Source organism: Micromonospora reichwaldensis (assembly GCF_031845925.1).
GTDB classification, from domain to species: domain Bacteria; phylum Actinomycetota; class Actinomycetes; order Mycobacteriales; family Micromonosporaceae; genus Micromonospora; species Micromonospora reichwaldensis.
Window position 1 is genome coordinate 1 of sequence record NZ_JAVRFL010000044.1, and the last position, 55,197, is coordinate 55,197.

A 55,197-nucleotide genomic window follows, 5' to 3' on the forward strand; every position below is an offset into this window, starting at 1 on the left:
ACCTGAGCGACCTCGTGCAGGTCACCACCTACCTCGTCAACATGAACGACTTCGGCGGCTACAACCAGGTCTGGGCCGAGTACTTCGACGCCACCGGACCCACCCGCACCACCGTCGCCGTGCACCAACTACCCCACCCGCACCTGCTCATCGAGATTCAGGCCGTGGCCCTTCTTCCGTCAGGAGGTCAGTCGTGAGTGAGATCGCGGAGCCGTTCAGCTTCCCCGGTTGGATCGCGGAGAACCAGCACCTGCTCAAGCCGCCGGTCGGCAACAAGGAGATGTTCCCGGGCGGGGACGACTTCATCGTGATGGTGGTGGGCGGGCCCAACCAGCGCACCGACTTCCACGTCGACCCGTACGAGGAGTTCTTCTACCAGGTCAAGGGCAACATGCACGTCAACCTGATGACCCCGGAGGGGCCGCGTACGGTGCACGTGCGCGAGGGCCAGATGTGGATGCTGCCGCGCAACACCCCGCACTCGCCGCAGCGGCCCGAGGCCGGCTCGATCGGCGTGGTCGTGGAGCGGGTCCGCGAGGAGGGCACGCTGGAGAAGTTCCAGTGGTACTGCACCGAGTGCGGGCACCAGGTGCACGAGGTGGAGTTGCAGGTCCGCGACATCGCCGCCGACCTGCCCCCGGTGTTCCAGGAGTTCTACGCCGACGAGGCCGCCCGCACCTGCGCGAACTGCGGCGCGCTGCACCCGGGCAAGGGCTGATGCCTGCCGGGCCCGGACCGGCGCGGCCCCCCGTGGTCGACGTGCACACGCACGTCGTACCGAAGGGGTGGCCGGACCTCGGCGCGGCGTGCGGTGGGTCCGGTTGGCCCTGGCTGCGGGTCGACTCCGAGCGGGCGGCCATGATCATGGTGGGGGAGACGGAGTTCCGCCCGGTCGGGGCGGAGTGCTGGGACGCGCCGACCCGCCTCGGCGACATGGACGCCGACGGCGTGGACGTGCAGGTCGTCTCGCCCACCCCGGTCTTCTTCAGCTACGACCGGCCCGCCGACCAGGCGGTGAAGGTGGCCCGGATCTTCAACGACCTGACCCTGGAGGTCACCGCCGCCGGCGGCGACCGGCTGGTGCCGTTCTGTCAGGTGCCGTTGCAGGACCCGGAGGCGGCCTGCGCCGAACTGGACCGCTGCCTCGCGGCCGGGCACGCCGGGGTGGAGATCGGCAACCACGTCGGCGACCGCGACCTGGACGACGCCGGGATCGTGGAGTTCCTGACGCACTGCGCCGAGGTGGGCGCGCCGGTCTTCGTGCATCCGTGGGACATGCCGGGCGGCCCCCGGCTGGACCGGTGGATGGCCCGCTGGCTCGCCGGGATGCCCGCCGAGACGCACCTGTCGGTGCTGGCGCTGATCCTCGGCGGCGTCTTCGACCGGGTGCCCGACACGTTGCGGATCTGCTTCGCGCACGGCGGCGGCAGCTTCCCGTTCTGGCTGGGCCGCGCCGACAACGCCTGGCACCGCCGGGGCGACCTGGTACGCGGCGCCTCCACCGCCCCGCCCAGCTCGTACGTCGACCGGTTCTGCGTCGACTCGGTGGTCTTCTCCGCGCCCGCCCTGCGGCTGCTGGTCGACACGATGGGCGCCGAGCGGGTGCTCGTCGGCAGCGACTACCCGTACCCGCTGGGGGAGCGGCCGGTCGGCCGGGTGGTGCGCGAGGCGGACTTCCTCACCGGCGAGCAGCGCGACCTGCTGCTCGGCGGCAACGCGCTGCGGTTCCTGGGCACCCGGTCCTGAGCCGTGCCCGGGCGGCGCGGTCCCCGAGGGGCCCCGCACCGCCCGGCGGGTGGGATCCGGAGCCGTCGCGGCCCCCAGTGCGCGCGACGGCTCCGGAGCATGGGGTTCAGGAGTGCGGGCAGGTGTCCCGGTACTCCTCGATCGCCGAGCCCCGCGGGGCCGGGCAGAGGAACTGCTCGTAGCGGGTGTCGTCGTCGACGAACCGCTTGAGCCAGGAGATGCTGTACTTCGCCACCGTCACGTTCGACGAGGTGGGCGCCGAGTGGCTCGCCGCGTTCAGCTCCAGGTACGCCTTGTCCAGAGTGGCCGGCAAGCTGGTGTAGAACGGCTCCGAGTGCGACGAGACCGGGGCCACGGTGTCGTTCTCGGCCCCGATGACCAGGGTCGGTACGCGCACCGTGGACCAGCTCTTCTGGGTGTGCCAGCCGGTCAGCGGGATCGCCGCCTGCAACGCGGGCCGGGTGCTGGCCGCCGACAGGCTGCCTCCGCCGCCCATCGAGTGACCCATCACGGCGAGCCGGTTCCGGTCGATCCGGGTGCGGACGGTGCTGGTGTTGGTCAGGTAGTCCAGGGCGGCCAGCAACTGGGTGCCCCGGCTGGCCGGCTGGTCGTACACGGACCGGGTGTCGATGGTGATGACGACGAAGCCCTGCGAGGCCAGGCGGGGGCCGAGCCATGCGACCGAGGTCTGGCGTGCGGTGAAGCCGGGGGAGATGGCGACCGCGCCGAAGGTGCCCTCGGCGGTGCTCGTCGGGTAGTAGATCGTCCCGCCGCCGAAGCCGCTGACGCTGCCGGCGGCCACGGTGGTCTGGGCGGTGGCGAACGGGCCCCGGGTGGCCTCGATGCTGGCCACGGTGGGCGCGGGGCCGCGCTCGTAGGGGTTGGCGGCGAGCGGCGCGGCCGGGGGCAGGTCCCGGGCGCCGGCGGGTGCGGCGGGGGCGGCGGCCAGGCTCGCGCCGACCAGGGCGAGGGCCAGCAGCGGGCGGGTGGCGCGCGAGGACCAGCGGCGGCGGGGGACGGGGTGCAGAGCGGGTAGAGGTTGCACGGCGACGCTCCCTGCGGGGGTGGGGGTCGGTGGCGGGGTTGCGGGGGCCACCGGGTGGACGGTGATCGCCATCGATCGGGTCAATCCTGCGTGCCGGGTGCCGGTGGCCGGTCATCCCGATGTGGTCATGTCCGGGGGGATATGGCGCTCGTCGCACCGCCGGCCGGCCGTGTCGTACGGCACAGCGGCGGCCGGGCGGGCAGGATGAGGGGATGGCCGAGCCGCACGACCTGACCGCGCTGGAGCAGGCCGCCGCGATCGCCCGGGGCGAGCTGTCCAGCGTCGAACTGGTCGAGCACCACCTGACCCGGGTCGACGCGCTCGGCGACACCGTCGGCGCGTTCGTCACGGTCACCGGCGAGCGGGCCCGCGTGGCGGCCCGCGCCGCCGACGCCGTCCCCGCCGACGAGCGCGGCCCGTTGCACGGCGTGCCGACCGCGATCAAGGACCTGACCCTCACCGCCGGGGTGCGCACCACCTTCGGCTCGGCGGCGTTCGCCGACTTCGTGCCGCCCGTGGACGCCGACGTGGTCCGGTTCATGGCGGAGGCCGGGCTGGTGAGCCTGGGCAAGACCACCACCTCCGAGCTGGGCTGTTCGCTCTACTCGGAGGGGCTGGTCGCGCCGCCGGCCCGTAACCCGTGGGACCTGGCGTACACCGCCGGCGGCTCCAGCGGAGGGGCGGCGGCGGCCGTCGCGGCCGGGTTGGTGCCGGTCGCCCAGGGCTCCGACGGCGGCGGCTCGCTGCGCATCCCGGCGTCCCTGTGCGGCCTGGTCGGCTACAAGCCGAGCCGGGGGCTGGTCTCCGGGGGGCCGGTCGGCTCCGGCGCCTTCGGCCTGCCCACCAACGGCCCGATCGGGCGTACGGTCGCCGACGCGGCGGCGCTGCTCGACGTGCTGGCCCGGCCGGTGCCCGGCGAGCCCTACCTGGCGCCCACCCCGCCCTCGGGCGGCTGGCTCGGCGCGGCCCGCTCTGCCGACCCGGGGCGGCTGCGCGTCGGGCGGTTCACCGCCCCGATGCTCGCCGACGAGCCGGTGCACCCCGACTGCCTCGCCGCCGTGGACCGGGCGGCGGCGCTGCTCACCGCCGCCGGCCACGAGGTGGTCGACGTCCCCGCGCCCCTCGGGCCCGCCGTGTGGCCGCTGTTCGAGATCGTCTGGTACGTGCTGGCGCTCGCGCCCGTGCCGCGCGGGCGGGAGAGTGCGCTGCTGCCGCTGACCCGCCACCTGCGTGCCCGGGGTGCGGAGATCTCCGCCGGCACCCTCACCGCCACGCTCGGCGAACTCCAGGCGCAGGTACGCCTCGGCGTACGCCGCACCGCCGGCTGCGACCTGCTGCTCTGCCCGACCCTCGCCGCGCCGCAGGCGCCGCTGGGCTGGTTCGCCGAGGGGGGCGACCCGGCCGAGGACTTCGACCGGCAGCGCCGGTTCTCGCCGTACTGCGCCGTGTTCAACGTCACGGGTGATCCGTCCGTGTCCCTGCCGGTGGGCGTCACCGCCGAGGGGCTGCCCGTGGGGGTCCTGCTGACCGGCCGGTACGGCGACGACGCGAGGTTGATCGCCACGGCTGCGCAACTGGAGCACTCCAGTGGCGGATGGGATCGCCACCCCGCAATCTGGCGGGCCGTGGGCTCCGCTAACGTGAATGGCAGCGGTGTCGGGAGGTCGGCGCCATGATCGTCCACCCGACCCGGATCCTTGAGGTCTCTTCTTCCGCCTGGGGGCGTTGGGATTGTCTGTAACCGAGACGTTGCTGGTCTTCGTCGGCATCCCGGCGGCCGCGGTGCTGGTGATCGCCGGTCTGGCGTACGCCGGTAGCCGTGGCGGCGGCGGTGGCGGCGCCAAGCGCTACCGGCCGGGCCGGTCCTTCGACTTCACTCCGGTCTGGTTCCTGGGCCGGCCGGAGCAGCTGGCCGACTCGGCCGGCACCGCCCTGGCAGCGGGCGCGCAGGCGCCGGCGCTGACCAGCCGCAAGCAGGAGCAGGCCGGCATCGAGGCGCCGGCCGGTGGAACCGGAGGCGCAAGTGACCGTTGGTGAGAAGCAGGCCGGGACGGGGAATCCGCCCGAGGTGCTGGACGGGCCGTTCTCGACCCGCCAGCTGCTGCGCATCGACGAGGCCCTGCGCCTGGCGGACCAGGGCACCGGCCTGGTCTTCTCGGTGTTCGTCGGCGGCCTCGACGAGCCGATCCGCGAGCACGCGGAGCGGCTGCACCGCCAGCTCGCCGAGCCCGACCGGTCGGTCCTGATCGCGGTGTCGCCCAACCAGCGGCAGCTGGAGATCGTCACCGGCCGGCACGCCCGCAAGCGCATCCCCGACACCTACGCCCGGCTCGCCGCGCTCTCGATGGTGGCGGCGTTCGGCGGCGGCGACCTGGCCGGCGGCATCATCAACGGCCTCGACCAGCTCGCCAGCCACGCCGGCAAGGGCTGACCGACCCGAGCCCCACCCGACGTCCAACGGTGAAGCCCGGTCCGCGGTGCGGACCGGGCTTCACCGTGTCGGGCGTACGTCAGGCGCTGCGGGCGTCCCGCTCGCGGGCCCGCAGGGCGCGGACGACGCCGTCGCGGCCCTCGCCCACCAGCCGGCGCAGCGGGGCCGAGTGGCCGTCGCCGGCCAGCCACGCGTCGGTGGCCGCCACGGTCTCGTCGTCCACCAGGTACGCCGGGTACGCCAGCTGCGCGAACTCCTGCGCCGGCTCGCTGTCCCGGCTGCCCCAGATTTGGTCCACAGTGGCGAAGTACGCGTCGCGGTAGGGCACCGTCAGCTCGACCTGCGCCGGGTGGATGAGGCCCTGCAACAGCGCCCGGTTGCGCCAGTTCGGCAGCGACTCCGGGCCGGTCAGCTCGGCCCACACGGCGGCCTTGTTCTCCGCCGTCGGCACCAGCGCGTGCGCGTACGCGGCCTCGCGCTCGCCACTGGCCGTGCGGTCCCCGGCCAGCTCGGCCTCGATCTCGGCGGGACCGGCCGCGCCGTTGGCGACCAGCGCCCCCAGCACGGCCCAGCGCAGCTCGGTGTCAATGGACAGGCCGGCCGGAACGTCGGAGCCGGCCAGCCAGCCCCGCAGGGTGGCCAGGTCCTCGGCCGAGCGGGCCGCCGTGGCGTACGCGCGGGCCCAGGTCAGCTGGAAGCCGCTGCCCGGTTCCGCCGCCGCCAGCGTCGTCCGCGCGGTGCGGGCCAGCTCCGCCCAGCCGGTCGGCGCCCAGGCCGGGTCGGCGTAGAACGTGAGCGCCGTCTTGGCCTGGCGCAGGGCGGCGTTGACCAGGTTGATGTCGGTCTCGGCGGGCAGCCCCGCCAGCACCAGCGCCACGTAGTCGCGGGCGGCCAGCTCGGCGTCGCGGGTCATGTCCCAGGCGGCGGTCCAGCACAGCGCGCGGGCCAGCGACGACTCGAAGCCGGCGATGTGCTGCACCACGGTGGCCATCGACCGCTCGTCGAGGCGCAGCTTGGTGTAGGTGAGGTCGTCGTCGTTGAGCAGCAGCACGTCGGCGGCGGGCACGCCGCGCAGCGCGGTCAGCTCGGTCCGCTCGCCGGCGACGTCGATCTCGTGCCGCTCGCGGCGGACCAGCCGGCCGTCGGTCAGGTCGTAGAGGCCCACCCCGATCCGGTGGGTACGCAGCGTCGGGTGCGCGGTGGGTGCCTCCTGGAGCACGACGACCTGCTCGTAGGTGCCGTCCGCGCCGATCGTCAGCTCCGGCCGCAGCGTGTTGACCTGCGCCGTCTCCAGCCACTGGGCGGCGAACTTGCGCAGCTCCCGGCCGGAGGCCGTCTCCAGCTCGGAGAGCAGGTCGTCGAAGGTGGCGTTGCCCCACGCGTGCTTGGCGAAGTAGGCCCGCAGGCCGGCCAGGAACGGCTCCTCACCGACGTACGCGACGAGCTGCTTGAGCACGCTCGCGCCCTTGGCGTAGGTGATGCCGTCGAAGTTGACCTCGACCGCCTCCAGGTCCGGCATCTCGCAGTAGACCGGGTGGGTGGAGGAGAGCTGGTCCTGCCGGTAGCCCCAGTTCTTGCGGATGGACAGGAACGTCGTCCAGGCCTCGGTGAAGCGGGTGGCGTGGGTGTTGCACCAGTGGCTGGCCCACTCGGCGAACGACTCGTTGAGCCACAGGTCGTTCCACCAGCGCATGGTGACCAGGTCACCGAACCACATGTGCGCCAGCTCGTGCAGGATCGTGTTCGCCCGCTGCTCGTACTCGTAGTCGGTCACCTGCGAGCGGAAGAGGTAGTGCGACTCGGCGTGCGTGACGCAGCCGAAGTTCTCCATGGCGCCGGCGTTGAAGTCGGGCACCCACAGCTGGTCGTACTTGGGCAGCGGGTAGCGCACGCCGAACTGCTCGTGGAAGAAGTCGAAGCCCTGCTTGGTGACCAGGAAGAGGTCGTCCGAGTCGAGGTGCGGCGCCATCGAGGCCCGGCAGAACGCGCCCAGGTCGATGCCGTCGTGGCTGTCCCGCACCTCGTGGTACGGCCCGGCGCAGAGGGCGGTGATGTAGGTGCTCATCCGCACCGAGGTGGTGAGGTGGACCGTCTTCAGCCCTTCGCCCGCCGCCTCCTCCCGCTCCACCGGCATGTTCGAGACCACCTTCCAGTGGTCCGGGACGGTGGCGTGCCAGGTGTAGACGCTCTTCAGGTCGGGCTGGTCGAAGCAGGCGAAGACCCGCTGGGCGTCGGCCGTCTCGAACTGGCTGTAGAGGTAGGTCTCGCCGTCGACCGGGTCGACGGTGCGGTGCAGGCCCTGCCCGCTGTTCGAGTACGCGAAGTCCGCCTCGACGACGAGCGTGTTCTCGCTGTCCAGTCCCGACAGGGTCAGGCCCTTCTCGGCCGACCAGTCGCCCAGGTCCACCGGGGTCCCGTTCAGCGTCGCGGACCGCACCGAGTCGGCGGCCAGCTCGATGAAGGTGCTCGCGCCGGGTTCCGCGCACCGGAACCGCACCTCGGTCCTCGAACGGAAGGTGCGAGCCCCGGCCGCCGCCCGTACGGCGGACGAGAGGTCCAGACTGATGTCGTATCCGGTCACGTCGAGCAGGCGGGCCCGCTCGGTGGCCTCGACCTGCGTCAGGTTGCGCACTCCCGGCACTTTTCGTCTCCATCCCGTTTCGCCGCACGCCTTGGTGGCGCCGTCATCGACCGCTCGTGACGGCCGGATTCGAGTCTTCCATGCACGAACACCCTGTGGTGGGCGAGGTCACGCTCTCATTCCGCTGTCGGTCGATACCCGCTGGGGTGAAGATCGCAGGAGGCGCCGGGAGGCCGGCGCACCCCGTTTTCGAAGGGACCAGCCGTGAGCGAGCGTGCCGCCGTAGACATGTTCTTCGACCCCCTCTGCCCGTGGGCGTGGATCACCTCCCGTTGGCTGCTGGAGGTGGAGCAGGTCCGGGACGTGGATGTCCGGTTCCGTGTGATGAGCCTCTCGGTGCTCAACGAGGGCCGGGAGCTGCCCGAGCAGTACCAGGAGCTGATGCGGACCGGCTGGGGCCCGGTGCGGGTCTGCATCGCCGTCGAGCAGCGGTACGGCCAGGACGCTGTCCGGAAGCTCTACACCGCGCTCGGCACCCGGATCCATCTCGGGCAGGAGAAGCTCACGCGGGAGCTGTTCGTCGCCGCGCTGACCGACGTCGGGCTCGACCCGGCGCTGGCCGACGTCGCCGAGGGCACCGCCCACGACGAGGCGCTGCGGGCCAGCCACGAGGCCGGCATGCGTCCGGTGGGCACCGACGTCGGCACCCCGGTGATCCACGCGCCCGGCCCGGACGGCGGCACGGTCGCCTTCTTCGGCCCGGTGGTCACCCCGGCGCCGAAGGGGGAGGCCGCCGGCCGGCTCTGGGACGGCGTCCTGCTGGTCGCCGGCACCCCCGGCTTCTACGAGCTGAAGCGCTCCCGCGACCTCGACCCCATCTTCGACTGACTCCGCTCCTCCGCTCGGCCCCGCCGTGGGCACCTCCCGGACCGATCAGGGGGTTCGCGTCGTGAACCCCCTGATCGGCGGCGGCGACGCGGGGCCCGGGGGAGGGCGGGGGCGTCACCGGGGCGGCGGCGGGATCGTTGGCCCGGGTGTCCGCCGCAGCGACCCGCAGGGCCGCACCCGCAGCTCGTGGAGGCAGTTCCGATGGCCAAGCACCGTGTGCCCGGTGACGACCCGTCGACCCGGGAGGGAGTGACCGAGCGCCCGGACGCGGCGTACTGGTCGGTCGACGACTCCCGCTGGCCGGCGGTCCGTCCCGACCTTCCCGCCCACATGGTGGACCTGCTCGCCCCGCCGATCGTGGTCGGCGTCGCCCGCGTGCCGGCCACCTCCCGGCTCACCCCGCCGACCGAGCACCGGCCGGTGCCGGCCGCGCCGGGCGGGACCCGGCGGATCGTGCCCGCCGGACCGGGTGTGCCGGGCCGGCGACCGGCGGGCGGCCCCACGCCGGGCGGCCGGCACCGCAGGGCTGCGGGACAGCCCGACCGCACCGCCTGAATCCGGCGCCCCGCCCCGGTAGCTCTTTCATCTGGTGGACCCCGCGCGGGTCCCGCGCCGGCGGGACCCGCGTCGCCGGTAGCGTCTTCGCACATGACGGTCGTGCATCCGATCGCCCGGGCCTGGATCACCACTGGCGGCACCGGCGCGCAGAACTACGACGAGTTCGCCGACGACGCGGAGATCACCGCGATCATCGAGGCGAACCCGCACAGTGCCCTCGGCATCGAGATGCCCCACCGGGCGCCGGAGAGCCTGGGCAGGTCCTTCCTCGACGCCCTGCCGGACGCGGTGACCCGGCTCGCCGAGGCCAAGGCCGACGGCAGCTACACGCCGGCCGAGCAGGTCGTGGTCCTTTACCGGATCAGCGCGCCGGGGGAGGAGAACGCGTACGGGCTCTTCGCCATGGTGGACACCGACCAGATCTCCACCCGCGCCGACGAGCCCGGCCTGGTCATCCGCAACGAGGACGTCTTCATCGCGAAGGTGCGGGAGCGGGTGGCGCTCGCCGAGGCGCTGGGGCACCTGCTGTCGCCCGTACTCCTGCTCCAGACCGGGCGCGGCGACGAGCTGCACGCCGCCCTCGCGGCGGCGACCGACGCGGCCGGCGCGCCGGCGGCGACCGACACCGACCAGGCCGGGCGCACCCACGCCATCTGGCTGCTCGGGCCGGGCCCCCGCCAGGACGAGCTGACCGCCCTGGCGGGCGGCGGGGAGCTGGTCGTGGCCGACGGCAACCACCGCAGCCTGGCCGCGCAGACCGGCGGGCTGCCGCGCTTCCTGTCGGTGATCACGACCCCGGCGTCGGTGGCGATCCAGCCCTACAACCGGCTGGTCAGCGAGCTGACCACCACCGCCGACGACCTGCTCGGCCGGCTCCGCGCCGCCGGCGCGGAGATCAGCCCGATCGACGGCCCGGTCGAGGTCCCGGCGGCCGGCGGCACCGTGCACCTCCGCCTCGCCGGCCGGGGGTACGCGGTCACCCTGCCGCACGTCGGCGAGAACCGGCTGGAGAACCTGGACCACGCCCTGGTCGAGCGGCTGCTGCTGCGCGACGCGCTCGGGCTCGACCCGGGCGACAAGCGGATCACCTACGTCGGCGGCGACTACCCGGCGAGCTGGCTGACCGGCGAGGTCGACGCGGGCCGGGCCGAGCTGGCGGTGCTGGTCGCCCCGGTGACGGTGGACGACTTCGTCGCGGTCAACCTGGCGCGGGAGAAGATGCCGCGCAAGAGCACCTGGTTCACCCCGAAGGCCCGCGGCGGCCTGGTGGTCGCCGAGCTGTCCCGCTGACCCCTGTGACGAATCCGCCTCCGGGACGCCGCCCGCGCGTCGTCCCGGAGGCGCGCCTGACAGACTGCGCGGTATGCGCGTCTACCTGGGATCCGACCACGCCGGTTTCGAGTTGAAGGTGCACCTGGTCAACCACCTGACCAAGGAGGGGCACGACGTGGTCGACGTCGGCCCGCACGCCTTCGACCCGGACGACGACTACCCGGCCTTCTGCCTGCACACCGGTGACCGGGTGGTGGCTGACGAGGGCAGCCTCGGGGTGGTCATCGGCGGCTCGGGCAACGGCGAGCAGATCGCCGCGAACAAGGTGGCCGGCGTCCGGGCGGCCCTCGCCTGGAGCATCGACACCGCCCAGCTGGCCCGCGAGCACAACGACGCGAACATCGTCGCGGTCGGCGCCCGCCAGCACACGCTGGACGAGGCCACCGCCATCGTCGAGGCGTTCCTGACGACCCCGTTCTCGGGCAACGAGCGGCACGCCCGCCGGATCGCCCAGGTGGCCGACTACGAGAGCACCCGCCAGCTCCCCACGCTGCCCTGACCGCCTGACCGCCTGACCGCCTGACCGCCTGACCGCCTGACCGCCTGACCGCCTGGTCGTCCCGGGCGGGTGGGCGGCTCTGCGGTTGGTGGGACCGCCGTAGCTGTCGACGGGCCGTGCCCCTGTGGGGCGGTGTTCCCTGTGGGACGGCTCTCCCCGTGGGGCGGCTCCCCCTGCGAGGCGGATCTCCCTGCGGGCCGTGTGTCCTGCCCGGCGGTTCCCGCCAGGGTCGGGGGTCAGCGGCGGGGGAGGTCCTCGCGGGGCGTCCAGTTGCGGCGGATGATCACCACGCGTTCCTCGGCCGCGGCCAGGTCCTCGTCCGTGGGACGGGAGGCGTCGCGGGCCCGCATCGCGGCGGTCACGCTCACCTGGGAGGAGCCGGGGCCGACGAGACCACGCAGGCCGCGGTCGCCCTCGTCACCCGGGCCGCCGCGGCGGGCACGCGGCGGCGGCTCGGGACCGTCGTGCACCCCGGCGGTCGTCGCGTTGGGGCCCCCGGTCGCGCCCGCGTCACCGCTCGGGTGCCGTATCCGGCGCCGACGTCGCTCCGTGTCACCCATCAGCCGACCGTACCGCCCCGACCCGATCGGCGCTGGCTCGCGCGTCCGGCGCTGGCTCGCGGGCCCGGTGCCGGTTCGCGGGCCCGGTGCCGGTTCGCGGGTCCGTGCCGGCTTGCGCGTCCGGCGCGTGGGGCGCGGGGTGGCCGGTGACTTCGGTCACGACGACCCGGTCGTCGGCGGTCGCCGGGTCTGCCGGCCCCCGCCGTGGTCAGCGGATCGCGGCCTGTGCCCGGGTGCGGCCTCGGCGACCGGTTTGCCGGCTGGCTACCCTCGGAACGGACGGCGGCCGGTGGTCGCCGTCGTCCAGGGGAGGGACGAGATGGTCGACCAGACGCAGCCGTGGGCCGAGCGGACCGTCGAGGTGCCGCCGCAGCCCGGTGCCGGGGTGCCGCCGCAGCGCGACGCGTACCAGCGGGGGGTGGCCTCGGTCGGGCAGTCCCGTACGACGCGCACCGAGCCGTTCCCCGTCGTCGAGCACGAGCCGACGGGCACCGGGTGGCCGGACGCGCCGGCCCCGCGCCGGCCGCTGAGCTGGCACGTCGAGCAGTTGAAGCGCGGCGGCGAGTGGAGTGCGGCCGGCGCGCTCTTCGCCTTCGTCTGCTGGGGGATCTGGGCCATCTCGGGCGGCGGGAACCTGGGCGGCCCGTTCCTGATCTTCCTGCTGAGCCTGCTGGTGGCCGTCGGCCTCTTCGCGTTGGCCCGGCTGCTCGGCCGGGTGGTGCTGGAGCGGCAGCTGGGCCGGGTGCGGCGCAGCGCGCGCGGGGCGCACCTGGTGACGGCGGTCTTCCTGGCCGGTCTCGGGATCGCCTACCTCCAGCAGACCGAGTGGGTCGTGTCGGCCTGGAACTGGATCAGCAACAACTGACCGTACGCCCGGGCGGGTCGGCCTGCGCCGCCCGCCCGCGCGCCCGGTCGCGGCGTCTCGCGACCTCCGGTCGTTCCACCAGGTCGCCGGCTGCTTACCCGGCCGGCCGCGGTTCATCCGCGCCCGGCCGGAGCTGATCCGCAGCTCAGTGCTTCCCGCCGTGGCCCTCCGCGTCGGCCTTCGGGGAGGCCACCCGGGCCGCCGGGTCCTCGACGCCGGGCTCTCCGCCGTCCGGCGCCACCATTCCGTCGTAGTTGTAGACCGTGCCGTCCTCGCCGTGCTGCTTCGTGGTCCGGACGTAGCGGTGCATCATGCCGTCGATCTCCACCTCGAGCAGGGCGTCGCCGCCCGTGTCGATGGTGCTGCCGTCCCGGGGTCCGCCAATGAGGTGTGCCTTCGTGTTCGTGTCCATGTCCAGGCCCGTACCCGGGCGGTCCCGGCGCAAAACGGGCGATGCGCGTCCGGCGCGCCGGATCCTGGTCGGCTGCGGTATGACCGACGCGGGATGTGTCGGGGCATTGCTATCCATCGATAGATATCCATAGGCTCCCGCCATCGGTTTCCGGCGCGCCGCCTCGGCCCGCCGCGAGGGTTCGGGAGGCTCCCATGGTCCGTTGGCGCACACTCGTCGGCCGGTTGGCCGCCGCGTTGGTGGCGGTCACCGCCGGCTCGTTCGTCCTGGCTGTTCCGGCCTCCGCCAAACCCGGGCCCGAGGTGACCCCGTACGTCGTGGGCGGAACGCTGGCCGCGCAGGGCGAGTTCCCCTTCATGGTCCGGCTCTCCATGGGCTGCGGCGGTTCCCTCTACAGCCCGCGCCTGGTGCTGACGGCCGCGCACTGCGTCGGCGGGACCGGTACGAACACCAGCATCACCGCCACCCTCGGCGTCGTGGACCTCCAGTCGTCGAGCCGGATCCAGGTGCGCTCGAACTACGTCTACCGGGCGCCCGGCTACAACGGCAACGGCAAGGACTGGGCCCTGATCCGGCTGGCCACGCCGGTCACCACGCTCCCGACGCTGAAGATCGCCACCAGCACCGCGTACGACAACGGCACCTTCACGGTCGCCGGCTGGGGCGCCACCCGCGAGGGCGGCGCGCAGCAGCGCTACCTGCGTAAGGCCAGCGTGCCGTTCGTCAGCGACGCGACCTGCAACTCCTACTACGGCGGCCAGATCATCGCGAACGAGGAGATCTGCGCCGGCTACGCCAGCGGCGGCATCGACACCTGCCAGGGGGACTCGGGCGGCCCGATGTTCCGGCGCGACGCGAGCAACGCCTGGATCCAGGTCGGGATCGTGAGCTGGGGCAACGGCTGCGCCCGGCCCTCCTACCCCGGCGTCTACACCCAGGTGAGCACCTTCGCCCCGGCGATCGCCTCGGCGGCGGCGAGCCTCGGCGGCTGACCCGGAACCAACCCTCGGGGCCCGGCCGGCTCGTCCGGCCGGGCCCCCGCGCGTGCTTGGCTGGCCCTGCCCGGCGCCAGTCCCGCGCGTGCTCCGGCTGGCCCTGACCGTGCGCCCGCCCGACGGTTCCGCGCGGCGGGCCGCTCGGGCCACGGCCTCGACTGCACGTGCCAGAAACGGAGGTGGCAGAAAGTTGTGTACGCCCCATCTTCGAACGGTCCTCCAATGCCCGTGGCCGACGATGGGGGCATGGGCCAGCGCCGATAGGCGTAGGTTGCTTTGTCGTATGTCGATCTCGCCTGTCGATCGTCTTCTTGCGGGTGGTGAGGGGTGCGGGTAGGGGTTACCACCCCCAACCCCTGTTCGTAATGATCGGACTGTCGTATTTCGGGGTGTGCGGGGAGGTAGTTCGTGGCACGCATGGGCGGGAATGGTCACTGCCGTTCGTTCAACGGGAACGGGAGGATGGACATCATGGCCCGTGACGACGACACGGGTGAACTGCTGGTCTTCCCGCACAGCGGCAGCTTCCGGGGTAGCGAGACATACGACGAGCCCGTGCTGATCAGCACCGGCTTCCATCCGTATCGCCACCACGGGATGGTCCGTCCCATCGACGTCAACGGCAACGGCTACGCCGACGTGATCGGCGTGAGCATGACGCACATGAACGAAACGCACGGGATCTTCCTCTATCCCAACCGGGGTGGGCTGAACGGTCTCGACACCCTCGGCGAGCCGATCCGGATCTCCGGCGCGCGCGACGACAAGAAGTGGGAGACCCTCGGCATCGCCGACGTGGATCTGGACGGCTGCGACGACATGTTCGGCCGCGAGCAGGACGCGGGCCACGTCGACGCGTTCTTCAACAAGCGCCAGGTCACGCAGAACGAGACGTACGACCGCACCGCGCACCGCCTGGTGACGGTCGACGTCGAGGACTTCCCGCTGGCGATGGCCGACTTCACCGGCACCGGCCGGCCCGACCTGCTGGTCCGCCGCGCCAACGGCGACCTCGACCTGTACGAGTTCGCGCACGACACCTCCGGCGAGGGCCCGTGGTGGCGGGGCGAGGGCCAGTGGTTCACGCTCGGCAAGGGCTGGCAGGAGTTCGCGCACATCACGGTGACCGACATCGACCTCGACGGCCGGCCGGACCTCCTGGCCGTACGCGCCGACGGCACGCTCGTCGTCCACCTGCACAACGGCAAGTTCGACCCGGAGCGGCCCTCGGCCACGTTCTCCGCGCCGGAGGTGCTCGCGACGGGCTGGCAGAAGTACTCGGTGGTGAGCTGACCTGGGCCGCCCGCTGAGGGCCGGACGGCCCGGTGACGCCGGCTTCTGCCCGATGGAGGCCATCTCGGTGTGCGACGCGCGGGCGGGGGCACAGACCGCCCCGACGAGGTGACGGGGGCCGGGTTCCGCGCCCGGCTCCCGGCCACGCGGCGACACCACCGGTCCGGCCCGGGCGACATCCCGCACGCGCGGACGACCGGCTGAAGCACCGGTGACCGCAGGACATCTTGAAACCGCTGCCGCGCCTTCGCGTGAAAGCGCCCGACCGCCCCGCCGCCGCGTGCGAGCGCCCCTGCCGCCGCGCTTTCGTGTGGGGAGCGCCCTGCCGTCCCGCCTTCGCGTGGGGGCGTCCTGCCGCCACGCCGCTCGCGTGGAGAGCGCCCCTGCCGCCGCGCTTCCGCGTGCGAGCGTCCTGGTGCCGCGCCTTTGCGCGCGGCCGCCCCCGCCGCTCGCGTGCGAGCGCTCCGGTGATCAGGACGCCATGGACCTTATCCGGCCGTTTTAAGGTCCATGGCGTCCTGATCACCATCGGCTGGGTCGGCGTTCCTGGATTGCGTCAGGTGTCAGCCGGACAATTCCGGCGGGGTGCCGCAATACGTCGTCCGCCGTGAGGCGCAGCGCCAACCAGCCCGCCGGGCGCGGACTGCGTTGAGCGCCGAGCCACCTCCCACTGGAAGTGGCTGCGTTCCCGGTGGTGGTCACCCTCGTACTCAATCGGTCCACCGGTCCCGGGTACGCCCGGGGCCGGTGGGCCTTTCCCGGTCCGGACGGGCCGTTCCCGTCCGGACGGAGGCGGCCGTTCCCGTCCGCGCAGGGCGGCCGTTCCCGTCCGCGCAGGGCGGCCGTTCCCGTCCGCGCAGGGCGGCCGTTCCCGTCCGGTCGGGACTGTCTCCGGTCCAGGCGCCCGGTCGGGCTGCTCCCGGTCAGGGCGCTTGCGGCCCCGGCGGGCGTCTCGTGCGTCCCGTGAACGGACCAGCCCCCACCCCGTCGTGCGTCGGGGTGGGGGCGGTCGTGGCTCGCCCGGGGTCAGGCGTTGTCCAGCTCGCTGTCCAGGATGTCGAACAGGTCGTCCGCCGTGACCGAGGCGAGGTCCGTGGCCTCGGCCGGGCTGGACTTGTCGCGCCACCTGGTCAGCAGCCGTTGCAGGGCCGCGGCGATGTCCGTCTCCGCCGTCTGCGTCGCGTCCACCAGCTCCAGCGTCGCCTCCACCCTGGCGATGCTGTCGACGAGGGTGCGCAGGTTGAGCTGCGCCTGGTTGCCGCCCAGCTCCCCGATCAGGTGCTCCACGAGCGCCGCGGGCGTGGGGTGGTCGAACGTCAGCGTCGCCGGCATCCGCAGGCCGGTGGCCTGGTTGAGCCGGTTGCGCAACTCCACCGCCGTCAGCGAGTCGAAGCCCAGCTGCTTGAACGCCTGGTCCGCCGCGATGCTCTCCACCGAGTCGTGGGCCAGCACGGCGGCCACGTTCGTGCGTACCAGGGTCAGCAGCACCTCGCGCTGCTCCGGCTCGGCGAGGCCGGCCAACCGGCTGGACAGCGACGCCGCGCTGCCGGCCGAGGAGGCGCGCCGGGGGCGGGTGAAGGAGCGCAGCGGTGCCGGCGCCGACGTGCTCGTGCGCAGGACACCCACGTCCAACCTGATCGGGACCAGGCACGGCTCGTCGGTCCGGCAGGCCGCGTCGAACAGCGCGAGCCCCTCCTCGACGGTGTGCGCCCGCACACCGGTGCGCCCGATGCGGGCGAGGTCGGCCTCGGTGAGCCCACCGGTCATCGCGCCACCGCTGCGCCACAGGCCCCAGGCCAGCGACGTCGCGGTGAGGCCGGACGCCCGACGCCGCGCGGCGAGCGCGTCCAGGAAGGCGTTCGCCGCCGCGTAGTTCGCCTGGCCGGCCGTGCCCAGCACCCCGGTCGCCGAGGAGAACAGCACGAACATCCCGACGTCGCCGGCCAGCTCGTGCAGGTTCAGCGCCGCGTCGACCTTCGCCCGCAGCACCGCGTCCACCCGTTCCGGCGTGAGCGACTCGACCGTACCGTCGTCCAGCACGCCTGCGGCGTGCACGACGCCGACCAGGTCGGGCAGGGACGCCAGGAGTTCCGCCAGCGCGGTCCGGTCAGCGGCGTCGCAGGCGGCGACCGTGATCCTGGCGCCCAGCGACTCCAGCTCGGCCGTCAGCTCCGCGGCGCCCGGCGCGGCCGGGCCACGACGGGAGGTCAGCACGAGGTGCCGCGCACCGTGCGCGGTGACCAGGTGGCGGGCCAGTTCCGCGCCCAGGGCCCCGGTGCCGCCGGTGACGAGCACGGTGCCCGCCGGGTCGAACAGGCGGCGGTCCGAGGCGGCCGCGAAGGTTGCGAGACGCGGCACGGTCGGCACCCCGTCGCGGACGGCGACCTGCGGCTCGCCGGTCGCGACGGCCGCGCCGACGAGAGCCGGGTCGTCGGTGTCGACCAGGACGAAACGATCGGGATGCTCGGTCTGCGCCGAGCGGACCAGGCCCCAGACCGCCGCGCCCGCCGGGTTCGTGCCGTCGGTCGCACCCTGGGACACGAACACCAGCGGGGAGCGGTCGCCGGGCAGCCACTGCTGGACCGCCGCGAGCGCGTCGTGCACGGCGGCCCGTACCGCCTCGGCGTCCGTGCCGGTCCCGACCTGGAACACGTCGAAGGCGCCGGCGGGGGCCACGGGCGTGGGGACCGGCTGCCACTCCAACCGGTGCAGCCCGTCCGGACCGGCGGTGGAGCGCAGCTGCTCGATGGTCACCGGGCGCGCGACCAGGGACTCGACCGTGGCCACCGGCATGCCGGTGCCGTCGGCGAGCGCCAGGGCGTACGCGTCGCCGGCGGTGGGCGTGATCCGCACCCGCAGGGCCGTCGCCCCGGTGGTCAGCACCCGTACGCCGTGCCAGCTGAACGGCAGGCGCAGCGGACCGTCGGCCCCGGTGGCCAGGGAGATCGGGTGCAGGGCCGCGTCCAGCAGCGCCGGATGCAGTCCGAAGCGCCCCGCCGGCGCGTCGACGGGGAGCGCCACCTCCGCGAGCAGTTCCTCGCCGCGCCGCCAGGCCGCCACCAGTCCCCGGAACGCGGGGCCGTAGTCGACGCCGAGGTCGGCGACGCGGTCGTACAGCTCCTCGACCGGGGCCGGCACGGCGTCGGCGGGCGGCCATTCACCGGCCCAGGCGGCCTCGGGTTCCCCGGCGGTGTCGAGCAGGCCGCTCGCGTGCTGCGTCCACGGCTCGCCGTCGAGCGCGTCCTCGCGCCGGGAGTGCACCCGCAGCGGCCGGCGCCCGGCCTCGTCGGGCTCCCCGACCTCCACCTGCACCCGTACCGCGCCGTCGGCCGGCAGCACCAGCGGCGCGTGCAGGGTCAGCTCCTCGATGCGGTCGAGGTCGACGTGCTCGGCGGCCCGCCGCGCGAGTTCGACGAACGCGGCACCCGGCAGCAGGACCGTGCCCAGGACGGCGTGGTCGGCGAGCCAGGGCTGTTCGCGCAGGGAGAGCCGGCCGGTGAGCACGCTCCGCTGGGAGTCGGCGAGCGCCAGCACCGCGCCGAGCAGCGGATGGTCCGCCGCCCCGAGCCCGAGCCCGGCGGCGTCCGCCGGCCCCTCGTCGGGGACCAGCCAGTACCGCTGGTGCTGGAACGGGTACGTCGGCAGTTCCACCTCGCGGGCGCCCGCCCGGTACGCGCCGGCGTCGGGGCCGGTCCCCGCGGTGAAGAGTCGCCCGACGGCCCTGCCGAGGGTCGCGGTCTCGGGTTGTCCCCGGCGGGCGGTGGCGATGGTGGTGGCGTCGCCGGTGGCGGCGGCCGTGGCGAGGACGGTGTCGGGGCCGATCTCGAGGAAGGTGCCGACGTGGTGCGTGCCGGCGAGCGCCTCGACGGCCTCGTGGAAGCGGACGGTGTGGCGCAGTTGGGTGACCCAGTGGTCGGGGGTGGAACGCAGCGGTCGGCCGTCGACGGTGGAGATGACGGGAACGGTGGGCTCCCGGTGGGTGATGGAGTCGGCGACGGCGCGGTAGTCGTCGAGGACGGGGTCCATCAGGTGGGAGTGGAAGGCGTGGGAGACGGTGAGCCGCTTCGTCCGGTGGCCCTGTGCGGCGAGTGCCTCGGCGGCCGCGAGGGTGGCGGCCTCGTCTCCGGAGAGGACGAGGTCGGTGCCGGTGTTGACGGCGGCGACGCCGACCACGTCGGTGAGGTACGGGGTGACCTGTTCCTCGGTGGCCTGCACGGCGACCATGGCGCCCCCGGTGGGGAGGGCCTGCATGAGCGTGGCGCGGGCGGCGACGAGCTTCGCGGCGTCGGCGAGGTCCCAGACGCCGGCGACGTGGGCGGCGGCGAGTTCGCCGATGGAGTGTCCGGCGAGGTGGTCGGGGCGGATGCCCCAGGATTCGAGGAGCCGGTAGAGGGCGACCTCGAAGGCGAACAGGGCGGGTTGGGTGTAGCCGGTCTGGTGCACCTCGTCGGTGTCGATGACCTTGCGCAGCGGTTGGTCGAGGTGCGCGTCGAGGGCGGCGCAGACCTCGTCGAAGGCGGTGGCGAAGACGGGGTACGCGGCGGCGAGTTCGCTGCCCATGCCCAGCCGCTGCGCGCCCTGCCCGGTGAAGAGGAACGCCAACCTGCCGGCCCCGGGGGTGCCGGTGACCAGGTTGGCGGCCTCCTGGCCGGCGGCCAGCGCGGCGAGGCCGTCGAGGAGTTCCCGCCGGTCGGTCCCGACGACGGCGGCCCGCTGCGTGAACCGGACCCGGGCCGCCAGGGAGCGCGCGACGTCGGCGTCCGGCAGTTCGGGGCGGGCCGCGAGGTGGTCGTGCAGGCGGCGGGCCTGCTCCCGCAGGGCCTGCTCCGAGCGGGCGGACAGCAGCCACGGCAGGGCCTGCGGCGGCGTGCCGGTGTCGGCGCTGTCGGCCTCGGCGGGGGGCTCCTCGATGATCACGTGCGCGTTCGTGCCGCTGACGCCGAACGAGGACACCCCGGCGCGGCGCGGGTGGCCGTTGCGCTGCCACTCGGCCGGCTCGGTCAGCAGCGCGACCGAGCCCGCCGACCAGTCGACCTTCGGCGACGGCTCGTCGACGTGCAGGGTGCGCGGCAGCAGCCCGTGCCGCAGGGCGAGGACCATCTTGATGACCCCGCCGACGCCGGCGGCGGCCTGGGCGTGGCCGATGTTGGACTTGAGGGAGCCGAGCCAGAGCGGGCGCTCGCGGTCCTGGCCGTAGGTGGCGAGGATCGCCTGGGCCTCGATGGGGTCGCCCAGGGACGTGCCGGTGCCGTGCGCCTCGATGGCGTCCACCTGGTCGGCCGACAGCCCGGCGTTGGCCAGCGCCGACCGGATGACCCGCTGCTGCGAGGGCCCGTTGGGGGCGGTGAGGCCGTTGGAGGCGCCGTCCTGGTTGACGGCCGAGCCGCGTACGACCGCCAGCACGCGGTGGCCGTTGCGGCGGGCGTCGGAGAGCCGCTCGACGACCAGCACGCCGACGCCCTCCGCCCAGCCCGTGCCGTCCGCGGCGGCGGCGAACGACTTGCACCGGCCGTCGCGGGCGAGGCCCCGCTGCTTGGAGAACTCGACGTACAGGCTGGGCGTGGACATGACGGTCACGCCGCCGGTCAGCGCGAGGGAGCACTCGCCGGAGCGCAGCGCCTGCACGGCGAGGTGCAGGGCGACCAGCGAGGACGAGCAGGCGGTGTCGACGGTGACCGCCGGCCCCTCCAGCCCGAACGTGTACGCCACCCGGCCCGAGGCGACGCTGCCCGCGGTTCCGGTGCCCAGGAACCCCTCGACACCGTCGGGTACGGCGCTCGCCCCGGCGGCGTAGTCGTGCGTCATGAGGCCGGTGAAGACGCCGGTGGGTGAGCCGCGCAGCGCGTCCGGCCGCAGGCCGGCGTTCTCCAGCGCCGCCGAGCAGGTCTCCAGGAAGATCCGCTGCTGCGGGTCCATCGCCAGCGCCTCGCGGGGGCTGATGCCGAAGAACTCCGCGTCGAACCCGGCTGCGTCGAGCAGGAATCCGCCCTGGTCGACGTAGCTGGTGCCGGGGGTGTCCGGGTCGGGGTCGAACAGCGTGTCCAGCGACCAGCCCCGGTCGGTCGGGAAGCCGCTGATGCCCTCCCGGCCGTCGAGCAGCAGCTGCCACAGCTCGTCGGGTGAGGTGACGCCGCCGGGGTAGCGGCAGGCCATGCCGACGATCGCGACGGGTTCGTCGGTGGGGCGGGCGGCGACCGCCGCCACGACGGGCCGCGGTTCGTCCTCCCGGTCGCCCAGCTCGCCCCGCAGGTACTCGACGAGGGCCTCCGGGGTGGGGTAGTCGAAGGTCAACGTCGCGGGCAGGCGCAGCCCCGTCGCGGTGTTGAGCCGGTTGCGCAGCTCGACGGCCATCAGCGAGTCGAAGCCGAGCTGGCGGAACGGTTCGGCCACGGAGACGGCGTCCGCGTCCGGCTGGGCGAGCACGGTCGCGACCTGCGTACGCACGATGTCGAGCAGCAGCCCGCGCTGCTCCTCCTCGCTGCGCCCGGCCAGCTCGCGGGCCAGCGCGGTGGCGCCCGGCCGGGTCGCGGCCTGCCGCCGGCGCGGCACCCTGGCCAGGCCGTGCAGCGGCGGCGCGGCGTTCGTGGCGGCGCGTACCGCGGCGACGTCGATGGTGACGGGTACCAGGTGCGCCAGGTCCGAGCGGCACGCGGCGTCGAACAGCGCGAGCCCTTCCTCGACGCTGTGCGGGAGGAGACCGCCGCGCGCGATGCGGGCCAGGTCGGTCTCGCCGAGCTGGCTGGTCATCGCGCTCTGCTCGGCCCACAGGCCCCAGGACAGCGAGGTGGCGGCGCGGCCCTCGGCCCGGCGCTGTGCGGCCAGGGCGTCGAGGAACGCGTTCGCCGCCGCGTAGTTCGCCTGCCCCGCGGTGCCGATGACGCTCGCGACGGAGGAGTAGAGCACGAACAGGTCGACGTCGCCGGCCAGCTCGTGCAGGTTGAGCGCGGCGTCGAGCTTGGGTCGCAGGACGGCGTCGAGGCGCTCGGGCGTGAGCGACTCCAGGATGCCGTCGTCGAGCACGCCCGCGGTGTGCACCACGCCCACCAGCGGCCGGGCGAGCCCGTCGAGCAGCGCCGACAGCGCCTCGCGGTCGGCGGTGTCGCACGCGACGACGTCGACCGTGGTGGCGCCGAGGGCGGTCAGCTCCTCGGCCAACGCGGCGGCGCCCGGCGCGTCCAGGCCCCGGCGGGAGGCGAGGACCAGGTGTTCCGCGCCGTGCCGGGTGACCAGGTGGCGGGCGAGCGCGGCGCCGAGCGTGCCGGTGCCACCGGTGATCAGCACGGCCCCCGTCGCGTCGAACAGCGCGCCGTCCGGGGTGGCGGCGGTGTGCCGGGCGAGCCGCGGCACGGTCAGCGCCCCGTCGCGGACGGCGAGCTGCGGCTCCCCGGTGGCGAGCGCGGCGGCGAGGGCGCGCTCCGACTTGTCGGTGCCGTCGGTCTCGACGAGGACGAAGCGGTCCGGGTGCTCGGTCTGGGCGGAGCGGACCATGCCCCACGCCGCCGCGCCCGCGAGGTCGCCACCGCGGGTGACCACGGCCAGCCGCGCGGTGCCGGCCGCGGCCCGCTGAAGCGTCGCCAGCGTGTCGTGGAGGGACTGTCGTACGGCGTCGGCGGTGTCGCCCGCCTCGACCCGGAACACCTCGACGTCGGGCGTGCCGGCGCCGGTCGGGGCGGCCACGGGCACCCAGTCCGTGCGGTACAGCGCGGCGGTGGGGCCGCTCGCGCCGGCCAGGCCGTCCGTCGTGACCGGCCGGACCGCGACCGCGTCGGCGCTCAGCACCGGGTTGCCGTCGTCGTCGGTGGTGCTCACCCGCAGGGTGTTCTCGCCGGCCGGGGTCAGCCGGACCCGCAGCGCCGAGGCCCCCCGGCGGTGCAGCCGCACCCCCCGCCAGGAGAAGGGCAGCCAGGCCCGGCCGGCCGGGTTCCCGCCGCCGTCGAGGTGCAGCACGAGCGGGTGCATGGCGGCGTCGAGCAGCGCCGGGTGTACGCCGTAGCGCACGGCCGCCGGCTCGTCCTCGGTGCGCAGGGTGGCCCGGGCGAACAGCTCGTCGCCGCGCCGCCACACCTCCTGGACGCCCTGGAAGGCGGGGCCGTAGCAGAATCCGCGCGCCAGCAGCCAGCCGTAGAAGTCGCCGACCTCGACAGGCTCCGCGCCGGCTGGCGGCCACTCGTCCCGCACCGGGGCCGGCGCGGGTGCGTCGGCCAGCGTGCCCGAGGCGTGGCACGTCCACTCCGCGCCCGGCGGCTGCCCGGCCGGCTGGGAGTACACGCCGAACTCGCGGCGGCCCTGCTCGTCGGGTCGGCCGACCCATACCTGGAGGTTGACCCGCTGCTCCTCGGTCAGCGTCAGTGGGGCCTGGAGGGTGAGTTCCTCGATCGTGCCGCTGCCGGTGTGCTCGGCGGCGTGCGCGGCCAGTTCGAGGAACGCGGTGCCGGGCAGCAGGACCGTGTCGAGGACGGCGTGGTCGACCAGCCACGGCTGCTCGCGCAGGGAGAGCCGCCCGGTGAGCACGAGCCGGTCGGTGTCGACGACGCCCAGCACCGCGCCGAGCAGCGGGTGGCGCGCCGCGGTGAGGCCGGCCGCGCCCACGTCGCTCCCGGCCGTGGGCCGCAACCAGTACGACCTCCGCTGGAACGGGTACGTCGGCAGCGGCACCTCGCGGGCGCCGGGGAAGTAGGCGTCGGCGTCCGGGCTCGTCCCGACGGTGAAGAGGTGGCCGACGGCCCGGGCGAGGCTGTGCGTCTCGGGCTGCCCCCGGCGCATGGTGGCGATGCCGGTGGCGTCGCCGGTGGTGGTGGCCAGGACGGTGTCGGGGCCGATCTCGAGGAAGGTCTCGACGCGGCCGTCGGCGGTGAGGGCGGCGACGGCGTCGTGGAACCGTACGGCCCGGCGGACCTGGGTGACCCAGTGCTCGGGCGTGGAGCGCAGCGGCTGCCCGTCGACCGTGGAGATCAGCCCGATGCGGGGTTCGTGGTGGGTGATGGACGCGGCGACGGCCCGGTAGTCGTCGAGCATCGGGTCCATCAGGTGGGAGTGGGCGCCCAGCGGGATCGGCAGCCGCTTGGTCTTGTGACCGAGCGCGGCGAGCTGCTCGGCGGCGGCGAGGGTGGCGGCCTCGTCGCCGGAGATGACCAGGTCGGTGGGGGTGTTGATGGCGGCGATGCCGACCTGCTCACTCAGGTACGGGGTGACCTGCTCCTCGGTGGCCTGCACGGCGACCATCACGCCGCCCAGCGGCAGGGCCGCCATGAGGGTGGCGCGGGCGGCGACGAGCTTCGCGGCGTCGGCGAGCGACCAGACGCCGGCCACGTACGCGGCGGAGAGCTCGCCGAGGGAGTGCCCCGCCACGAAGTCGGGGCGGATGCCCCACGACTCGACGAGCCGGTGGAGGGCGACCTCGAAGGCGAACAGGGCGGGCTGCGTGTACGCGAAGCGGTGCAGGTCGTCGCTGCGGATGATCTCGCGTACCGGCTTGTCCAGGTGCCGGTCCAGCTCGGCGCAGGCCTCGTCGAAGGCGTCCGCGAAGACGGGGTACGTGGCGGCGAGTTCGGTGCCCATGCCGAGGTACTGGGCGCCCGTACCGGTGAACAGGAACGCCAGCCCGCCGGGGCGGGCGGTGCCGGTGAGCACGTCGGCGGTGCCCTGACCGGCGGCGAGGGCGGCGAGGCCGTCGAGCAGGTCCTGCCGGCTGGCGCCGGTGACCGCGGCCCGGTGGCCGAAGGCGACCCGAGTGGTGACGAGGGACCGGCCGACGTCGGCGACCGACAGCTCGGGCCGGTCGGCGAGGTGGTCGTGCAGCCGGCGGGCCTGCTCCCGTACCGCCTGCTCGGAGCGCGCCGACAGCAGCAACGGCAGCACCGGCGGCGCGGCCGGGGCGTCAGCGTCGGGGGCGTCGGCGGCGGGCGGCTCCTCGATGATCACGTGCGCGTTCGTGCCGCTCATCCCGAACGACGAGACGGCGGCCCGGCGCGGCCGGTCGCCGGCGGGCCACGCGACCGGCTCGGTCAGCAGCGACACCGCACCGGCCGACCAGTCCACCTTGCGGCTCGGTTCCGAGACGTGCAGGGTGCGCGGCAGCAGCCCGTTGCGCAGGGCGAGGACCATCTTGATCACGCCGCCGACGCCGGCGGCGGCCTGCGTGTGGCCGATGTTGGACTTGAGCGAGCCGAGCCGGAGCGGCTGTTCGCGGCCCTGGCCGTAGGTGGCGAGGATGGCCTGGGCCTCGATGGGGTCGCCCAGGGACGTGCCGGTGCCGTGCGCCTCGAGCGCGTCCACCTCGCTGGCGGCGAGGCCCGCGTTGGCGAGCGCGGCGCGGATGACCCGCTGCTGCGAGGGCCCGTTGGGGGCGGTGAGGCCGTTGGAGGCGCCGTCCTGGTTGACGGCCGAGCCGCGGACCACCGCCAGCACGCGGTGGCCGTTGTGGCGGGCGTCGGAGAGCCGCTCGACCACGAGTACGCCGACGCCCTCGCCCCAGCCGGTGCCGTCGGCGTCGTCGGAGAACGCCTTGCACCGCCCGTCGGGGGAGAGGCCGTTCTGCCGGGAGAACTCGGTGAAGGTCTCCGTGCCGGCCATCACGGTCACGCCCCCCGCCAGGGCCATGGAGCACTCGCCGGAGCGCAGCGCGCGTACGGCCAGGTGCAGGGCGACCAGCGACGCCGAGCAGGCGGTGTCGACGGTCATCGCCTGGCCCTCCAGGCCCAGGGCGTACGCGACCCGGCCGGACGCCACGCTGCTCGCGGTGCCGGTGATGAGGTGGCCGTCGACCCCGTCCTCCTCGCTGTGCCCGAGCCGGCCGTAGTTCTGCACGTGCAGGCCCGTGAAGACGGCGGTGTCGCTGCCGCGCATCGAGGTCGGCGGGATGCCGGCGTGCTCCAGCGCCTCCCACGCGGTCTCCAGGAACACCCGCTGCTGCGGGTCCATCGCCAGCGCCTCGCGGGGGCTGATGCCGAAGAACTCCGCGTCGAACTCGTCCGCGTCGTGCAGGAAGCCGCCGGCGGTCGCGTTGCACGTGCCCGGCCCGTCGCCCGCGAACAGCGCCGCGAGGTCCCAGCCGCGGTTGGTGGGGAACTCGCCGATGACGTCGGTGCCGTCCTCGACCACCCGCCACAGGTCCTCCGGGGAGGTGATGCCGCCCGGGTAGCGGCAGGCCATGCCGACGATCGCGATCGGCTCGCTCTCGTCGTACGACCCGACCGTGGCCGGCGCCGCCTCGACCGTGCCCAGCCCCAGGGCGTCGAGCAGGTGGCTGGCGAGGATGTCCGGCGTCGGGTAGTCGAAGACCAGGCTCGCCGGCAGGCTGAGGCCGGTCGCGGCGCAGAGCCGGTTGCGCAGCTGCACGGCGATGAGCGAGTCGTAGCCGAGCTGCCGGAACGGCGTCTCGCCGTCGATCGTCGCGGGCGCCTGGTCGCCCAGGACCTCGCCGGTCGCGGCCCGTACGAGTTCGCGCAGCAGGCCGAGCCACTCGTCCGCCGGGGTCGCCAGCAGCCGCTCGGCCAGGGCGTTGCCGGCGCCGTCGGTGCCGGCGTCGGCGGCCAGCACGGGGCGCGCGGCGACGACGCAGGGCTCGCCCGTGGCCAGCGCGGCGTCGAGGAGGGCGCTACGTCGTGCCGCGGGGGGCCGGGCGAACCCTGGCGCGCTCCACGCCACGGAGACGCCGGGCAGGCCGAGCGCCCGCCGGTGCCGCACCAGCGCGTCGGCGGCGACGGTGGCGGCGACGTCGCCACCGTCGGTGAGCAGCACGAGGTCGGCCGGGGCGCGCCCGAGCGGCGCGGTGTGCAGCGCCAGCGTCTCGGTGACCGTGAGGTCCACCGCCGCGACGGTGGTGACCGGCCGGTCGCCGAGCACGGCCGCCAGCGTCTCCGGGTCGAACGGCACGTCCGGGTGCACGCAGACCTCGGCGCCGAACGCCGCCAGCTCCGCCGGGGCGCCCGCCGGCACGTCGTCCGGCCCCACCAGGACCAGTTCGCGTACGTCGTGGGCCGCCACGAGGTGCCGGGTGAGCGCCGCGTCGTACGACCGGGCGACGAGCACGACCGTGCCCCGCAGCGGTGCGCCGCCGGGCAGGGCGGGGACGTCCGCGTACCGGGGCACGAGCAGTTCGCCCTCGCGTACGGCCAGCACGTCCTCGCCGCAGGCCACGGCCGCGCGCAGCTCCTCGGCACTGACCCGGTTGGCGTCGACGAGCACGAGCCGACCGGGGCGGCGGAGCTGGTGGGCCCGCGCGAGCGCCCAGGCGGCGGCCTGCCCGGGGGCCGCCGCGTCGTCGCCGTGCAGGCCACCCCGGGTCAGTACGACCAGGCGCGAGTCCGCCGGATGGTCCTCGTCGAGCACCCGCGCCAGCAGTTCGGACAGCGCGGTGTGGTCGGGGTAGCTGTCGACGGTGAGGTCGTCGTCGGTGAGGTCGGCGGTCAGCTCGGGCGGGCCCACGACCGCCCAGGCGAGCCGAGCGGAGTCCGATCCGGAGGCGGGCTCCGGTGCCGGCTCCCAGCGCAGCGCGTGCAGCCGGTCGGGCAGCGACGCGGCCACGCCGATCAGGCGGGCGGGCAACCCGGGGAGCCGGTGCCGGGCGGGGCTGCCGAGGGCGGTGCGGGGGATCTCCCGCACCAGGTACGTCTCGACCGGCACGGCCGCGGCGGGCAGTTCCGCGCGGCACCGCGCCAGCAGGCCGGCGGCGTCCACGTCGGACCCGGCGACGAACGCGACCGGACCGTCGGGCCCGGCGAGGGCTGCCGCGTCGGCCACCCCCGCCGCGGCGCGCAGCACCGCGTCGATCCGGTCCAGCCGGACCCGCTCGCCGGCGACCTCGACCGCGTCGGCCAGCCGGCCGGTGACCGTGAGGTGCCCGGAGTCGTCGCGGCGGGCCAGGTCGCCGGTGCGGTACCAGCCGCCGCGCAGCGCCTCGGCCGTCTCGGCGGCGAGGTCGTGGTAGCCGCCGGCCATCACGTTCGGGCCGCTGACCCAGACCTCACCCTCCTGGCCGGGGCCCAGGTCGGCGCCCGACGCGGGGTCGACCACCCGCACGCTCAGGCCCGGCAGGGGCAGGCAGCGTCGTTCCGCGTCGCCGTTCGGCCAGCTCACCGCGATCAGGCCGGACGTCTCGGTGGTCACGTAGCCGGTGAGCAGCGGCGCGGCGAACGCGGCCTCGAAGGACCCGCGCAGCGCCGGGTCCACGGGTCCGACGGCCAGCGCGATCCGTACCCCCCGCGGGTCGGGGCCCGGCGCGTCGAGCAGGGCGCGGTGCGTCGCGCCGGCGCCCACCAGCACGGTGCTGCCCTGCGCGGCGAGCGCGGCCCGCAGTTCGTCGGGGGAGAGGCCGCCGGCGAGGCGTACCGACGCCCCCGCCGCGGTGGCGGCGAGGAGCTGCCCGAAGCAGGCGTGCACCGGCAGCATCCACAGCACCCGGTCGTCCGCTGTCCACCCGAGCCCGGCCACGTACGTCGCCGCGGCGGCGGGCCACAGCGCGTTGCGCTGCGTGGACAGCACGCCCTTGCGGCGGCCGGTCGTTCCCGCCGTCCAGGTGAGCAACGCCAGGTCGTCGAGGCCGGCGTCGTCCTGGGGCGGCGACGCCGGGTCGGTCGTCGCCAGCTCCTCGAACGAGTGCCCGTCGCCGTCGTGCCCGCCGTCGACGACGAGGACCGACACGGACACCCGCGCCGCGTTCGCCGCGTCGGTGATGACCGCGTCGGCACCGGCGTCCTCGACCAGCCGGGCCAGCTCGGCGTCGTCCAGGGCCGGGTCCAGCGGCACCGCGATGCCGCCGGCCCGGACGACGGCGAGGACGCCCTCCACCGCCGTGACCCCGTCGAGCAGGACGACGACGCGGTCCGCCGGCCACACGCCGAGGTCGGCGAGGTGGCCGGCGAGCCGCGCCGTCCGTATCTCCAGCTCCGCGTGGGTCACGTTCCGCCGCGAATCGGCGTACGCGACCTGGTTGCCGGACCGGTCGGCGTTGGTCCGGAGCAGTTCGGGCAGGGGCCGGAGCAGATCGGTACGCGGCATGGTTCAACAACCTCTTGTCGGATAGCAGTGGTGATGCGGACCGTGGGTGGGGATGCGCTCAAGACCGTGACCGGAAGGGACACCAGGGCGGGCACCGGCGGCGTACGCCTGACCTTCAGCGACTCCCGGGGGGCGGCGAGCCCGATGTCCGGGAAGCGGGTGCACAGCTCCCGGAGGGCGGGTGGGGGAACCGCTTCGGGGCGTCGTACGCCGCGTACGGGCGCGCGAAGTGGTCGTCGTCCATCAGCTGCCGATGCCCGTGCACCGGGCACGTGTCCGCCATGTCGTCCTCGCTGTGATCGCTCGGAAGGAATCGCTGTCGGATGCGGTGCGCCGGGCGGGAGGGACCGCCCGCGCGCTCATGGTGCCCCCAGCCCGTCCACGCTCGGGTAACTGCCGGGACGACCGCCGTTGGTGCGGGTGACGCCCCCACTCACGGGTACGGGGGCCCGGATCGGGCCCGTGGGCCAGTTCTTCCGCTGTTACCGAGTGATGGACACGCGCTGATTACGTTCAGTTCGCACTCGTGCGCAAGGAGGAACGGCGATGACGACGTCGCGGGCCAGGCACAGCGCGGCCGATGGGCTGGCGAGCGCGGAGGGCGACATCGTCCGGAACGTCGACACGCCCCGGCGTCTCCCGTACGACGACGGCATCGCCGGGTGCGAGGTGCGGATGGCGCCGGTCAGCCCGCCCGGCATGCGTTCCCAGGCCGACGCGGCGTGAGCCGCCCCCACCCCGTACGTCCACTGAGGAGGACTTGGTGACCGTTCAGTTGCGCACGCTCGTCGACGTGGCACGCCGGCACGCCGCCCAGCAGCCGGAAGCCGTCGCGATCATCTGCGAGGGCCGGCGCGTCGACTACGCCACCCTGCACCGCGTCAGCAACCAGGTGGCGCGCGGCCTCCAGGCGGCGGGCCTGCGCCCCGGGGACCGCGTCGCCTACCTCGGCAAGGAGTCCGAGCACTTCTACGACCTGCTCTTCGGTGCCGCGAAGATCGGCGTGGTGTTCGTGCCGATCAACTGGCGGTTGGCCGCCGGCGAGGTCGAGCACATCCTGCGCGACTCCGGCGCCGCCCTGCTCTTCGTCGACGCCGACTCGACCCCGGTCGCCGAGAAGCTGGCGCCGGAGCTGCCGATGCTGCGGCAGGCGGTCGCGCTGGACGCCGACGGCGTGGCCCGCGCAGGCTTCGCGGCCTGGGCGTCGGCGCAGCCCGACGCGAACGTGCTGGCCAAGGTCACGTCCGACACGCCGCTGGCGCAGATGTACACCAGCGGCACGACGGGTCTGCCGAAGGGCGTCGTCCTCGCGCACCGCAGCTTCTTCGCGGTACGCGACGGGCTCGCCTCGGAGAACCTGGACTGGCTGGACCTGCGCGAGAGCGACGTCAGCCTCCTCTGCAACGGCGGATTCCACATCGGCGGCCTGTCGTGGGCGGCGATGGGTTTCGCCGCGGGCGCCACGAACGTGCTGATGCGCGAGTTCAACACCGCGGGCGCGGTCGAGCTGATCAGATCGCTGCGCGTCACCACCATCCTCGCGGTGCCCTCGATGCTGCGACTGCTGCTCGCGGAGCCCGGCGTCACCAAGGCGGACTTCGCCTCGCTGCGGAAGATCGTCTACGGCAGCGCGCCCATCTCGACGGCGCTGCTGGCCCGCTGCATCGAGGGCTTCGGCTGCGAGTTCGCCCAGATCTACGGCCTGACCGAGACCGGCAACTCCGCCGTCTGCCTGCCCCCGGCCGACCACACCCCGGACGGCGGCAAGATGCAGTCGGCGGGGCTGCCGTACCCGGGCTTCGAGGTCAAGATCGTGGACGACAAGGGCGACCCGCTGCCGGCCGGCGAGGTCGGCGAGGTCTGGCTGCGTTCGCCGGGCGTGATGGTGGAGTACTGGAACCTGCCGGAGGCCACGGCGAAGACGCTTGTCGACGGCTGGGTCGTCACCGGGGACGCCGGCTTGCTGGACGAGGACGGTTACCTGTACATCCGGGACCGGATCAAGGACATGATCATCGTCTCGGGGGAGAACGTCTACCCCGTCGAGGTCGAGAACGTCATCAGCCGGCACCCGCTGGTTGCCGAGTCGGCGGTCGTCGGGGTGCCGGACGAGCGCTGGGGCGAGGCCGTCTACGCGTTCGTGGTGCCGGTGGAGGGGCAGCAGCTCACCGAGCGCGACCTGGCGCTGCACCTGCGCGGCCAGCTCGCCGGTTTCAAGCAGCCGCTGCACTACGAGTTCATCGACCGGGTGCCGCGCAACCCCAGCGGGAAGATCCTGCGCCGCGAGCTGCGGGAGCGGTTCTGGCAGGGGCACGACCGCCGGGTCAGCTGATCGCGATGACGGCGGTGATCAGCGAGCCGGACATCCGCGACCCGCTGCACCGGCGCGAACGGCCCGCGCGTCGCCGGCTACGGTCCGTCATCGCGCCTGCTCGTCGCGTGGCGGGGGCGTCCGTCCCCGCCGCCGGTACGCCTCCACGCGTAACCGGCGGTCCAGCGTGGAATCTCCGCGCACGGCGGCAGGTGGGCGAAGGATTCCCTGGTGGGGGGCCTGTCCGCCGGACGGGCGGCGCGCGGGGAGGGCGGTCACCACTTCCAAGTGATGGGAATCGATGTAGCAGAAAGTTGCATATTCCCTCCCATCGATCGGCCCTCTAGTGTCCATGACCAGCAGCCAGGGCATCGACCGGCGCCGATAACTACCCTTGCTGCGCGTCGGGTCGGATTCGTCCCGTCCGCAGCATGACGACAGGCCTGCGGGCACGGGGACAGGAGGCGTGATGAGGGCGGGCGACACCGGATCCGCGGCGGCGGTTCCCGTCTCCGACGGGCCCACCTGCCGGTGCACCGCCACCACTGCGGCGGCCGCCGGGAAGGCGTACGACGACCGGCCCTTCCTGGCCGTGCCCGGCATGGTCGAGGAGCGCGTCGACCGGCACCCGCACCGCCGGGCGGTGTCGTTCCGGGGCCGCTCGCTGACGTACCGCGAACTCGACGACCTGGCCAACGGCGTCGCCGCCGCCCTGACCGGGCGGGGCGTCCGGCGGGGCGACGTGGTGCCCGTCCTGATCGCCGACGGGCTCGAACTGCCCGTCGTCGACCTGGCGCTGATGAAGCTCGGCGCGGCCTTCGTGCCCGTCGATCCCGGCTGGCCGGCGGACCGGCTGCACGCCGCGCTGCGGGAGGTGCGGCCCCGGCTCGCGGTGGTACGCGGCGCCGGCCCGCGTCCCGACACCGGCGACGTCCCCTGCCTGCCCGTCGACCTCGACGAGATCATCCCGACCCGCCGCCGGCCCGGCGTGCCGATCGGCCCGGCCGACCTGATCTACGGCATCTTCACCTCCGGCACCACCGGCACCCCGAAGTGCGCACTGAACCGGCACGACGGGATCGCCAACCGGCTGCGGTTCATGACGCGGCACTTCGCGGCGACCGGCGACGAGGTGGTGCTCCAGAACAGCCGGCACACCTTCGACTCGTCGGTGTGGCAGATGTTCTGGCCGCTGACCACCGGTGGCCGCACCGTGGTGCCGGTCGAGGGCGGGTTCCTCGACGTCGAGCGGACCGTCCGGACCATCGCCGACGAGAACGTCACGATGACCGACTTCGTGCCGAGCGTGCTCGGCGCGCTGGTGTCGGTCCTGGACCGGGATCCGGCGGCCCGGCGCGCCGTCGCCTCGCTGCGCAACGTGATCGTCGGCGGCGAGGAGATCGACCCCTGGGCGGTGCACCGGCTGGTCGAACTGGTGCCGGGCGTGGCGGTCACCAACGGCTACGGCCCGACCGAGGCGTCGATCGGAATGATCTTCCACACCGTCGTCCGCAGCGACGGTGACGTCATCCCCATCGGCCGGCCCATCGACAACTGCCACGCCGCCGTCGTGGACGACGAGCTGCGCCCCCTGCCGCCGGGCGAGACCGGCGAGATCGTCATCGGCGGCGTGTGCCTGGGCGAGGGATACCTCGGCGACCCGGCCCGCACCGCCGAGGTGTTCGTGCCCAACCCGCTGCCCGACATCCCGGGTGCCCGGCTCTACCGCACCGGCGACCTCGGCCGGATCGCCCCCGACGGCCGGCTGCACTTCGCTGGCCGCCGCGACCACCAGCTCAAGGTCAACGGCGTCCGGATCGAGGCGGGCGAGATCGAGACCGCCGCCACCCGGCTGCCCGGCGTACGGCTGGCGAAGGTGCTGCTGGCCCGCGAGCACCGGGGGAAGTCGCTGGCCCTCTTCCTCGCCGCCGACCCCGAGGTGACCGAGCCGCAGGTGCGGGCGCACCTGCGCGGGCTGCTGCCCCGCACCCACGTGCCCCGGCACGTCGTCGTGCGCGACGCGCTGCCGCTGACCGGCAACGGCAAGGTCGACCGGCAGGCGCTGGAGGCATGGCTGGACCGTACGCTCGCCGACCGGACCCGCCCGTCGGCCGCGCCCGCCGAGGCGCGGACGCTGCCCGAGCGGGTGCTGGGGATCTTCCGGACGGTCCTCGGCCGGCCCGACCTCGACCCCGACACCGACTTCCTCGACGCCGGGGGCGACTCGCTCCAGGCCCTCGACGCGGTCACCGCCCTCGGCGCGGACCAGAGCGTGCGCGTCGGCGTGCAGGACCTGTTCACCCACCGCAGCGCCGCCCGGCTCGCCCGGGCGCTCGCCGTACGGCTGCGCACGGCCGACCCCACCGAGACCGAGGACGAGCTGGTGGAGCGGGACGCGAAGATCCCGGCCGACCTGCCCGTACGCCCCGTCGGCCGGCGCCGGGCGCCGCGTACGGTCCTGGTCACCGGGGCCACCGGCTTCGTCGGCGCGCGTCTGGTGCACGAGCTGCTCGCCACCACCGACGTCCGGGTGCTGTGCCTGGCCCGCGCGGCCGACGACGCCGAGGCCACCGCCCGCGTCGTGCGCGCGCTGGCCGAGCGGGGCCTGTGGCGGCCCGGCCACGGCCCGCGCCTGCACGGGTACGCGGCCGACCTCGGCAGCCCGGCCCTCGGCCTGACCCCGCAGGCGTGGGACCGGCTGGCCCACGACTGCGACCTCGTGCTGCACGCCGGGGCGCTCGTCAACTTCCTGTTCGACTACCGGGCCCACCGCGCCGCGAACGTCCTCGGCACCGCCGAGCTGCTGCGGCTGTGCCTGACGGGGCGGCCGAAGCCGCTGCACCACGTCTCCACCCTCGGCGTCCTCGACAGCGAGGCCGCCCGCCATCCGCAGCCGCTGCCCGAGACGTACGACCCGGCCCTCGCCGTCGCGCCGACGAGCGGCTACAGCCGGTCGAAGTGGGTGGCGGAGCGGTACCTCGACGACGCCCGGCGGCGCGGCGCGACCGTCACGGTGCTGCGCCTCGGCGAGGTGATGCCCGCGGCCGACGACGGCCACCCCAACCCCCGGGCCCTGACCCACCTGCTGCTGGCGGCCTGCCACCGGCTGGGGATGCGGCCGGACGCGCCCGTGCGCTCCGACTGGACGCCGGTGGACTGGGCCGCCCGGCGGATCGTCGCCACGGTCGTCGACCCGCGCCAGTGGGGCGGCACGCTGCACGTCCTGCACCCGGTGAGCGTCGACTTCACCGACCTGCCGCTGGGCGGCGCGGACGCCCTGCCCCGGGTGAGCTGCGGGCGGTTCCTGGCGGGGCTGCGCGAGGCGGCGGACGGGGGCGACCGCGACGCCGCCGTGCTGCTGGCCCTCTTCCCGCCCGGCGCGGGCGCCGACGAGGAGCGGCTGCGCGCGGTCTTCGCGACGCTGCTCACCGACAACCCCCGGCTCTTCCGGCGCGACGGCTGCGCCGAGCTGGAACGCCGCCGGGGCTTCACCGACCACCGGCTCGGCCCGTCCGTCGGCGCCTACCGCGCCTGGCTGGGCGCGCACGAGGGGCGGGAGACCGACCGGCTGCTGCTGCCGGCGGGACCAGGGTGAACGGTCGCGCGCGACGCAATTTCCGGCACGGATGAGGGAGTGGAATGCGATACCGCAGGATGGGTCGGCTCGGCTGGCAGGTCAGCGAGGTCGGGTACGGGATGTGGGGCATCGGGGGCGGACCCGGCGGCTTCACCGGCTGGGACTACGACACCGCGCCGGCCTGCCTGGACGAGGCGGTGGAACGGGGCTGCAACTTCTTCGACACCGCCTGGGTCTACGGGCGGGGCGTCAGTGAGCAGCTCCTCGGCGGCCTGGTGCGTCGGCACCCGGACCGCCGGCTGTACCTGGCCACCAAGATCCCGCCGAAGAACCGTGAGTGGCCGCCCGGCCCCCAGGACACCCTGGACGACGTCTTCCCGGCCGAGCACATCCGCGAGTTCACCCACCGCAGCCTCGAGAACCTCGGCGTGGACCGGATCGACCTGCTCCAGTTCCACGTCTGGGAGGACCGGTGGGCCGCCGACGGCCGCTGGCAGGAGGCCGTCGCGGACCTCAAGCGGGAGGGCGTGGTCGACGGCGTCGGGATCAGCGTCAACCGGTGGGAGCCGACGAACTGCCACGCCGCCCTGGACACCGGCCTGATCGACGTCGTGCAGGTCATCTACAACGTCTTCGACCAGGCGCCGGAGGACGAGCTGTTCCCGCGCGCCCAGCGCGACGACATCGCGATCATCGCCCGCGTCCCGTTCGACGAGGGGACGCTGACCGGCACGCTGACCGCCGACAGCACCTGGCCGGAGGAGGACTGGCGCAGCACGTACTTCGGGCCGGAGAACCTGCTGCCCAGCGTGGAGCGCGCCGAGCGGCTGGCCGCCGACGTGCCGGCGGGGATGACCATGCCGGAGCTGGCGCTGCGGTTCATCCTGCACCACCCGGCGGTGAGCACGGTGATCCCCGGGATGCGCCGCGTCGAGCACGTCCGCGCCAACCTGGCCGTCAGCGACGGCGTACCGCTGGACGCCGGGCTGCTGGACACGCTGCGCGGCCACCGGTGGGACCGCAAGCCGACGTCGTGGTCGCAGTGAGCGCGCGCCGCCGCGGCGCCGCCCCACGGCGGCGGGAGACGCGGTACGGGAGGCCGGCATGCCGGTGATCGCCATGTGGGCGCACCCCCGGGCGCTCTCCACCGCGTTCCTGCGCATGATGATCGCCCGCGGCGACGTCACGGTCGTCCACGAGCCCCTGGTCACCCTCGTCGACGAGGGGCACGTCGAGCTGCCCGTTGCCGACGGCGGCACCGTCACCGTGACCGACGCGGCCGAGGTCGTCACGCACCTGACGGAGCTGGGCCGGGACCGGACCGTCTTCGTCAAGGACACGCTCGAATACCGCTACCGGCACCTGTTCGCCGATCCCGGGGCGATCGCCGACGTCACGCACACCTTCATCGTCCGGGAACCGGCCCGCACGATCAGCTCGCACTACGCGATCAAGCCGACGGTCACCTGCCCGGAGATCGGCTACGAGCACCAGTGGGAGCTGTTCGACCTGGTCAGCCGGACCGCGCACCGGCCACCGGTGGTGATCCGGGCCGAGGACCTGCTGCGGCACCCGGGGGAGACGGTGTCGGCCTGGTGCGGGGCCGTGGGGCTGCCGTTCCTGCCCGAGGCGCTGAACTGGGCGCCGGGGGAGCGCACCGAGTGGCGGCGTACGCGCAAGTGGCACCTCGACGTCGAACGCACCTCGGGCTTCTCGCCGGTCGAGAAGTCCTTCGAGGTGACCGTCGCCAACAACGACACCCTGCGGTCGTACCACGACTACCACCGGCCCTTCTACGAGCGGCTGATCCAACACGCCATCTCCATCGGGGAGGACTCATGACCACCACCGCCGCGCCGCCCGTGACCGCGTCGTCGACGCTGTCGCCCGGTGAGCTGTTCGCCCGCGCGTACGCCGACGATCCCGCCGGCGCCGAGGTGCGCTTCGACTACACCATCACGGACGCCTTCCAGCCGACCAAGGAACGCCCCCGGGTGACCGTGCGCAACCTGTTCCGCAAGCGGCCGGTCGGCATGGAGCCGGTCCGGTTCTGGTCCGAGGGCCGGCCCGACGCGGGCGAGGCCGCCACCGTGCACGAGTCGGGCCTGCGCCGGGAGGCCGCCTTCCGGTTCGGCACCGCCTCCGCCGGGGTGCACCCGATCCGTGCCTGGGTGCGCATCCCCGAGGAACTCGCCGACGACCCGGAGGCGCTGGCCTCCTTCATCGACTACCGGCTGCTGGTCCGCCTCGCCACGGCCGAGAACCAGGCGCTGACCATCGGCGAGGGCGGCCTGCTGCGGCACCCGGAGATCGGGCGGCTGCCGTACCGGCACGACTGGCTCAGCGGCCTGCTCGCGGCCTGCGACGAGATCGAACAGACCGGGGCCACCCCGCACGCGATGATCGTCAACCCGCGGGACTACTACACCCACCTGCTCGGGAAGGGCTCCCTCCTGACGGACCTGACCCGCAACGGCGTCCAGATCAGCCGTACGCGGATGGTGGCGCCGGGCGAGGCGGTGGTGGGGGACTTCGCGATGGCCGCCCGTCTGCTGGACGCGGGGCGGTCCGCGATCCGCGTCGACACCCCGCCGCCCGGCACCCTGTCCACCGACGGCCCGGCCGTCTGTGCCGAGATCCACGAGGGACTGGCCGTGCACCTGCCGACCCACTTCTTCCACGTCGTACCGGCCTGACCCCTGTCCCGCGAGGCCCGGAGCCATCGCCGATGGCGGTGACGGTGACGGTGGCTCCGGAGCGGAGGAGTTGCTTGTCCCGTAGGCCCTGACCCGTTCCTGCGCGCGGCTCCTTCCGCGGGCGACCGTCACGGCGGTCGCCCGCGGCCTGCTGTGGGCTCCCGGCCCGGCGCGACGGCCAGTGCCGGCCGCAGCCCGCCCACTGAGTCGCTGATTGGATCGTTTCCCTTCGATGCGGCTATCCTGAGCGCGAGGTGCCCGGTCGGCCCTCGGTCTGCCTGGTCGCTGGTCATTCCACTGGAGACCTCGACCTGCATCGGCAGCCGCGACGCCGGACCACCTCACCGCCCAGCAAGGCCTCACGGAGCACGGGCTAGGAGCGTCGCCGCATGACCACGACCGGCGGGAAACTATCGTTCTACCGGCCCATCGTGCCGCTCTTCGCCGCGATCTTCCTGTGCCTGCTCGGCGTGGGCGCGTCCCTGGCGGTGCTGCCGTTCTACGTCCTCGACGAGCTGGGCGGCAACCGGGTCGAGGTGGGGGTGGTGATCGCCGCGATCGCGGTCTCCGCCGTGATCGCCCGGCCCATCGCCGGCCGCATCGGCGACCGGCACGGGTACCGGACGGTGATGCTGGGCGGGGCGGTGGTGTGCGCCGCCGCCGGGGCGGCCTACCTGGTGGCCGGCAACGTCGGCGTGCTGGTCGGCGTCCGGGTCCTGCACGGGATCGGTGAGGCGGCCGTCTACACCGCCGGCGCGGCCTGGCTGGTGGCGTTGGCGCCGGCCGACCGGCGGGGCCGCGTCGTCGGCCTGTACGGCATCTACATGTGGCTGGGCATCACGCTGGGCGCCCTGCTCGGCGCGGTGCTGCTGCGTACCTCCGGTTATCCCGCGGTGTGGCTGTTCGCGGTCCTGGCGGCGGCCGTCGGGGCCGCGCTCGTCGCCGCCCGGCCGCGGCCGCAGCAGGCGAGCCCGGCGGGCCGGGCCGGCATCCTGCCGCGCAGCGCGGTGGCGCCCGGCGTCGCGCTCTCCCTGGCCGGGTTCGGCTACGCCGCGCTGGCCGCGTTCGTGGCCCTGCACATGGCCGAGCGGGGCGTCGAGAACGGCATCGTCGCGTTCAACGCGTTCGGCTTCACCTACGTGGGGGTCCGGCTCGTCGTGGGCGGGCTGCCCGACAAGCTCGGCGCCGGCCGGGTGGCCGTCGGGTCGGCCCTGGTGGAGGCGGTGGGGCTGCTCCTGGTCGCGGTCGCGCCGAACCTGCTGGTCGCGGTCCTCGGCGGGCTGGTGATCGGCGCCGGGCTCTCGCTGCTCTTCCCGGCGCTGGCCCTGTTGGTGATCAACCGTGCGGACCCGGCCCACCAGGGGACGGCGCTCGGCGCGTTCACCTCGTTCTGGGACATCGGCCTGGTGGCCGGGGCGCCGCTGGCCGGCCTGGTCGCCAGCATGGCCGGCTACCCGGCGGTCTTCCAGGTGATGCTGCTGGCGGCGCTGCTGTCGGCGGCCCTCTCGGCGTGGACGATGCTGCCCCGCCGCTCCCCGTTGAACCAACATGCCGGCTGACCTCCCACCCATCCCCGCGCTCCGCTGGTCATGAGGTTGGCGGCGAGGTCGATCTCCCCGGCTGCCGCCAACTTCCTTCAGCCGGCCTGGGTGGCCGGGTGGCCGGGTCAGGGGAGGCGGGACGGGGACAGCGGGGTGGGGTCGACCGGGGGTGGGGCGTCGACCGCCAGCGCGGCGAGCAGGGCGCCCGCCGCCGGCGAGGTCTGGACGCCGTAGCCGCCGAGCCCCGCCATCCAGAGGAAATCCGGCGCGTCGGGCGCCGGGCCGATCACGGGCACGTCGTCCGGGGCGGCGGTCCGCAGCCCGGCCCAGGGCTGGTGGACGCGGCGGATGTCCAGTGTGGTCGCCGCCTGCACCCGGTCGGCGCCGATCGCCACGTCGAGGTCGTCGGGGCGGGCGTCGCCCGGCGGCACGGGAGTGGTGTCGCACGGGGAGACCAGCAGGCGCCCCGACTCCGGCTTGAAGTAGAAGGTGCCGTCGACGTCGTTGACCATCGGCCAGTCCCCCGCAGGGACGCCGGCCGGCGTGTCCACCAGGAAGGCGGTGCGCCGCAGGGGCGTCAACCCTGCCGGTCGTACGCCGGCCGCCGTCGCGACCTCGTCGGCCCAGGCGCCCGCCGCGTTGACGACGACCCGGGCGCTGAACTCGCCGGCGTCCGTGCCCACCTGCCAGCCGTCGCCGCCGCGCCGCAGCCGGCGCACCCGCGCGCCGCACACGACCCGGCCGCCGGCCGCCCGGATGCCGCGCAGGTAGCCCTGGTGCAGCGCGGCGACGTCGAGGTCCCGCACGGCCGGTTTCACCATCGCCCGTCGGCACCACTGCGGCCGCACGACGGGGCAGTGCCGGGGCAGGTCGGCGACGTCGATCTCGCGGGCCGGCGGGTCCACCTCGGCCCCGTCGCGCAGCGCCGCCTCGAAGGCGTCCTCGCTGCCCGGTGGGCAGAGGCTGAGCGTGCCGCGCGGGGTGAGCAGCGGGTGCTCGGCGAACCCCGGCGGCGGCGCGGTGAGGAAGCCCCGGCTGGCCCGGGTCAGCGCGCGCACCGCCGGCCCGCCGTAGTACTCGGAGAACACGGCGGCCGAGCGGCCGGTGGAGTGCTGGCCGGGGACCTGCTCCATCTCCAGCAGCACCACGGTCCCGTACGCGGCGAGGTGGTGTCCGGCGCTGGCGCCCGCGATTCCGCCGCCGATGATCAGATAGTCGATCATCGATTGAACGGTAGTCGGCGGGCCCTGCGGGGACAAGGGCCCGCCGAACATCGATCTCCCGCCGCGGCCACGGCCGCAGCCCCGGCCCCGGCAGCAGCCGGAGTCCACGGCCACGGCCGCGGGTGAGCCGCGCGGCCCGCCGGTGCGACGGGCCGCGTGGGTCAGGGGCCGCAGTAGAGCAGGCGGTTCGGCGTACCGCTGACCACGCCCGTCACCACTCCGGTCGTCGCCCTGCCGACCAGGTACGCGGCCACCTGGGCGGGGCTCCAGGTCGGATTGGCCGAGAGGGCGAGCGCGGCGCAGCCGGCGACGTGCGCGGCGGCCATCGAGCTGCCGCTGATGGTGACCACCGCCGCGTCGCCGGTGTGCCAGGTGGAGGTGATGTTGGCGCCGGGGGCGAACAGGTCGATGCAGCTGCCGTGGTTGCCGCTCGGCATCCGGGCGTCGGTGCTGGTGGTGCCGGCCACGGTGAGCGCCGCCGCCACCCGCGCCGGCGAGAAGTTGCAGGCGTTGGTGTTCGAGCTGCCCGCCGTGACCGCGTAGGTCACCCCGGACGCGATCGACCGGTTCACCGCGGCGTCCAGCGCCGTGCTGGCGCCGCCGCCGAGCGCGAGGAGCGCCACCGCCGGCCGCACGGCGTTCGCGGTGACCCAGTCCACCCCTGCGATCACCTGGGAGAAGGTGCCGCTGCCGGCGCAGTTGAGCACCCGTACCGGCCGCAGCCGGATCTCCTTCGCCACCCCGTGCCGGGTGCCGCCGATGGTGCCGGCCAGGTGGGTGCCGTGGCCGTTGCAGTCGTCCGCCGGGCCGCCGTCGACGAGGTCGACGCCGCCGCCGGCCCGGACGCCGAAGTCGCCGTGCGTGCTCCGGATGCCGGTGTCGATGACGTACGCGTGCACGTTGTGCGCGGTGTTCGGGTAGGCGTACCGGCCGTCGAGCGGGAGGTTGCGCTGGTCGATGCGGTCCAGGCCCCACGACGGCGGGTTGAGCTGCACGCCCGGCCCGACGAGGGTCACCACCCGGTCCCGCTCCACGTACGCCACGGCCGGGTCGGCGGCGAGCCGCCGGGCGGCCCGCTCCGGCAGGTGCGCCACGAACCCGTTGAGCGCGTGCCCGTAGACGCGGTCGACGGTGGCCCCGTAGCGGTCGGCCAGTCGGCCGGCGGCGTCCGTGACGGTGGCCCGCCGGTCGTCGGCGCGTCCGATGGCGTCGTCCCTGAGCACGACGACGTATCCGTCGGTCACCGCGTTCGCGGCGTCGGCGTGCAGGATCTCGCCGGTGGCCGGGGCGGCCGCCGCGGGGGTGCCCATCGCGGCGACGACCGCGGCGGCGGCGAGTACGCCCACCGTGCGGGCCCGCCATCGCCGGGTACGGGGAAGTGTCATCTGCCGGTCCTCCTCCTGTCGGCCCCGCGCCGGCTCGTGACCGGACGCGGAGCAGCCTGGCCGTTGAGAGGAGGCTATCGGCTATATAGATCCATCTGAATGCCTATCGGAGTGTCGGCTATCCGGCGAACCGGTAGAGCACGAATCCGTACGGGGACTCCGCCCCGGCGTCCCCGCGCTGCCTGCCGGCACCGCAGGCGATCACGCTGGTGTTCCACGAGCACGTGTCGCTGCGTACGTCCGCCAGCTGGCCCAGCTCGGTCACGTCGCCCGAGCCCACCGACAACCCGGCGACGCTGCGGTCGTCCTCGACCGAGCTGGGCGGGTCGGCGAGGAGCAGCAGGTTGCCCCCGTCGAGCCGGACCGCCACCCCGCCACGGTCGGCGAGCACGGCGCGACCGTCGGGGTCGAACAGCGTGCCGGCCGACTCCGGGGAGGTCCGCCGGGCGAGCAGGTGCTCGCCGAGCGCCACGAGCCGGGTCGCCCGGGGCGCCTTCCACCGGCTCATCTTCTCCTCGGTGGCCGCCACGACCTCGGTGGTCTCGTCGTCGCCGCCGGTCACCTCCAGCAGGCACGCCCGCCGCTCGCCGCAGGGCACCAGGGCCTCCGGGCGGCGCTTGTCGTCCTCGGCCGTGTACAGCACCTTCGGCTGGGCGTCGCCCGTCAGGTCGTACGCGAGCAGCTGGTAACCGGCGTCGTCGCGGGCCACGTAGAGGCGGTCCTCGTGCGCCACCACCAGGTCGTCGTGGTCGGCCACCCCGGCGCGGGTGCGGACCACCCGGCCGCTGCCCATGTCGACCAGTCGGACCGACCGGTCGGCGCCCACCTGCACGATGCGGTTGACCTCGCCGCGCCAGGGATCGCGCGGGGAGCCGTCGAGGAAGGCCGGGCCGCCCAGGGCCTTGTCGGTGGTGACCGGGTGGACGCTGGTGCGGGCGTTGTCGTACTCGTCGCGCGGGCTGGGCTGCGACCAGACCTCCCCGCCGTCGCCCAGGCGCAGCCCGACGAGCCGCTTCCCGGCGCGGTCCACCTGCACCGCGACGCCGTCGCCGAAGATCACGTCGTCGTTGCCCAGGATCGACCGGCGCCACCGCTGGTCGCCGGAGGCGCCGTCGAGCAGCACGAGGTCCCGGGGGGTGTCGTCGCCGATCGCGTCGGCGAAGACCGCGACCGCGCCGGGCAGGGCGACGATCCCCTTCCACCGGTCGGAGGACACCGCGGTCTGCTTGCGCCACTTCACCGCGCCGGTGCCGGCGTCGACCGCCACCACCTCCAGCCGCCCGTCGCCGAGCGGATACCCGAGGTAGGCCCGCTGCCCGAGGACCGCGGTGAACATGTCCGCCGGTCGTTCCGTGCCGGCGGGCACCCGGGTCAGCTGGTCGACGGTCCGGAACTCCAGGGCGGGGTAGCGGTCCCGGGTCAGGTACAGCACCGCCGCCGTCGCCACGCCGGCGAGCGCGAGCACGGCGGCGAGCGAGATCCACAGCGCCCGGCGTCGGGGGAGCGCCGGCCCACTCCGGCCGCCGCCGGGCGACGGCGACACCGGCGTGCCGGAGACGGGTACGCCCGGCCACGCCCCCGCAGGACCACCTTGCGGTACGCCCGGCGGTGCGTGGGGTGCCACGCCTTCGGCCGGTGCGCCCGACGGGCCCGCAGCCGGCGCCCACGGCGGTGCGAACGGTGACGGGCCCGCGCCCGGCGGTGCGAACGGGTCGGCCGGTGCCGGTGCGGCGGGCACGGTCGGGGCGGTCGGCGGCCCGGCGACCATGGTCGGCGTCAGCCCGGCGGGCAGGGCCGGCGTGACGCCCTCCGGTCCGGCGACGGCGGTCGGCGTGGGGGCCGGGCCGGCGGGCACGGTCGGCGCACTGCCGTCCTGGCCGCCGACGCCGTCCCCCGGTGCGGCGGGCGCGTGCGGCGTGCTGCCGGCGGACGCGGGCTGCGCCGGCACGGCGGGCGGTGCCGGTGCGGGGGCCTGCGGTGCCGGCGCGGCGGGATCGGGCGGTGGTGCTCCGGCCGGCTGCGCCGGGGCGGGCCGTGGCGCGGGCGCGGCGAAGGCGTCGGCGGCCCGGGCGCGCCGGGGCAGGGGCAGGTCGGTCAGCGCCCCCTCGGCCACCGGCAGCTCCGGCTGCTCCAGCACGGTCGGGGCGATGCCCAGCTCGGCGTGCAGCAGCCGGGCCACCATCGGCATCCGGGTGGCGCCACCGACCAGGAACAGGCCGGAGAGCTGCTGCGGGTCGAGGCCGGCCGCGCCGATCACGTCGCGGGTCACCGCCACCGCCCGGCCCAGCAGCGGCCCGGCCACCCGCTCCAGGTCGGCCCGGGTGAGCGTGACCGCCGCCTCCACCCCCGGCACGGCCACCGGCGCCGCCGGCACCCGCGACAGCATCTCCTTCGCGCCCCGGACGTTCTCCCAGAGCTCGTGCCGCTCCCGCCACTGGGTCGCGGACTCCGGGCGGGTCAGCCGCTCCCACCGCGCCGGATGCGCCTCGGCGACCAGTTCGCCGAGCCGACCCAGCAGGGCGGCGTCCACGTCCAGGCCGCCGAGGTCGTCCGCGCCGCCCGCGGTGACGACCGTGAACCCGGAGTCGCCCCACGGGTCGGCGCCCTCGTTGCGCAGCACCGCGACGTCCAGCGTCCCCGCGCCGAAGTCGAAGACCGCGATCGTCCCGCCCACCGGCACCGGGCGGCGCAGCACCTGCGTGTAGTAGCGGGCGGCGGCCACCGGTTCCCGCAGCAGCCGGGTGCCCGGCGGCGTGGGACCGGAGAGCGTGTGCTCGGCCGCCGACGGCCAACCGGCCGTCGCCAGGGCGTCGGCCAGCACCTGGCGGCGGGCGGCGTCCCAGGTCGCCGGGCACGTCAGCACCGCCGGGGGCAGGAACCCGACCGCCTCGACGGCCGCCCGGGCCACCGCGTGCAGCGTCGCGGCCAGCAGTTCGGCCGGCGGGTACCGGCGGTCACCCAACACGACCGCGGGCTCGTCGATGCGCCGCTTCGGGTTGGGCTCGTACCGGCCCGGATCGGTGCGGGCCAGCCGCTGGGCGTCCCGGCCGGCGTGCAGCAGCCCGTCCGCGTCGGCGTACACGCCGGAGGGGATGATCGGCTGGCCGTCCACGAGCAGTGCTCGGGTGTGCCCGTCGGGCCGACGCAGCACGGCGACGGTGTGGGACGTGCCGAGGTCGACGCCGAGGGCGTACCCCTCGTGCTGGCCTGCCATCTGCCGTTACCTCCGCGGGACGAGGGGATGCCCGGCCCCGAATCGTACGCAGCAGCCGCACCAGCGCCGATCGCGCCCTGACGTGCGACTCAGGCGGCGCGGACCGTCACCCGACGATCAGGTCCAGGCCGGCGATCTGCTCGGGGTCGGCGACCACCTCGATGCCGAGGATCCGGTCGGTGACCACGAAGCTGAGCACCAGGCGGGTACGGCCGTCGACGAGCACCACCGCTCCCGGTGCGCCGTCCACGAACGCCGGGACCGCCCCCTGCGCCTTGCCGGAGAAGAAGCTGGCGACCGTGGCCGAGCCGCGTGCCTCGCCGGCCCCGCCCATCCGCACGGCCGCCGCGTCGGAGCGCAGGACGACGTGCGGGTCGAGCAGGGTGAGCAGGTCGTCGAAGCGCCCCTCGCGGGACGCGGCGAGGAATGCCTCGACGGTCCCACGCTGCCGGGCCCGGTCGGCCTCCGGCGCCGGCGACCCGCCCTGCACGCGCCGGCGGGCCCGGCTGGCGATCTGCCGTACGGCGGCCGGGCTGCGGTCGACCACGGGCGCGAGCTCGTCGAAGGAGACCGCGAACATGTCGTGCAGCACGAACACGAGCCGTTCGGTGGGGCCGAGGGTCCGGAGCACCACGTCCAGCGCGCGCCCGACCGACTCCGTGAGCATCGCCTCCCGCTCGGGGTCGACCTCGCCGTCTCCGGGCGTGGTCGACTCGTCGGCGGCCACGTCGGCGGGCCGCTCGTGCCGCGCGGCGCTGGAGCCCAGCCGGTCGAGGCAGACCCGCCCGACGGTGGTGGTGAGCCAGCCCGGCAGGTTCTCGATGCCGTCGACGTCGGCGCGGCTGAGCCGCAGCCAGGTGTCCTGGACCGCGTCGTCGGCCTCGGTCCGGGAGCCGAGCATCCGCTGGGCCACGGCGCGCAGCCGTTGGCGCTGCTCCTCGAAGCGCTCGGCGAGCAGGTCGGTGTCGCTCACGGCATCGCCATCCCGGTCGGCCTCCGGCCTTCGTGTGGCCCGGGTCACATCTGTCACGTCGCCCCTCCGGCTGTCGACAGCAGGGTGACGAAGAGGAAAGCGCTGCGGGCGGGGGCGTCGGCAGCGTAACAGGAAGGACGGCACACGATGTCCGTACAGGCCCGGATGCGGAACCCCGCGACCCTGCTTCCCGACGCGGTGAAGGCGATCAATCTGCTCTACAAGGCGGCCCACTCGGCCGGGGTCCCGGGGAGCACCCTGGAGCTGGTCCACCTGCGGGCCAGCCAGATCAACGGGTGCAGCGCCTGCCTCGATTCCGGCGCCCGCAACGCCCGGAAGGCGGGGGAGACCGAGGAGCGGCTGTTCGCGCTGGCCGCCTGGCGGGAGACGCCGTACTTCACCGACGCCGAGCGGGCCGCACTCGCGCTCGCCGAGTCCGCGACCCGGCTCGCCGACCGGGCCGACCCCGTGCCCGACGAGGTGTGGGACGAGGCCGCCCGGCACTTCGAGGAGAAGGAACTGGCCGCGCTGGTGCTCTGGCTCGCCACCACCAACTTCTTCAACCGGTTGAACGCCACCACCCGCCAGCCCGCCCCCCAGAACTGGGGCTGAGCGGCGACCGACCCGGGCGTACGGCGCGTGCCGCCGCGCGCCCGGGTCGCGTGCACGGCAAGGGGCGCTCAGACGGTGTGCACCAGCCGGAAGCGCTCGAGCAGCACCGCGGTGTCGTCGTCGACGGTGAAGCCCGGGTCGCCCAGCTCCGCGCGCACCTCCGCGCTGTGCCAGAACGTCTCGTGCCCGGCCCGCCACTGCGCCACCGACTCGTACCCCTCGCCCTCGTCGAGGGCGTGCGGCAGGTCGACGTCGCCGAGCCGGACCACGCGTACCTCGGTCACCTCGATCACCGCGACCCGCCGGCCCGCCGAGTCGACCACCGCCGAGCGTTCACCCACCTCGGGCATCGGCTCGTCCGTCCGCTCGTAGCCGAGCACGAGGCTGGACGTCGAGGTCTTCGCGCCGGACAGGATCGCGGCCACCAGTTGGTCCCGCAGCGGCCCCGGGAAGGCGAACTCCGCAGGAGGAAGATCATCAAGTTCCACGTCCGAAGGGTACGCGTCAGCGCTGCCCGGGGCGGTCGGGTTTTCGTCGACGACGTCGGCATCCACCGATGCCTGGCCCCGGCTCCGGTCACATGGAGCCATGTTCACCAGCCGAGCGCCGGTCGTCGCGACGTTCCTCGCCGCGCCACTGTCGTGGTCGCCCAGACGCCCGGCTGGCTCTGCTCTTCTGCACCGCGCACACCCGCTACTTCGAGTCCACCGGGGTCGTGATCGGTCGGGCCGGGGCTACCGGCTGTTGCCGGTCAGCGTGGTCTTGAGGGTGGAGACGGCGCGTTCGCCGAGGGCTCTACCGGCGCCAGGCCGGCGTAGGCGGCAAGGTGACCGGGTTGTCGAAGGTCGACAGGACCCCGACCGCGTCGTGGACTCCGCCGACAACGCACAGGAGCAGCTTGACCAGCACACCCGGCGAGCCGCGGGCGGGTGCTTTTAGCGCCTCCCGGCGCTGCCCGTGCACCTGCCGATCGGTGGCTCGCGACGCTAACTACCTTTGATGTACGCAATCGTGGGCTTGTCGGAGTTGTACCGAACAAAATGGTCAGTATTGCTGAAGGTGTTGCACCGGTAGCTGTCACCTTCCTGGTCGAAGAAGTCGTAGTCGTAGTGCTCTTCGTTGGAGAAATCCAGCCGGTAGGCATAGCCGCCGACATTGTCACCCGACATGTCGGCATTGGAGTGCAGCTTGTACCTCGAGATGGCCGTCGTGGTCTTGAAACTGCTCTCGGTGGTTATCCAGTCGTTTCCGCCAACGGGCCAGTTGCAGCTGATGCCGAAGTCGGTCTTCCCCATGGGTGCACCCGACCCGCCCTGGTCCGCGCCGGGTTCGCCGAGGTAGCCCACCTCGTACTTCTTCCCCTTGGCGCTGGTGAACTCCTTCCAGACGATCGCATCCTCGTTGACTTTGACGGCAACCTTCTTCGCCATTTCCTACCTCTTCCGGCAGGGCGGTCGTTGCTCCGCCTCAGCCATGCCCTGGTGTGTGATCAATGGCCACGATAGGCGAGTGATCGGCGGATCGACATAATTTGCTCACTACCGCCTCGGTCTGACCGTGTTTCGGTACCATGTCGCTTCCTGCCGTGCAGGCCAGCAGGCCATTGAAGCTCGGGTACGAGGCTCCGCCCGTATTCGCTCACCGACCGCGACCCGCTGGCGACCACCCTCCGGTTCGGCGGCGACTGGGTCACCTTCAGGCGCGGGCGCGGGACCGGCATCGCGGTCGACGACCGCCCGGCGAACGACTCCGGGATCGTGGTCTGCCGCCTGTCAGACCGACTACCGCTGGGTATGGGGCTGAAACGAGAGCGGCCCAGGCTCGGCGAATACGTCGCTGACCTGGGCCGGTACTGCTGGAGCGGGCGACGAGAATCGAACTCGCACCGTCAGTTTGGAAGACTGAAGCTCTGCCATTGAGCTACGCCCGCGTGCGCCCCGCCATCGCAGGGCGCGCCGACAGCGTACCGAATGACCCGCGTGCTCCGCGCGGCCGTATCCCCGGCGGGGTGGTGTCGGAGCGTCGGATGTCCGGTTGGTCCCCCTTCGGCGCGTTGAGGGACGCCCCGGGACTTCCGGCGGGTCGCGACGGCATAGACTGCTCGTCGCCACGGGGTGTGGCGCAGCTTGGTAGCGCACTCGCTTTGGGAGCGAGGGGCCGTGGGTTCAAATCCCGCCACCCCGACTGTCGTCCGCGGCCGGTCGCCGGGGTCGCCCTCTGTGCGGTCCCCGGCCGCTGCCGGTGCGTCCGGCCGGCTCGCCTACACTCGATGGGCTTATCACGCCCAGACTAAAACCGAGATCCGTCAAGGAGTACGCCTGTGAAGAGCACCGTCGAGACTCTGAGCCCGACGCGCGTGCGGCTCGCCATCGAGGTGCCGTTCGTCGAGCTCGAGCCGAGCCTCAGGAAGGCGTACCGGGAGATCGGGCAGCAGGTCCAGGTGCCCGGCTTCCGCAAGGGCAAGATTCCTGCGGCCGTGATCGACCAGCGGGTCGGCCGGGGCACCGTCCTCAACGAGGCGGTGCAGGAGGCCATCCCGCAGAACATCCTGGCCGCCGTCCGCGAGCACGACCTGAAGACGCTCGGCCGTCCCGAGGTCGAGATCACCGAGTTCAACGACGGTGACTCGCTGAACTTCACCGCCGAGGTCGACGTCCGCCCGGAGATCACCCTGCCGGACCCGGCCACCATCGAGGTGACCGTCGACGAGCTGCAGATCGACGACAGCGAGATCGACGAGCAGGTGAAGAACCTGCGCGAGCGGTTCGCCACCCTGAAGACCGTCGAGCGGGCCGCCCAGGAGGGCGACTACGTCCAGATCGACCTGAACGCGACCGTCGACGGCGAGGACGTGCCGGGCGGCTCCGCCAGCAACATCTCCCACGAGGTCGGCAGCAAGCAGCTCCTTTCGGGCCTGGACGAGGCCGTCGTCGGCCTGGCCGCCGGCGAGGACACCAGCTTCACCACCCAGCTCGTCGGCGGCGACTTCGCCGGCCGCGACGCCGAGGTGGCGGTGACCGTCCGCACGGTCAAGGAGAAGGAGCTGCCGGAGCTCAACGACGAGTTCGCCCAGATGGCGAGCGAGTTCGACACCATCGAGGAGCTGCGCGGCGACCTGCGGGAGCGGGTCACCCGGGGCAAGCGGGTCGAGCAGATCTACGCCGCCCGCGACAAGGCGCTGGAGCAGATGGTGGCCGCCGCCGAGGTGCCGGCGCCGGAGGGCATCGTCCGCGAGGAGGTCGAGAGCCGCAAGCAGGCGATGGTCGACCAGCTCGAGCGGATCGGCGCCTCCCTGGAGGAATACCTCGCGGCCGAGGAGAAGACCGAGGAGCAGATCGACGCCGAGCTGACCGAGGCGGCGACCGAGGGCGTCAAGGTCCAGCTGCTGCTGGACACCCTGGCCGACGCCGAGGACGTGCAGGTCTCCGACGACGAGTTCGGCCACGAGATCGTGCACCGGGCCCAGCGCGCCGGGATGGCTCCGCAGCAGTACTACGACCAGCTGGTCCGCTCGGGCGCGGCCGGTGCCGTCTTCGGTGACGTGCGGCGGGGCAAGGCCCTGGCCTCGGTCATGGAGCGCATCAAGATCAAGGACTCGGCGGGCAACGAGGTCACCCTCGACGCGCTGCGCGCCGAGAACGAGGCCGAGCACAACCACGAGCACTGACAGTGCGGGGAGGCCGCCGTCCGCCGCCTGCGGTGGACGGCGGCCGATTCCCTTTTCGGGTACGCCTCGGCGGTACTGCGCTGATAGCGAACACTGCCCGGACCGGCGCTCTGCCATCCGGCTGAGCGGTTAGTGTCGGGTAGGACGGTACGGAGAGCGAAGGGCTGCCATGACCGACATGCACATCCAAGCGAAGCCGCTCCGGGCGATCGATGCCCGCGGTGGCGACACCATTGGCAACCTCGACGACTCGGTCTACAACCGGTTGCTCAAGGAACGCATCATCTTCCTGGGCAGCGAGGTGACCGACCAGGTCGCCAACCGCATCTGCGCGCAGCTCCTGCTGCTCGCCGCGGAGGACCCGGACCGCGACATCAACCTCTGGATCAACTCGCCGGGCGGTTCGGTCTACTCCGGCATGGCGATCTACGACACCATGCAGTTCATCGACAACGACGTCTCGACCGTGGCGATGGGCATGGCGGCGTCCATGGGTCAGCTGCTGCTCTGCGCCGGCACCAAGGGCAAGCGCTACGCCCTGCCGCACGCGCGGATCATGATGCACCAGCCCTCCGGCGGTCTGGGCGGCACCGCGTCCGACATCGCCATCCAGGCGGAGCAGATGCTCTACACCAAGCGGATGTTCCAGGAGCGGGTTGCGCACCACACCGGCCAGAGCCAGGCGCAGATCGAGGCGGACTCCGACCGCGACCGCTGGTTCACCGCCCAGGAGGCCCTGGACTACGGCTTCATCGACAAGGTGATCATCGGGGCCGCCCAGGTTCCGGATGGCGCCGGGACCCTGAGCTGAGGAGCTGACGATGACCGACCTGAGCCTGCCGCCCCAGTTCGCGGCCGTGCACAACCGCTACGTCCTGCCGTCGTTCGTCGAGCGCACGTCGTACGGGGTCAAGGAGTCCAACCCCTACAACAAGCTCTTCGAGGACCGGATCATCTTCCTCGGCGTCCAGGTCGACGACGCGTCGGCCAACGACGTGATGGCGCAGCTGCTGACGCTCGAGGGCACCGACCCGGACCGCGACATCATCATGTACATCAACTCGCCCGGCGGTTCGTTCACCGCCATGACGGCGATCTACGACACCATGCAGTACGTCCGGCCGGACATCTCGACGGTCTGCCTCGGCCAGGCCGCCAGTGCGGCGGCCGTGCTGCTGGCCGCCGGCACCCCGGGCAAGCGGATGGCGCTGCCGAACTCGCGGATCATCATCCACCAGCCGGCCACCGAGGGCGGCTACGGGCAGGGCTCGGACATCGAGATCCAGGCCCGGGAGATCCTGCGGATGCGCACGCAGCTCGAGGACATGCTCTCGCGGCACTGCAACCAGCCGATCGAGAAGGTCCGCAAGGACATCGACCGTGACAAGATCATGACGGCCGAGGAGTCCAAGGAGTACGGGCTGGTGGACACCATTCTCACCAGCCGCAAGAAGGGCCTGCTGGCGGCCAACGCCGCCAGCTGAACAGCTCGGGTCGCGGTCGGCCGGGAGTCCGCTCCCGGCCGACCGTCTGACACACCCGATTTGGGGGTCGGAGAAACCTCCGCCAGCGGGTAACGTCGGGTCTGTGCCGCTCCACCGGTGCGCCGGCGGGGTGGACGAGCGGAGTGAAACGAGGCGGACGCTTCCACGTCCGCAGGCAAGGGCCGGGTCTCCGGCCGACGAGTGCAGGGAGAACGTAGGTGGCACGGATCGGTGACGGCGGCGACCTACTGAAATGCTCGTTCTGCGGTAAGTCGCAGAAGCAGGTCAAGAAGCTCATCGCGGGCCCTGGGGTCTACATCTGCGACGAGTGCATCGATCTCTGCAACGAGATCATCGAGGAGGAGTTGGCCGAGTCCGGCGAGGTGAAGTGGGAAGAGCTTCCCAAGCCGATGGAGATCTGCCAGTTCCTCGACACCTACGTCGTCGGGCAGGACCAGGCCAAGAAGGCGCTCGCCGTCGCGGTCTACAACCACTACAAGCGGATCCAGGCCGAGGCGGCCGGCGCGCCGGGCTCCGGCAGTGACGCCGTCGAGCTGGCCAAGTCCAACATCCTGCTGCTCGGCCCGACGGGGTGCGGCAAGACCCACCTGGCGCAGACCCTTGCGCGGATGCTGAACGTGCCGTTCGCCATCGCCGACGCCACCGCGCTGACGGAGGCCGGCTACGTCGGCGAGGACGTGGAGAACATCCTCCTCAAGCTGATCCAGGCCGCCGACTACGACATCAAGCGCGCCGAGACCGGCATCATCTACATCGACGAGGTCGACAAGATCGCCCGCAAGTCGGAGAACCCGTCGATCACACGGGACGTCTCCGGCGAGGGCGTCCAGCAGGCGCTGCTCAAGATGCTGGAAGGCACGGTGGCCAACGTGCCGCCGCAGGGCGGGCGCAAGCACCCCCACCAGGAGTTCATCCAGATCGACACCACCAACGTGCTGTTCATCTGCGGTGGTGCCTTCGCCGGGCTCGACCAGATCATCGAGGCCCGCACCGGCCACGGCGGCACGGGCTTCGGCGCCCGGCTCCGGTCGGTCTCCGAGCGGTCGACCGACGACATCTTCAGCCAGGTCATGCCGGAGGACATGCTGAAGTTCGGGCTGATCCCCGAGTTCATCGGCCGGCTCCCGGTGATCACCAACGTGCGCAGCCTCGACCGCACCGCCCTGGTGCGCATCCTCACCGAGCCGCGCAACGCCCTGGTCCGGCAGTACCAGCGCCTCTTCGAGCTCGACGGCGTCGAGCTGGAGTTCGAGCCGCCGGCCCTGGAGGCGATCGCCGACCAGGCGATGCTGCGCGGCACGGGCGCCCGCGGCCTGCGCGCGATCATGGAAGAGGTCCTGCTCTCCGTGATGTACGAGGTGCCGAGCAACCCCGACGCCGCCCGGGTGCTGATCACCCGCGAGGTGGTGCTCGAGAACGTCAACCCGACGATCGTTCCCCGCGAGTTCACCGGCCGGCGTGCCCGGCGGGACCGCGAGGAGAAGTCGGCCTGATCCACCGCCGCCGCGCCCGACCGCTCCGGTCGGGCGCGGTGTCGTGTCCGGCCCGGCCGACGCCGGAGGCTCGACCCAGCCGTGGCCGGGGAGCCCCCCAACCTCTTCGACCCTGTCGCCCCGCCCCCCTCCGGTCGTACGCTGATCCCCATGCGCGTCGCCGTCTGCCAGCTCAACACCCGGGACGACCGTAAGGCGAACCTCGTGGCCGCGGAGGCCATGCTGGAACGTGCGGCGGCGGCCGGCGCGGACCTCGCGCTCCTGCCGGAGTTCGTCGACTATCTCGGCCCCGCTGCGGGGCTCCCCGAGCCGGAGCCGGTCGACGGCGAGGTCGGCCAGTTCTTCGCCGGCGTCGCCCGGCGGCTGGGCATGTGGCTGATCGCCGGATCGATCCACGAGCGCGGGCCGGATCCGGCCCGCACCTGGAACACCTCCCTGGTCTTCGACCGCTCCGGCACGCTGGCCGCCAGCTACCGCAAGATCCATCTGTACGACGTGGAGATCCCCGGCCGGGTCTCCTACCTGGAGTCGGCCACCGTCGCCCCGGGCGACCAGCCGGTGGTTGTCGACGTCGAGGGCCTTCGCGTCGGCCTGTCGATCTGCTACGACCTCCGGTTCCCGGAGCTGTACCGGCAGCTCGTGGTCGAGGGCGGCGCCCAGCTGCTCGTGGTGCCGGCGGCCTTCATGGTCCACACCGGGCGGGACCACTGGGAGGTGCTGCTGCGTGCGCGGGCGATCGAGAACCAGTGCTTCGTCGCCGCGGCGGGGCAGGTCGGCGACCACGAGCCGAGCCGGAGCTGTTACGGACGCAGCATGGTGGTCGACCCGTGGGGGACAGTGCTCACCCAGGTGCCCGACGGCCCGGGCCTGGCCGTCGCCGACCTCGATCTCGACCGGCTGCGGACCATCCGCGCCGAGCTGCCGAGCCTCGCGAACCGCCGGCTCTGACGCTCACCCCTGAAGCAGTACGCCCAGCACGGCGAAGCCGGCGATCGCGGCGGCGGTGACCAGGAGCGCCGTCGTCATGCGGGACCGACCACGGCGGGCCAGCCGAGCCACCGAGACCAGGACGACGAAGACCACGAAGGCGCCGATGACCAACTGCCAGAACGGCAGCAGCAGTCCCGTCAGCGCGTCCTCGGCGAGTACGGTCACCCGGGTACGCGGGAGGTCAGCCATGACAGACACTCTGGCACGCCAGGACCGCCTTCGGACCCACGCGCTCATCACGAATGCGTGACCGCCGGCGGCCGTTCCGGACCCACAGTGACGAACGCCGATTTGCCTTCTCCGAGCGGGCGGCGTAACTTTCTCTCTGCACGCGGAAGGCCGGACAAACCGGCCGACAACGGCACCAGGCTCGTGGCGGAGACGCCGGGCGAGGCTGAGGATCCGGGCGGTGCGAGGACACTCCAAGACGGGGTTGCGATCGCGAGGCCGGCCGGGTAGAGTTCGGAAGCCGGCAGGAGCCGGGCGGATGGCCACAAAGTGGCGATCGGCCGGTCTGCGGCTTCCCACGACAGCAACGACCGCCGTGATACGGCGAGCGTCATCGTGGGCCTCGGAACACTTCCTTGATCACCTCGAACACGAGGTTGACGACGGGAAATGAGCCGAGTAAGGTAGAGGAGTTGCCCCAAGCGGGTTCCCACGATGTGGGACGCCCGAGTGGTGTGTGGTTGTTCTTTGAGAACTCAACAGGGTGCTTGATAAGCCAGTGCCAATTATGATTTATACCCCGGACTGGTCAGGCTTCGGTTTGGCTGGTCTTGGATTCCTTTGGCAACACTTTTTGTT

General features: G+C 73.8%; 38 protein-coding genes and 2 tRNA genes. 27 read left to right on the top strand and 13 right to left on the bottom strand.

Annotation, left to right across the window (positions count from 1 at the left end):
* The 3 genes from RM555_RS27150 to RM555_RS27160 form a co-directional block, all read left to right on the top strand.
* The coding region (locus RM555_RS27150) for a RidA family protein (protein ID WP_311414398.1) at window positions 1–197 on the top strand (197 nt) is incomplete at its 5' end.
* On the top strand, window positions 194–718 hold the full coding sequence (locus RM555_RS27155; RefSeq protein WP_311414399.1) for a 3-hydroxyanthranilate 3,4-dioxygenase: 525 nt from the start codon (window positions 194–196) through the stop codon (window positions 716–718). The genes RM555_RS27150 and RM555_RS27155, both read left to right, overlap by 4 nt.
* Complete coding sequence (locus RM555_RS27160; RefSeq protein ID WP_311414400.1) at window positions 718–1,746, top strand: amidohydrolase family protein; 1,029 nt, start codon at window positions 718–720, stop codon at window positions 1,744–1,746. Before RM555_RS27155 ends, RM555_RS27160 begins: the two co-directional genes overlap by 1 nt.
* 106 nt (window positions 1,747–1,852) lie before the next feature.
* Here the strand turns inward: RM555_RS27160 and RM555_RS27165 are convergent, their stop codons facing one another.
* Complete coding sequence (locus RM555_RS27165; RefSeq protein ID WP_311414401.1) at window positions 1,853–2,863, bottom strand: poly(ethylene terephthalate) hydrolase family protein; 1,011 nt, start codon at window positions 2,861–2,863, stop codon at window positions 1,853–1,855.
* Between the two features lie 140 nt (window positions 2,864–3,003).
* Between RM555_RS27165 and RM555_RS27170 the strand changes: the two genes are divergently transcribed.
* From RM555_RS27170 to RM555_RS27180, 3 genes are read left to right on the top strand one after another with little or no spacing between them, the layout of a single operon-like run.
* The gene (locus tag RM555_RS27170) at window positions 3,004–4,467 is read left to right on the top strand and encodes an amidase (RefSeq protein WP_311414402.1); all 1,464 of its coding nucleotides are present in this window, start codon (window positions 3,004–3,006) and stop codon (window positions 4,465–4,467) included.
* Window positions 4,468–4,522: 55 nt separating this feature from the next.
* A complete protein-coding gene (gene ctaJ, locus RM555_RS27175; RefSeq protein WP_449560154.1) occupies window positions 4,523–4,828 on the top strand; it encodes an aa3-type cytochrome oxidase subunit CtaJ in 306 nt (101 codons plus the stop codon).
* Window positions 4,815–5,222: a DUF5130 family protein gene (locus tag RM555_RS27180; protein ID WP_132239293.1), complete on the top strand. Its 408-nt coding sequence runs from the start codon at window positions 4,815–4,817 to the stop codon at window positions 5,220–5,222. Before ctaJ ends, RM555_RS27180 begins: the two co-directional genes overlap by 14 nt.
* Window positions 5,223–5,301: 79 nt before the next feature.
* Here RM555_RS27180 and pepN read toward each other — a convergent pair whose 3' ends face one another.
* On the bottom strand, window positions 5,302–7,854 hold the full coding sequence (gene pepN, locus RM555_RS27185) for an aminopeptidase N (protein WP_311414403.1): 2,553 nt from the start codon (window positions 7,852–7,854) through the stop codon (window positions 5,302–5,304).
* Window positions 7,855–8,067: 213 nt separating this feature from the next.
* Between pepN and RM555_RS27190 the strand changes: the two genes are divergently transcribed.
* The 4 genes from RM555_RS27190 (at window position 8,068) to RM555_RS27205 (ending at window position 11,080) form a co-directional block, all read left to right on the top strand.
* Window positions 8,068–8,691 (top strand): mycothiol-dependent nitroreductase Rv2466c family protein, encoded by a 624-nt coding sequence (locus RM555_RS27190; RefSeq protein ID WP_311414404.1) that lies wholly within the window; start codon window positions 8,068–8,070, stop codon window positions 8,689–8,691.
* 201 nt (window positions 8,692–8,892) lie between these two features.
* The gene (locus RM555_RS27195; RefSeq protein WP_311414405.1) at window positions 8,893–9,246 is read left to right on the top strand and encodes a hypothetical protein; all 354 of its coding nucleotides are present in this window, start codon (window positions 8,893–8,895) and stop codon (window positions 9,244–9,246) included.
* Between the two features lie 93 nt (window positions 9,247–9,339).
* On the top strand, window positions 9,340–10,539 hold the full coding sequence (locus tag RM555_RS27200) for a DUF1015 family protein (protein ID WP_311414406.1): 1,200 nt from the start codon (window positions 9,340–9,342) through the stop codon (window positions 10,537–10,539).
* Window positions 10,540–10,612: 73 nt separating this feature from the next.
* Window positions 10,613–11,080 carry a ribose-5-phosphate isomerase gene (locus RM555_RS27205; RefSeq protein ID WP_151457188.1) on the top strand — a complete coding sequence of 156 codons (468 nt, stop codon included), beginning with the start codon at window positions 10,613–10,615 and terminating at the stop codon, window positions 11,078–11,080.
* Between the two features lie 236 nt (window positions 11,081–11,316).
* Here the strand turns inward: RM555_RS27205 and RM555_RS27210 are convergent, their stop codons facing one another.
* Window positions 11,317–11,640, bottom strand: coding sequence for a hypothetical protein (locus tag RM555_RS27210; protein WP_311414407.1), 324 nt, complete (start codon window positions 11,638–11,640; stop codon window positions 11,317–11,319).
* A 319-nt stretch (window positions 11,641–11,959) separates the two neighbouring features.
* Between RM555_RS27210 and RM555_RS27215 the strand changes: the two genes are divergently transcribed.
* Window positions 11,960–12,505: a hypothetical protein gene (locus tag RM555_RS27215; RefSeq protein WP_151457190.1), complete on the top strand. Its 546-nt coding sequence runs from the start codon at window positions 11,960–11,962 to the stop codon at window positions 12,503–12,505.
* Between the two features lie 145 nt (window positions 12,506–12,650).
* Here the strand turns inward: RM555_RS27215 and RM555_RS27220 are convergent, their stop codons facing one another.
* Window positions 12,651–12,917 (bottom strand): hypothetical protein, encoded by a 267-nt coding sequence (locus RM555_RS27220; protein ID WP_311414408.1) that lies wholly within the window; start codon window positions 12,915–12,917, stop codon window positions 12,651–12,653.
* Window positions 12,918–13,111: 194 nt separating this feature from the next.
* On the opposite strand from RM555_RS27220, the gene RM555_RS27225 reads away from it, so the two are divergent.
* Window positions 13,112–13,909: a S1 family peptidase gene (locus RM555_RS27225; RefSeq protein WP_132239275.1), complete on the top strand. Its 798-nt coding sequence runs from the start codon at window positions 13,112–13,114 to the stop codon at window positions 13,907–13,909.
* Between the two features lie 420 nt (window positions 13,910–14,329).
* Window positions 14,330–15,205, top strand: coding sequence for an FG-GAP repeat domain-containing protein (locus RM555_RS27230; RefSeq protein WP_311414425.1), 876 nt, complete (start codon window positions 14,330–14,332; stop codon window positions 15,203–15,205).
* Window positions 15,206–16,231: 1,026 nt separating this feature from the next.
* Here the strand turns inward: RM555_RS27230 and RM555_RS27235 are convergent.
* Window positions 16,232–29,203, bottom strand: a complete 12,972-nt coding sequence (locus RM555_RS27235) for an SDR family NAD(P)-dependent oxidoreductase (protein WP_311414409.1) — start codon at window positions 29,201–29,203, stop codon at window positions 16,232–16,234.
* 546 nt (window positions 29,204–29,749) lie between these two features.
* Between RM555_RS27235 and RM555_RS27240 the strand changes: the two genes are divergently transcribed.
* The 7 genes from RM555_RS27240 to RM555_RS27270 all read left to right on the top strand — a co-directional run bounded on the left by RM555_RS27240 (window position 29,750) and on the right by RM555_RS27270 (window position 39,346).
* Window positions 29,750–29,929 carry a hypothetical protein gene (locus RM555_RS27240; RefSeq protein ID WP_311414410.1) on the top strand — a complete coding sequence of 60 codons (180 nt, stop codon included), beginning with the start codon at window positions 29,750–29,752 and terminating at the stop codon, window positions 29,927–29,929.
* Window positions 29,930–29,966: 37 nt separating this feature from the next.
* Window positions 29,967–31,535 (top strand): fatty acid--CoA ligase, encoded by a 1,569-nt coding sequence (locus RM555_RS27245; protein WP_311414411.1) that lies wholly within the window; start codon window positions 29,967–29,969, stop codon window positions 31,533–31,535.
* Between the two features lie 448 nt (window positions 31,536–31,983).
* Window positions 31,984–35,109: a non-ribosomal peptide synthetase gene (locus tag RM555_RS27250; protein ID WP_311414412.1), complete on the top strand. Its 3,126-nt coding sequence runs from the start codon at window positions 31,984–31,986 to the stop codon at window positions 35,107–35,109.
* A gap of 44 nt (window positions 35,110–35,153) precedes the next feature.
* Entirely contained in the window at window positions 35,154–36,137 is a 984-nt protein-coding gene (locus RM555_RS27255) for an aldo/keto reductase (RefSeq protein ID WP_311414413.1), read from the top strand.
* 58 nt (window positions 36,138–36,195) lie between these two features.
* Window positions 36,196–36,933, top strand: a complete 738-nt coding sequence (locus RM555_RS27260) for a sulfotransferase-like domain-containing protein (protein WP_311414414.1) — start codon at window positions 36,196–36,198, stop codon at window positions 36,931–36,933.
* Window positions 36,930–37,787: a family 3 encapsulin nanocompartment shell protein gene (locus RM555_RS27265; protein WP_311414415.1), complete on the top strand. Its 858-nt coding sequence runs from the start codon at window positions 36,930–36,932 to the stop codon at window positions 37,785–37,787. The genes RM555_RS27260 and RM555_RS27265 overlap by 4 nt, the downstream gene beginning before the upstream one ends.
* 389 nt (window positions 37,788–38,176) lie before the next feature.
* Window positions 38,177–39,346: an MFS transporter gene (locus RM555_RS27270; protein WP_311414416.1), complete on the top strand. Its 1,170-nt coding sequence runs from the start codon at window positions 38,177–38,179 to the stop codon at window positions 39,344–39,346.
* Between the two features lie 107 nt (window positions 39,347–39,453).
* Here RM555_RS27270 and RM555_RS27275 read toward each other — a convergent pair whose 3' ends face one another.
* From RM555_RS27275 to RM555_RS27290, 4 genes are all read right to left on the bottom strand, one after another.
* Window positions 39,454–40,551: an NAD(P)/FAD-dependent oxidoreductase gene (locus RM555_RS27275; protein WP_311414417.1), complete on the bottom strand. Its 1,098-nt coding sequence runs from the start codon at window positions 40,549–40,551 to the stop codon at window positions 39,454–39,456.
* Between the two features lie 161 nt (window positions 40,552–40,712).
* On the bottom strand, window positions 40,713–41,936 hold the full coding sequence (locus RM555_RS27280) for a S8 family peptidase (protein WP_311414418.1): 1,224 nt from the start codon (window positions 41,934–41,936) through the stop codon (window positions 40,713–40,715).
* Between the two features lie 118 nt (window positions 41,937–42,054).
* A complete protein-coding gene (locus RM555_RS27285) occupies window positions 42,055–45,150 on the bottom strand; it encodes an Hsp70 family protein (protein ID WP_311414419.1) in 3,096 nt (1,031 codons plus the stop codon).
* A gap of 106 nt (window positions 45,151–45,256) precedes the next feature.
* A complete protein-coding gene (locus tag RM555_RS27290; RefSeq protein WP_311414420.1) occupies window positions 45,257–46,123 on the bottom strand; it encodes a sigma-70 family RNA polymerase sigma factor in 867 nt (288 codons plus the stop codon).
* Between the two features lie 147 nt (window positions 46,124–46,270).
* On the opposite strand from RM555_RS27290, the gene RM555_RS27295 reads away from it, so the two are divergent.
* Window positions 46,271–46,735, top strand: a complete 465-nt coding sequence (locus RM555_RS27295) for a carboxymuconolactone decarboxylase family protein (RefSeq protein ID WP_225852341.1) — start codon at window positions 46,271–46,273, stop codon at window positions 46,733–46,735.
* Between the two features lie 68 nt (window positions 46,736–46,803).
* On the opposite strand, the gene RM555_RS27300 is transcribed toward RM555_RS27295, so the two are convergent.
* The 3 genes from RM555_RS27300 to RM555_RS27310 form a co-directional block, all read right to left on the bottom strand.
* Entirely contained in the window at window positions 46,804–47,223 is a 420-nt protein-coding gene (locus RM555_RS27300; protein ID WP_311414421.1) for an ASCH domain-containing protein, read from the bottom strand.
* Window positions 47,224–47,721: 498 nt separating this feature from the next.
* A complete protein-coding gene (locus tag RM555_RS27305) occupies window positions 47,722–48,165 on the bottom strand; it encodes a hypothetical protein (protein WP_311414422.1) in 444 nt (147 codons plus the stop codon).
* A gap of 426 nt (window positions 48,166–48,591) precedes the next feature.
* Window positions 48,592–48,665: transfer RNA gene (locus tag RM555_RS27310), tRNA-Gly, on the bottom strand.
* A 180-nt stretch (window positions 48,666–48,845) separates the two neighbouring features.
* Here RM555_RS27310 and RM555_RS27315 point away from each other — a divergent pair.
* From RM555_RS27315 to RM555_RS27340, 6 genes are all read left to right on the top strand, one after another.
* A tRNA-Pro gene (locus RM555_RS27315) sits at window positions 48,846–48,919 on the top strand.
* Window positions 48,920–49,055: 136 nt separating this feature from the next.
* Window positions 49,056–50,402, top strand: coding sequence for a trigger factor (gene tig / locus RM555_RS27320; RefSeq protein ID WP_311414423.1), 1,347 nt, complete (start codon window positions 49,056–49,058; stop codon window positions 50,400–50,402).
* Window positions 50,403–50,571: 169 nt separating this feature from the next.
* Entirely contained in the window at window positions 50,572–51,213 is a 642-nt protein-coding gene (locus RM555_RS27325; RefSeq protein WP_091628855.1) for an ATP-dependent Clp protease proteolytic subunit, read from the top strand.
* 10 nt (window positions 51,214–51,223) lie between these two features.
* A complete protein-coding gene (locus RM555_RS27330) occupies window positions 51,224–51,886 on the top strand; it encodes an ATP-dependent Clp protease proteolytic subunit (RefSeq protein WP_132239239.1) in 663 nt (220 codons plus the stop codon).
* Between the two features lie 218 nt (window positions 51,887–52,104).
* On the top strand, window positions 52,105–53,400 hold the full coding sequence (gene clpX / locus RM555_RS27335; protein ID WP_132239237.1) for an ATP-dependent Clp protease ATP-binding subunit ClpX: 1,296 nt from the start codon (window positions 52,105–52,107) through the stop codon (window positions 53,398–53,400).
* A gap of 150 nt (window positions 53,401–53,550) precedes the next feature.
* Window positions 53,551–54,348 (top strand): carbon-nitrogen hydrolase family protein, encoded by a 798-nt coding sequence (locus tag RM555_RS27340; protein WP_311414424.1) that lies wholly within the window; start codon window positions 53,551–53,553, stop codon window positions 54,346–54,348.
* A gap of 3 nt (window positions 54,349–54,351) precedes the next feature.
* Here the strand turns inward: RM555_RS27340 and RM555_RS27345 are convergent, their stop codons facing one another.
* Window positions 54,352–54,579: a hypothetical protein gene (locus RM555_RS27345; protein ID WP_121399376.1), complete on the bottom strand. Its 228-nt coding sequence runs from the start codon at window positions 54,577–54,579 to the stop codon at window positions 54,352–54,354.
* Window positions 54,580–55,197: the final 618 nt, after the last annotated feature.

Excerpts from the sequence above, each read along its gene's own strand:
- RM555_RS27160 (WP_311414400.1), top strand. The coding sequence starts at position 718 with ATGCCTGCCGGGCCCGGACCGGCGCGGCCCCCCGTGGTCGACGTGCAC.
- RM555_RS27165 (WP_311414401.1), bottom strand. The coding sequence starts at position 2,863 with ATGGCGATCACCGTCCACCCGGTGGCCCCCGCAACCCCGCCACCGACC.
- RM555_RS27170 (WP_311414402.1), top strand. The coding sequence starts at position 3,004 with ATGGCCGAGCCGCACGACCTGACCGCGCTGGAGCAGGCCGCCGCGATC.
- RM555_RS27195 (WP_311414405.1), top strand. The coding sequence starts at position 8,893 with ATGGCCAAGCACCGTGTGCCCGGTGACGACCCGTCGACCCGGGAGGGA.
- RM555_RS27200 (WP_311414406.1), top strand. The coding sequence starts at position 9,340 with ATGACGGTCGTGCATCCGATCGCCCGGGCCTGGATCACCACTGGCGGC.
- RM555_RS27205 (WP_151457188.1), top strand. The coding sequence starts at position 10,613 with ATGCGCGTCTACCTGGGATCCGACCACGCCGGTTTCGAGTTGAAGGTG.
- RM555_RS27210 (WP_311414407.1), bottom strand. The coding sequence starts at position 11,640 with ATGGGTGACACGGAGCGACGTCGGCGCCGGATACGGCACCCGAGCGGT.
- RM555_RS27215 (WP_151457190.1), top strand. The coding sequence starts at position 11,960 with ATGGTCGACCAGACGCAGCCGTGGGCCGAGCGGACCGTCGAGGTGCCG.
- RM555_RS27220 (WP_311414408.1), bottom strand. The coding sequence starts at position 12,917 with ATGGACACGAACACGAAGGCACACCTCATTGGCGGACCCCGGGACGGC.
- RM555_RS27225 (WP_132239275.1), top strand. The coding sequence starts at position 13,112 with ATGGTCCGTTGGCGCACACTCGTCGGCCGGTTGGCCGCCGCGTTGGTG.
- RM555_RS27230 (WP_311414425.1), top strand. The coding sequence starts at position 14,330 with ATGGGCGGGAATGGTCACTGCCGTTCGTTCAACGGGAACGGGAGGATG.
- RM555_RS27235 (WP_311414409.1), bottom strand. The coding sequence starts at position 29,203 with ATGCCGCGTACCGATCTGCTCCGGCCCCTGCCCGAACTGCTCCGGACC.
- RM555_RS27240 (WP_311414410.1), top strand. The coding sequence starts at position 29,750 with ATGACGACGTCGCGGGCCAGGCACAGCGCGGCCGATGGGCTGGCGAGC.
- RM555_RS27250 (WP_311414412.1), top strand. The coding sequence starts at position 31,984 with ATGAGGGCGGGCGACACCGGATCCGCGGCGGCGGTTCCCGTCTCCGAC.
- RM555_RS27255 (WP_311414413.1), top strand. The coding sequence starts at position 35,154 with ATGCGATACCGCAGGATGGGTCGGCTCGGCTGGCAGGTCAGCGAGGTC.
- RM555_RS27260 (WP_311414414.1), top strand. The coding sequence starts at position 36,196 with ATGCCGGTGATCGCCATGTGGGCGCACCCCCGGGCGCTCTCCACCGCG.
- RM555_RS27265 (WP_311414415.1), top strand. The coding sequence starts at position 36,930 with ATGACCACCACCGCCGCGCCGCCCGTGACCGCGTCGTCGACGCTGTCG.
- RM555_RS27270 (WP_311414416.1), top strand. The coding sequence starts at position 38,177 with ATGACCACGACCGGCGGGAAACTATCGTTCTACCGGCCCATCGTGCCG.
- RM555_RS27275 (WP_311414417.1), bottom strand. The coding sequence starts at position 40,551 with ATGATCGACTATCTGATCATCGGCGGCGGAATCGCGGGCGCCAGCGCC.
- RM555_RS27280 (WP_311414418.1), bottom strand. The coding sequence starts at position 41,936 with ATGACACTTCCCCGTACCCGGCGATGGCGGGCCCGCACGGTGGGCGTA.
- RM555_RS27285 (WP_311414419.1), bottom strand. The coding sequence starts at position 45,150 with ATGGCAGGCCAGCACGAGGGGTACGCCCTCGGCGTCGACCTCGGCACG.
- RM555_RS27295 (WP_225852341.1), top strand. The coding sequence starts at position 46,271 with ATGTCCGTACAGGCCCGGATGCGGAACCCCGCGACCCTGCTTCCCGAC.
- RM555_RS27305 (WP_311414422.1), bottom strand. The coding sequence starts at position 48,165 with ATGGCGAAGAAGGTTGCCGTCAAAGTCAACGAGGATGCGATCGTCTGG.
- RM555_RS27325 (WP_091628855.1), top strand. The coding sequence starts at position 50,572 with ATGACCGACATGCACATCCAAGCGAAGCCGCTCCGGGCGATCGATGCC.
- RM555_RS27330 (WP_132239239.1), top strand. The coding sequence starts at position 51,224 with ATGACCGACCTGAGCCTGCCGCCCCAGTTCGCGGCCGTGCACAACCGC.
- RM555_RS27340 (WP_311414424.1), top strand. The coding sequence starts at position 53,551 with ATGCGCGTCGCCGTCTGCCAGCTCAACACCCGGGACGACCGTAAGGCG.
- RM555_RS27345 (WP_121399376.1), bottom strand. The coding sequence starts at position 54,579 with ATGGCTGACCTCCCGCGTACCCGGGTGACCGTACTCGCCGAGGACGCG.